The sequence below is a fragment of the Planctobacterium sp. AWH2_060 genome (genome assembly GCF_056158425.1).
This window is the reverse complement of record NZ_JBSWTG010000001.1, coordinates 2,074,908-2,132,578: the sequence shown is the minus strand read 5'-3', so window position 1 is coordinate 2,132,578 and position 57,671 is coordinate 2,074,908. Positions and strand designations below refer to the sequence as shown.

The window sequence follows — 57,671 nt, the reverse complement described above, 5'->3', positions numbered from 1 at the left end:
GTGTTACCGCCGTAGATAACAAATTCAGGTCCGGGAGAGGGGATTGAACCACGTACCCCATAAAATGTTAGTTTCATTGCTCTTCTTCTTTTTTAATATGGGCCTGCTGCATTCGGGAATCTCACCGTAAAGAACTGCCATTGTTGGTCCAGTTGTGTACTCCCTGTAACAAAAACATTACCCATTGAATCAATGGCAATATCACGCATTTTGTTGATGGGGGAATAGCGACGAATTCCGTCAAAATCATCTATTAAGGTACCGTCTGGATTATAGCGGAGCAAGGTAAATTCATTTTCACTGTTCACTAAAATGAATATAGCACCAAAGGCATCCACATTGGCGGCTGTGGCGGTATCAAGCGACGATGAGTCAATGTCATATGTCAGCACGCCAGTGGAGTTCCATGATTCGGCTAAGGTGGCATCGTTATCCAATGCAACAGTTAACATGTCTCCTCCGGATTCGCCTACAGCGTATATGATACCGTTGCCATCTATGGTTACATCGTAAAACCGCTCTTCGGTGCTGGCTACCTGGAATTCGTATATGCCATCGCTACTGAAGCTGCTATCCAATGTTCCATCGGGAGAGAATTTCACAACCAGGCCATCTATATCGCCGCTGTTTGAGTAATATCCAACAGCGACTAAGTCTCCATCTGAAGTAGACGTAATCGCCGTTAGATAGCTATTGGAATAGCTGCTCAGTTCAATGGTACCCGAGGACGAGTTAAAGCTGCTATCAAAACTGCCAAAGGGATCATAGCGGAAAGCCATTCCTAAATTGTTGGTGCTACCTACTACATACAGATAACCATCATCTGCCAGATACTGGCTACTTAACAGATCATTAGAACCACTTAGCAAATCAATTAGCCCTGTACCGTAGGATAAAATATCAATAACGGCATTGTCAGATGCGATTCGGGCGTTGTATATGTCGGTATTCAGGTTATTCAACTTCAGGCCGTGTGTTGAACTAAACTGCTTGTTTTTACTTAAGGTGTTTTTAACTACTATATTAACATCGGCTTGACTTTCACCTGTGGCAAAATATTGCCCTGCGTTACTCACACTGAAACCATGGAATTGGCTGGTTTTATTGTTTGGACTGTACATTTCAATGGCGTTTGCGGTTTGACCATAGGAACCAAAACTATTGTCGCCGTTACCTGCATTATCAAACTTAGCAATGGCCATATCGTCATCATAATCGGTGAGGCTTCTGCCATAACCGGCTAATATCGGACTTGAGTGGGGATCCAGGGCAATGACTGTAGCATGCTCGCCATAGCCATGGTCAAATAGTATCTCTTCTTCGCGATTGGTGATTTCTCCAATAGCAGACATTGTCGCCAGCGCAAAATCATTGTTTGATGTACCAAACAGCATGGCCTCGTCAGAGGCGTTTAGAGCAAAGCCGCCAATGCCCGACCAATTCAACACACCATGGGAGAACTGAGTGCTGCCGGCGTTAACGAAGGAAGCGTCAAAGCCCCCCGTAGAAGTGAGTTTTATCATGCTTTCATCGGTGCCACTCTTGGATACCTGAAGCCAAACCTCTCCGCTGCTATTTGCCTGGATACTGGAGGTAGAGGATGAAGAAATTTGATAGCCACTTAAATCTAAGATTCCGTCGCTATCAAAGCTGGTATCCAAGCTTCCTGCTGCACCTATCTTAACAACAGAGGCAGCTAACGTACTGGTATTCTTACTCAGAACATAGATAGCGGTGCCGTCAGTTGACGCAGCAAAGCCAGCGTGAGAGGAACCCTGGTCAATGGTTAACACTCCACTGCTGCCAAACCCAGTGTCAATTAAACCGGCTGAGTCCATTTTTAGTAACGCAACCTTATAGTAGGTAACTGAGTCATCGTAGCTACCAATCAGATATATATCACCGCTGGTTAATTGCACCATGTCATAGACGCTGAAATTAGTATTGTTGAATAGGGTATAATTTACCTCAGCGTCAGCGGTTGAAATATTATTGCCCGCACCAAAGCTGGTGTCATCTGTGCCATTGGCGTTAAAGCGATACACCTTGGGGATATTTGAGCTATCTTTACCTGCAATTAGGAAAGTGTTTGAAGAGGAATTATATAATCCTTGGACTGGAGTCAGGCCAACACTGCCACCAAAGTCCCGGATCCCATCAGAGTCAAAGCCACTGTCCAGCTCACCATTACTGGTTAGTTTGGCAAGATACAAATTATCTGTGCCGGTTTCAATGCCTGCAATTACCAATTCCTCACTTCCCAGCCCGATAACGTCATATGGAGTGATAGAAAAAGAGGCGCCCGCATCTATTCGGGCGTAGCCATGATTGCCAAAGGTGGTATCAAAGTTGCCTTGGTCATCAATTTTTATCACCACGAAATCTTTGTTGCTGTCATCCTGACCGAGACTCCACCCGGCAATAAAGTAGTTGTTGTCATTGGATTTGGCAATGTCGATTGCCTGATCCTGAGTCTTGTTGCTGGTAGAGCGATACTCTCCTGTGTAGTCACAATATCCAAAAGATGGAGCTGCCAGAATATAGTCAAACGTTATGGAAATATGCGCATCACTGCCGGCATTCTCCGTATCAAAAATCAGCAATTGTCCCATGGCATCGGTGCGTAAAATCGTCGGCGTATTACTGACCCCACTGGACAAGCTCAGGGCTTTAACACCACTGGTGCCATAACTGGTATCCAGTGTCCCATCAGCAGAGATACGAATGATGCTGGTATTCGTTCCTTGTTTGCCGGCAATGTAATAATTGCCGCGGTGGTCGGGTACCATGCTGAAAGCAAAATCAGTTGAAGAACTATTGAGGTCGATAATATTCTTGCCTGTGGATGAGTTAAAACTGCTATCCAGTTCGACATCCCACTCAGAATTATTGTTATCCCACGTGATGGCAAATTTAACCAAGGCAAAATCATTGTCTTTGGTGCCCGCTACTAGTACTGAACCATTGGCATCAAAGGCCAAATCATAGCCGTATTCATTGCCACCATCATTAAAGTATTTTATTGGGGCATTACTTTCAGCATTGGCAAAGCTATTGGCTCCTCCATCAACTACATTCAAGCGGGTCAGGAATATATCGCTATCGGTACCGTTGCTACCATGACCAACTACGTAAATATTACCTTCACCATCTTCAATAGCTGCTTCCGGATTGAGATCTCCAAGGCTACTAGAGATATTAAGCGTAGAGCCGTAATTGAAGTCTGTATCCGTTGCGCCGCTACTATTTAACTGTACGGCACTGAGGTAAAAATAAGGGCCGGAAAAAGATTGCCCAATTAGTGTCATATCTCCGTTATCGTGCAGTAATACCTCTGCCAGGTAGTCGTTATAGCCATAACTTGCATCTACGGTGTGCCATCCGTCGCTACTAAAATTGTTATCCTGCGAGCCATCACTGTGGAGTACCATCACTGCGAAATCGTAATTTGAAGCGCCTGCGGTATTGGTATGTCCGGCAACGACCAATCCGTTGTCGGGACGGACTTTGACACTGATGGCGACATCATCAGTTCCTCCGAAATCATAGGTTTTCACGGCACCTGAATTGAAAGTACTGTCTGTGGTGCCGTCTCTGAGTAGGCGGGTTACAGCAAAGTCGCCATCAGAGCTGCCCACTACCACAATGTTGCCGTAATTGTCTATTACGGCGTCATAAACCACTTCGGCCGTACCACCAAAATCAAAGTCCAGTTTATTGCTGGTGGCAAATTCGTCAATGACGGTCAGGTCAAATGTCACTGAATCAGAATCAAAGCCGTCGGTGCTGTTAAAGGTTATTGTAGAAGTGCCTAAATCACTGACTGTCGGAGTCCCGGTAAGTGTAGCTGTGGTGCCATCCACAGTATTTAGTGTCATCCACGCAGGTTCTCCGGAAACACTAAAGGTCTGATTCTCTTCATCCTCGTCAAACACTTTAAAGGTTTGACTAAAGCTTTCACCGGCTTGGGTGTAGGCACCCGGAATAGTACATATATCAGGAGTAAAGTTAGCGCGTTTCAGGGTTAGTGACGCGGTACCTTGTGCGGTATAGGTGCCATCAGATACCTGATAAACAAAGGAATCAGTTAAATTGTTGCTGCCATTATGCTCATAATTAAAAGAACCGTCAGAATTTAAGGTGAAGGTAGTGGCATAGCTGGGGTTGGTAACCACGGAAACTGTCAGGGTATCGGCATTAGGATCGGTATCATTGACTAAAACACCGACACTACTGTCTATCGTGGCGGCGATACTGCTTACGGATAATAAGGTGTAGCTGTCGTTAACCGCCACTGGTGTATTGTTGGTTACCGTAATCGCTATAGTGCCGGAGGCGCTCCCGCCATTTCCATCAGAAACTGTATAACTGATGGTATCAGTGGTTGCAGAGCCAGAAGGGGCTGTGTAATCAATGGTGCTGCCTGAACCCGTAATGGTCACGCTACCAGAGATGGCTGAGGCATTATCAATGATAAGGGGGTCACTGTCGCCATCAGAGTCATTGCTCAATGGTGATAAAGTAACGGTAGTACCTTGCTCCACAGTATCGGTATCATTTTGTACCACTGGTACTAAGTTGACATTAATAGTAATGGTGCCAGTGTCGGTGCCACCATCTTCGTCTTCAACCGTATAGGTAAGTGTATCCTGGCCACCTGTCAGTACAGATTGTAGGGGCGCAGTGTAACTGATTGTACGGTCTCCAGTGTCAATACTGGCGCTGCCTGTGGAGCCACTAATGCTTGATATAATTAATGCACTGTTAGCAGATTCAACGTCAGTATCATTATCTAATGGAGAAATTGAGGTCGAGGCTAATTCGTTAAGCGTAATACTGTCATCGACAGCTGTAGGTAAATTAGTCACTGTGAACGTGATGGTAGCGCTATCGGTTAAGCCCAATGCATCAGTGATCTGATAAGTAATGGAATCAGTCCCCGGGGTTGGATTAGAGTATGAGAGCTGACTGTCATTCAGGATAGACGCCGAGCCAGAGGAGGCGCTAACGCTGGTGATGGTAAAGCTGTCGCCATCAGCATCAGAGTCGTTGCTTAACGGGGACAGAGTATGAGATTGATCCTCTAAGCCGCTAAAGGCATCATTAACGGCATTTGGAGCGTTATTGATAGTGATATTTATCGTAGCGTTGTCACTGCCGCCATTGCCATCTGAAATGCTGTAACTGATAGTGTCGGATCCGGCAACAGAAGGAGCGGTGTAATCAATGTTAGTGCCGCCGTTGGAAATTACCGAAGCACCCACACTGGCACTGGAAGAGGTTATTTCTAAACTATCGCTGTTAGCGTCGGTGTCATTGCTAAGAGGCGTTAAATTCGTTACCGAGCTTGGTGTTACTACATAACTATCATCATTGGCGACAGGAGCAATATTGCCCGCTGTATTGGCATGGAGGGATATTACGCCGGTGTCACTACCGCCATAATCGTCAGAAACCGTGTAGTTAATAGAGTTAGCGCCTGCTATCGTCGAAGTAAACGACAAGCTTAAACCATCACCACTTATCACCGCACTCCCGGATAAGCTAAATGCTGCTGTTATAGTCAGAGTGTCGCCATCGGCATCGGTGTCGTTACTTAGCGGGAAAAGGCTGGTGGCCGTACCAACAGTAACGTCGGCAAGATTATCATCAACAGCTACAGGTGCAGAATTGGGCACCAGGTTCACAGTTAAAGTCGCAGTGTCAGTACCACCATTGCCGTCGCTGATGGCATAGGTAACAACCTCGGTCGCAGTGAGTGATGCAGGGGCATTGTATTCAATTTCCGTGTTGTCACTACTGATACTAAACCCTGAGGCCTTGGTTGAGATATTGGTAATGGTTAACAGGTCACTGTCAGCGTCCGTGTCATTCGATAGAACTTGATAACTGTATGTGTGACTGCCTATTGCACTTGCTGTGTCAGCATTGGCTACAGGTGGATTATTTGCAGCGTTAACAGAAACACTGATTGTACCTGAGGTGCTGCCTCCGAAATTGTCAGAAGCCGTATAATTGACGATGGCTGTGCCTGAACTAATAGAAGGGGTAAAAGTAATAGACAGGCCATCACTGGCAACAGTTGCGGTCCCGTCTCCGGAGCTGGCATTGGAAATGCTCAACGTATCCCCGTCATCGTCGACATCATTGTCGAGTGGTAGCAAAGTGATTGTATTGCCAGATACCACAGGGCCGGCACTGTCGTTGTTTACCGTTGGAGCAGTGTTTGGTACCAGGTTCACCGTTAAAGTCGCAGTGTCGGTACCACCGTTGCCGTCGCTGATGGTATAGGTAACAACCTCGGTGGCAGTGAGTGATGTAGGGGCATTGTATTCAATTTCCGTGTTGTCAGTACTGATGCTAAACCCTGAGGCCGTGGTTGAGATATTGGTAATGGTTAACAGGTCACTGTCAGCGTCCGTGTCATTCGATAGAACTTGATAACTGTAACTGTGACTGCCTACTGCATTATCTGAGTCGTCGTTAGCTACAGGGGCGTTGTTGGCGCCATGCACACTGATAAAACTATAAAACTCCGTTACATTGATGCCATCTGTGACTTCAATTTTTAGTGAAACTGTGCCGGTAAAAGAGCCATCAGGCGTATAGCTGACAGTCTCGTCATTATTGATCACTATGCTGCCATCATTTACCGCAACATCAATTAAAGTGACTGAATCAGACTCTGGGTCGCTGACACTGGCGAGTATGTCAAAACTAGCCGCTGTGTCTACGGTGGTGGAAAACCCTGGATCGTTAAATACCGGTTCCTGATTGAAGCTAATTGAATTTGGCTCACCGGGAATGTCTGTACGTGGTTCGTAAAACCTAATTCTTGGGAATTCTGAAAATTCCAGTGCTGGCGGAGCGTAAAAGAAACCCTGATATTGATCTCTTTCTTCAAAATCCAATACCCATAACCGGTCACCGTCTAAGCGAATAGGGATCCAGGTGCGAGTTTGCCAGATATAACAATTTTGATCGCTGCTATCGGCGCATTGCGAGTACTGGTAACGGAAAGTATCTGAAGAATTATAATTACTCAGGGCGTTGATGACGATATCGCCACTACCTGTGATTTGCCACTGTATGTCATGGTCCATAATTGTAATTTCATTGTCGAAATCAAAGAACGCAGACAGGGATTTTGCCAGACCGGAATTATCAAGATAAAAACCATTCCCAATGGAGTCATTTAACATATCATTCTGATCATAGTTAAATGGATTACTCAGGTTTTCGCCAATTTCCAGGTAGTTACCATTTATCAAAGAGTTAAGTTCTGAAGTACTTGGGGCATTTGGTGTTAACCAATAATCAAGCGTCGCATAAATTTTACTGTTGGTATCCGCAGCTTTAACAAACAAGGTGTTTTCTATCTCACCGTGATGCAACCAGCGGTAAACGGCAGTTAAGGAATTTCCATAATCTACAGATACTGAGCCATCAGATTCAATCGACCAACTGAAAGACTGAGAGGTAATGCTGCAGCTACCCGTACCGTCATTGCTGCCCGCAGAGTTTTCGGTAAGAGTGCACATGTCACTGGCGAAGTGCTCAAAGTCGCCTGTTCCATCTGCAATAGGCACTGGAACAAAATGAGTCCCTTCGATATCGTCAGTAGATAAGAACAAAAAGTCGAATTTACTGGTGTCCAGCATTTCTCGATAGTCGCCAGAGTAGCTGACGGATACGCCACTGTTTGCCGAGGTGATTTCTGGATAGGTACTGCTGTCTATCTGGAACGTTTGCTCCAGCGTAATGTTTACATCATAGTAGTAACCTTGGAAGTTAAATGTATCGAGTTCATGAGCAGTAGTACTGATATTTACCGGCACAAACATGTCGTTGTAAGCAGCAAAATAAGCGTCGGCTTCAGCTCTGGTTATTACCCCCAGTGCGGCATCGTTGTTTTCTTCATCATCAAGGTCGTAAACGTTGTAGTAAATGGTTTCTGTAACTGGCGTATCAAACTGTACTCTTAACAAGCCATCGGTGGTGATATTCCAACTGACAGAATCAAAATGTTGTGGCGAACTAAAACTACCTGAGCCGGACGACTGCAGGTCATAAAGAATGCCATTTTCAAAACCATTAGCCAAAACTGAGCTATGGGTGGGATGACGGGATATTAATAAAAACTCGGTTTTATCAGTAAAGTCATTCTCGAGTTCTTGTTCACCGTAGAAAACCAGATTCGGCGTGGTTAGGTTCAGGTCATCAGGAGAAAAGCTGTAGCTCTCGCCATTTATAACGTAGTAAAGCTGTGCAATATTAGTATCACCTGCGTGATAGGCAAACTCGAATGCGCCTTCAGAATTGCGTGACACAATATGGGTCAGGCCATTTTCCTCGTAATATACAGCTGAAACTTCTTCCCCGAAAAGCACGGAGAAATTGCTGCCGTCGACATTAATTGAGAAGTCATCAATATTGGAGCCATCAAAGTTATAACTTCCACTGAACGCTGGTTTGCTGACAGATACACTGATGTTGGCCGTGTCGCTACCACCCCGACCATCAGAAATACTGTAGCTAATAGTGGCTGTGCCTTCAAAAGTTGCGGGAGCGGTAAACTCCAGTTCTGTGTTGGTGTCCTCTATAAATACATCACCCACATCGCTGGAAGCACTAGTGATAATCAAAAAGTCGTTATTGTCATCGACATCATTGTCCAGAGGCGTTAATAGTTTTGAAATACCGCTTTGAGCTGTGGCACTATCGTCTACAGCGACTGGGGCAATGTTTTCTGTTAATACATGTATCACCCCAGCAGGGTAAACCAAATTAATGCCGTCAGAGACTTCAAGGTGGAAGTTAACATCACCAACAAAGTCAGTGTCCGGTACATAGTTTAAGCTGTTGTCATTATTGATAGTGAGTAAGCCAACATCGGCTTCTGCTGCCAAAATGGTAAGGGAATCACTTTCTGGGTCCGCGAAATTATTTAGCGTGTCAACATTGCTAACAGAAGTGTTTATCTCTGTTGCAAAGTCAATAGCTTGCCAGATTGGCTCCTGATTAAAACTAACAGAATTAGGTGCACCTGGAATTTGGCTATTTAATTCATAGTATTGGATTCGAGGGCTGATTACTTCGTCATAACTTACATCACCATCAAACTCCGGTCCCTCAGGGTTCATGATAACCGTTTCCCAAACCCATAAACGATTTCCGCTTATGGCTACTGGTCGCCACATTCTCACCTTCCAGATGAAGCAACTGGCATCAGCATTGTCGGTGCATTGATCGTAAGCATAGCTAAACGAATTTCCGCTGCTCAGAGAGGAAGCGCTGAAAATACTCATTTCGCCATTGCTTATTTCCCAACGACGGTCGGTGTCTCGAAGAGAAACACCATTGAATTCTTGTCTGCTGCTAATGTTTTTTGCCAGCCCGCTGTCGTCAAAATAAAAACCAAATACTTCTGACGTTTTGATGGATTTATCCGTTTCCCTGGCTTCCGGATTTGATTTACTGAAGGCACTATCAAAGTATTGGTTTGCTACCAGGGTAGTTGTTTGAGTATCAGAAACGTTTTGCAGCGGTAACCAGTACTCATGCGTACTGTAGTTTTGTTGTTCGCTGCCCGTCCCAACAGTAAGTTCGATTGCAAAGGTTTTTTCTGTGGCCAGATCATCAAGCCAACGATAAGCCGCGGTAATGCTATTACCAAAATCCAAATTTAAAACGCTATCAACTATGCTCCAGTTAATGGATTGTTTACTGGTAATACAAAATGCGCTTCCGGTGCCCGGAGTGGAGCTTGATTGATCGAAGTGACATATGTCACCAACAAAGCCTTCAAACTCAGTGCCATCAAAGCGAGGAATTGCGGTTGCGATACTTGCAGCAAGGTCGGCGTAGGTAAGCTTTTGAATTTTAAGTGAGTCAATATCCCATAGTTGACGAGGACCGATTTCTGAAGCTTCCTGAGGCGTGACACCTGAGTCGGCGCTGGTGATTTCCGGGTATTCTGTACTATCTATGCGATAGCTGAAATAAAGCTCAATGGCCGCATCAACAAAAATTCTGTTGTCACGCAAGAAGTGGATTACCTGACGTGCTTCAGTAAGGTATACGTTAACAAATACATCATTGTGCGCAGCGACAAAGGCATCAGCTTCCGCTTTAGTAATGATGTTTAATGCGATGCCGTCAGAATCATCATCATCCAAATCATAAACATTAAATTGCTCTGTAAACTCTTCAGTTTGCAGGAAGTGGATGTCCAGAGCACCATTGTTTTCCTGCCAACTAACATTGGAGTGATAGTCTGCACCTCGGACCATTCCCGAGCCATCCGAATTTAGAATATAGTGCTCGCCGTTTTCTACCCCAAAGCGCAATGGGCCAGTAAAGCTTTGTTGGCGAAGATAAAAATCGTGGCTGTCTGTACCAGAAAAATCTGTATTAAGTGGTTGCGGTGGGCCAAAGGCGACATTGGCATTGCCATTGTTCACACCAGATACAGTAAATGAATATTCTATACCATCAATAGTATAGAAGACGGTGTTCGTTGTTGAAGGCAGTACGAAATCTCTTGCAGTAGAGGATTTTATTCCACCATAATGTTTTCTTTGTTTGTCTGAGGTACTGGTTCCTTCAATGGTGAGTTCAAATACCCCTTCATCGTTTGCGGAAACTGACACATAACTATCATCTTCTTCGTAATATACTGCATCCACATCGTCACCAAACGTTACGGTGTAATCATTACCATCTGAAGAAGCGGATACATCAGAGTTACCATCGCCATCTGAATCAAACTCGCCATCAAGAGCTTGCACAGTGATAGATATGCTGGCTGTTGTCGAGGCTGTAGCACCAGAAGGGTCGCTGATGGTGTAGCTGACCGTATCGGTTGCGGTTGTATCTGAAGGCGCCGTATAACTTAAAATTGATGCATCAGAATTTATTGATACCGTCCCAATACTCGCTGAAGCTTGAGTAATTGTCAGAGTATCTCCATCGGCATCAGTGTCATTTTCCAAGACATCTAATTCAGAGATTTCACCGGCGAAGACGGCAAAGCTATCGGCATTGGCAACCGGTGAACTATTGACGTCATTGACGGTAACGGTAATCACGCCGCTGTCCGAAGCCGTACCATCAGTTATCGTATAGGTGATCCTGTCAGCTCCAGAAAAGTTTTGAGATGCTGTATAAGTCAGAGTTTTTGATTCTGCACCTATAACAACAGTGCCATCTTGCGCGGTTGCTGATGCGATTGTGAGATTATCACCATCCACATCAGTATCATTGGTAAGCGGTGTGATGGAAATGCTGGTGCCTTGATCTAGTGAAACCGAGTCATCTGTCGCCACAGGTGCATCATTTACTGGCGTTACATTAATGGTGATCTCAGCGGTGTTACTGGCATTGGACGAATCGAAAAGCGTATAAACTATCGTTGCCGTTCCATTAAAGTTAGTTTCAGGGGTGTAGACCAGATTGTTATTGGAAAGGATAACAGATATCCCTGTGCTCGTACTTGTTACACTGTAGCTAAGCGGGTCTCCCTCAACATCTGAGTCGTTGATTAAAGGGTTTAATGTTACTGAATTGTCCTCAAGAGTAGTGGCGCTATCATTGACAGCAATTGGAGCGTCATTTACTGCGAGCACTTCGATATTAATTGTGGCGCTATCACTATTACCCGCGGGGTCAGTAGCGGTATAAATTATATTTGCCGAACCAAAGAAATTGCTTTCAGGCGTAAAGAGTATTGTGTTGGTGTTGCTAACATTCGCTAAACCATTGGTAACTGAATTAATGGTGATAGTTAAACTGTCACCGTCTTCGTCGGAATCATTATTCAGCGGTGCTATTTCAACAGCCGTGTCCTCATTGGTTGAGGCTATGTCGTCAATGGCAACCGGGGCATCCTGAATATTATTGATTGTGATGTTAATAGTGGCACTGTCAGATTCCCCATCGGGATCAGCGATAGTGTATGAAATAGTATCGGTTCCTGGTGTACTTGGTGCAGTGTAGGTGATATCGGTTTCAGTAATATTGATTATCCCTCTCTCAGCTAGAGCACTGGTAATAATGAGCTGGTCACCGTCAACGTCTACATCATTGTCTAAAGGATTAAGTGTTATGGTTTCTTCTTCTGATACGGCAAAGCTATCGTCTTCAGCTACAGGTGGGTCGTTAACGGCTGTGACGGTAATCGCGATGGAAGCGTTCGCACTATTTTCACCGGGATCTGTTACACTGTATGTGACAACTGCAACACCATTAAAGTCAGGGGCAGGTGTAAAGTCTATTGATGACTCTGAAGTAAGCTGTGCGGTTCCATCAGTAACAGAGACAATAGCAAGAGTCAGAGTATCTCCATCAAGTTCAGTGTCATTTTCCAGGGGGTGTAACGTAACAGGTGTGTCTTCTAAAGTTTCGGCTAGGTCATCAACTGCAATTGGAACATCGTCTACATTGGTAATGGTCACGGCTATTGTAGCATTCGCTTGTGCCCCTTCAGAGTCTTCTATGCTATAGGTAATTGTATCAGTTCCCGGTTGTTGGGGAGCTATATAGGTAATACTGTCATTGTTGAAAGTCACCTCGCCGGAAACCGCACTCGCTGTAATGATACTCAAGGATGTACTATCAAGATCAGAATCATTTTCAAGTGGGTTAAAAACCAAAGTATCTCTTTCTGCAATGGTGAAACTGTCATCCAAGGCGACTGGAGCATCGTTTACCGCGGTTATGGTAATGGCGATATTGGCCGTTGCACTATTGCCACCCGGATCGGTCACGCTGTAAATAACATTGGCAGTACCATTGAAATTCTCATCGGGCGTAAACTCTATTGTGTTGTCTGAACTTATTTGCGCGCTTCCACCCGTTACAGAAACGATACCCAGTGTTAATGGGTCACCGTCTGGATCTGAATCATTTTCAAGTGGCTGGATAGTTACCGGAGTGTCCTCCTGGGTTTCAGCTATATCGTCAATGGCCACCGGTGCATCATCAACGTTTGTAATGGTTACACTAATTACCGCACTGGCTTGCTCACCTTCAGTGTCTGCAATGGTATAGGAAATCGTGTCAGAGCCAGGTTGTTGCGGTGCTACATAGGTGATGCTGTCGCTTGTAAAAGTAACTTCACCAGACACGGCCGTGACGGAGATAATACTGATTGAGGTGCTATCAATATCCGAGTCATTTTCAAGTGGTTGAAAGGTCAGTGTGTCTCTTTCAGCTATGCTAAAGCTGTCGTCTTGTGCCACCGGAGCATCGTTCACTGCTAATACTTCAATGCTGATCACCCCATCAGCAAAAGCTTCAGACGGGTCGCTAATTCGATAATTGAGAGTGACCGAGCCATTGAAATTGGCCTCCGGTGTATAAGCAATACTGCTGTCTGAGGCCAGTTCTGCGCTTCCGGAGCTTACTGAAACGATACTCAATGTCAGAGCATCACCGTTGGGATCGTTGTCATTGTCCAACGGGTTAATAACAATTGGCGTATCTTCGTTAGTTTGTACAAAGTCTTCGTTAGCAACAGGGGGATCGTTTAGTGAAATAACGGTGATAAAAATAGCGCCTTCAGTGATACCACCGAAAGAATCCGAAGCCGAATAGTTAATGGTGACTTCGCCATTAAAATCTGTTTCTGGCGTAAAGATGATATCTGTTTCAGCTGAAACCACAGCGCTACCGGAGGATACTGAGTTTATAATAACGCTTAAGGGATCACCGTCTGGGTCGCTGTCGTTTGCTAGTGGTGTAATAGTTACCGGGGTATTTTCATTGGTGCTGGCTTCGTCGTCATTAACCACCGGAGCATCGTTAACTGGTAAGATTGTGATATTCACAGAAGCCTGCGAAGAGCCTTCAGCAAAAGTAAGCTGATAACTGAAACTATCGCTACCATTAAAGTTTTCATTGGGAGAGTAGCTAAAACTACCATCATTATTCAGGCTCAGCGAACCTGATTGGGTGGAGGACAGCAGCTCAACACTTACCGTATTACCTGCAATGTTGTCATCATTGGCGAGCACACCCTGTGCCGCATTAACCACCAGGGGTTCATCTTCATTAGTCGTGTAACTATCATCTTCCGCGATAGGGGACTCGGGTAAATTTAACACTTCGATGAAAACTGTGGCAGTGTCTGTGGCCCCTTCATCATCTGTGATCTGGTAATTAAAGCTGGCAATGCCAAAAAAGTCGGCATCAGGCGTAAAGGTAAAGGTGCCATTGGACTGCAAATCTACCGAGCCGTTGCTGACAGAGCCCGATAACGTGGCGGTTAAACCGGAAAAACGCTCTTCGCCGGGTAAGTCTTCATCAGAGTCATTGGCTAAAAGACCTTGTGTCGGATCTGTTATGGCTAGAATATTGTCTTCGTTTACCTCATAGCTATCGTCATTGGCCACTGGCAGATCATTGACCGGAGATACAAGGATTGAGACTGTGGCGCTGTCTGAGCCACCATTTTCATCTTCAATACGGTAACTAAAGCTGTCGGAACCAAAGAAGTTGTTATTGGGTTGGTAGCTGAAAGCGCCATTTTCGCTTAACGAAATACTGCCGTTTTCTGGCGAGCGACTGATTTCGGCAATTAATTCATCACCATCAATGTCGGTATCGTTAGCTAAAACCCCGTTGCTGGCAGAGACAGATAAAATGCTGTCTTCAGCCAGTTGATAGTCGTCTGAATTTGCTTCGGGGGCGTCATTTACTGGACGAACAGTAATATTGACTGTGCCTAGCTCTGAGCCACCCTGAGGATCACTGACGACATAAGTAAAACTATCTGAACCGTTAAAATCCGGAGCAGGTTGATAGCTAAAATCGCCATTTTCACTGAGTGTAACCTCACCGTTATTGGGGGAAAAGTTTAGTTCAGCGCTGAGAGGTTGACCTTCTGGATCTGAGTCGTTATCTAGCACATTACCAGTGACAATGCTATCTTCGTTTACATTGATATTCTCAGAGACTACCGTAGGGTCCTCGTTGTCTAATGCTTCTATACGGAAAATTTGGCTATAGGCGCTCTCACCACTGGTATCGGTTCCCGTGATCAGCCCAAACAGGCCCAGCTCATCATCTACATCTGCAACTGTTTGAGATGTGCTGCGTAGCGCCCTGAATGTAATGCTGTCAGGCAAGCCATCAATAGTGTTAGGGCTGATATCAGCTTCTGATGCTATATACAGGTTATACAGATTGTAGCCGCTAAGTCCTGACCAGCTGATTTCGATCGAACCAAAAGTTCTTGTAACGTCGATACCAGTAATTTCCGGTGGTCTCCAGCTAAAGCTGACACTATCAATTACCCGCTCGTTACCATTCTTAATCACTACCAACTGGGCCTGGTGACTGCCAATATTAAGATCATAATCTCTGGGATTGATACCCGCGTCGGTAAATGATTCCGAATTACCACAGTTGTTACAGATATTTATTTGTCGGCTAGCGTCACCGTTAAAACGCAAGCGCAATGAGCCGATACCGTCTGGATCTTCTGCGGTTCCTGAAAATAACAGGTTACCGTTAAAAGTATGATTGTTTGCCGGGTAGCGGAATTCTCCATCAGGAGCGGCAAATACTGCTGTAGTTGTCATGCATAGCAGACTAAATATGAAGAAGCCGGTTATTTTAATTGGCATTTTGTTTAGCATTATTACCACCCTTCATTATTCCCTTATCAAGAAATTGCCGCTGACTCTGTTGCTACCCTGAGACAAGCTAAAGTTTCCATTTAATACATCACCTTCATTCGCAAAAAAGGCGGAAATATCACCTGAGCCTACTCTTACCGAATTTGGCACACCTGGTTGGCCATAGGTAACATGTGTCATATCTAATTCCAGATCTGACTCGACAATAACGCCCTGAAAAGCAGCATCCCAATTACCACCATTATCTTCCACTGATAAACTACCTTCGCTAAAAGACGTATCAAAGTTAACACCAATACTTACGTTGAGATTTCGCGGACTCTGATTGCCTGATAAAGAGCTACTGATGAGGGTAGAGTAGGTGGCCGAGCCAGTTCTGGCGGCGATAATTTCTGGCGCCACTCTCGTATTGTTATCTATTACCTGTTCTATCTCTTCATCTCTGAGTTGTTCAGTTTCATCATTCAGGGGAGAGGTTTCATCGCCCAATCCGGTAGTTTCCGTTTCTGTATTAGTATCCAGAGTCGGCGTTGTGTCTGTTCCAACATCTAAGGAGCCGGTGTCTGTTCCTGTATCGGCTGGTGAACTACCGGTACCTTGCTGATTGGTATCACCTGCCGTTCCGCTGCCCTGGCCGGTTGTTTGTTGCGAGCCAGTTGAACTACTCTCTTCGGAGCCACCGGTATTTTCACTTGTACTGTCACCAGTGTCGCTACTGGTATCTGTGTCAGACGAGTCAGAGCCAGTAGTACTGTCTGCGCTATCAGATTCTTCATTAGTGCTATCACTACCACTTTGAGAATCGTCACTTTCGTCAGACTCATTGGAACTATCAGATTGGTCAGAGTCATCCGAGTCGTTAGAGTCATCCGAGTCATCCGAGTCATCCGAGTCATCCGAGTCATCAGAGTTATCCGAGTCATCCGAGTCATCAGAGTCATCCGAGTCATCAGAGTCATCTGAGTCATCTGAATCATCTGAGTCATCTGAATCATCTGAGTCGTCTGAGTCATCTGAATCATCTGAGTCGTCTGAGTCGTCTGAGTCGTCTGAGTCGTCTGAGTCGTCTGAGTCGTCTGAGTCGTCTGAGTCGTCTGAGTCATCCGAATCTTCTTCCTCTTCGTCGTTGGGATCAGATGAATGACCTTCCGAAAAGTTTTCTGGTGGCTCCAGTAATTCTGTGACTTCACCGTTTTCGTCAATTTGCGCAAAAGCGAAGTCTTCGCCTTCTCCCAAAGAAACCTCGGTACTGCCACCACCCGTGTCTACATTGACGTCGATAGCACCATCCCAGACAGCCAGAAAAACATCGCCTTCGATGATTTCAATCTCGTAATGGGTGCCGCGTATACCAATGGAGCCAACTGGTGTTTTCAGCTCGTATTGACCATTGTTGGATTTAATGGCTCCGGTTACCGAACGTAATCCACCTTCTACTAACTCTAAAACGGCAGAGTTACCTTCCTGGTTTTCCTGGTATTGATATTCTGAGATGAGTAACGTGGTATTTTCTTTAAGCGCCAGTAAGGTACCGTCGGTCATGCGAAACTGGGCTTTACTTTTTTCTGCCGTAGTGACGGTATCGACGTTATAAATGGGGGCACGGCGTTTTAGTTTACGTTGTGCCTCGGCTTCTTCATAAGCCTTTACATCGCCCCGGGCAATCATGGTTTTTCCTGCCGGGCTGAGTGCCAGTGCAGGATTAGTAGTGAAACACAATGAAAGGGCTACTAACGATAATTTAAAACGCATGCGTTGAATCTCATATTTATATCCAAAACCTTATCTGTTCTATTTACAAACAGGCCGGTGGTTTTGGTCTGGCTATAAGTATAGTTTCGGATAATCTGTCATTAACTCAAATAACATTACCTGTAATCATGAATCAGTTCACAGAATTAGCTATCCGTCACTCCTTAATTTAAAAACTTCGGGTAACCGATATCCCGGCCGTGGTTCTGTCGTAACCATAGAATTCGACACTGCTATCTTTATCCGTAAAGCTAAGCGAGCCTGAAACTTTCCATTTGCTGTTAATTAAATAATCAACATTGAGCAAAGCGGTGAAGCTTTCTTCTTCGCGCAATACGCCAATAGCCGGGTTGATACCGTCATGTTCTATGTCCTGATAGCTGCTGCTGGCAATAATTAGCCATTTATTACTCAACGGATAAACAAAAGTATAGCTTAGGATCCAGAAGTCTTTACCGTTGCTGATACTTACGGGGGTATCTTGTTTGCCGTCATCATCGCCATAACCCAGCTCGAACATATGAATCTTCTCGCCTTGCCAGGTAAATCGGGTGCGATAGGCATATTGGTGAATATCCTGATCGTCATTACTGTTAACGTTAACTGAGGTATAACTTACGCCCCATAACCACTGCCATTTATCGCTTAACTGCCAGGTGGCGTCTAGTGCCACACCGTAGGCACCGCGATAAAACTCGCCATCTAAAATCATAGGTTGTGCATAGCCGGAAAGATTAACCAGTGCCCCCCAGTATTCATCATTGTAACTACCTGTAAGACTGAGAATTTCCCGATCTAATTGTGTCAGCGCTTGATATCGGGTATTGGCGTAACTGGCATTAAAGCTTATTCCACTTTTCTGGCTGAGTTTGCGGTTATAAACATAATTTAGCGCCACGTCTGCGGTATGATCGCTTTGCTCCAGACTGGATTCGTCCAGTCCTCCAATAATTGGGAAAAAGGGACTCTCTACAGGGATACTATTCAGGTTGTCCAATGTTGTTCCGCTGTTAGCATTGGAGTCATAGCCATAGCCCAGCTTCAGATTAACCGCGTGATTAACAACGGATTTTTCTTTGAGTTCGGTAATGCGCTCCAGATACTCTCTGACTTTGGCTGCATCTGCCGGTTTTAATTCTTCCTGTAATAACTTGGTGAGTTCTTTTTGTGCGGCTCCCAGGTTTTTAACCTGAAAATAGCTGAAGGCCAGGTACAAACGGGCTAACAGTACATCAGGTTTAACGATTAGCACTCGTTCAAAAGCAAAAACAGCTTCCTGAAAGTGGCCTGCGCCATAAGCCGCTTGCCCGGCGAGTAAATCATAGCCGGGCTCGCCACCCCAATCGGCCATTAAATCGTTTGCCAGCTCGAATGCTGGTTGAAATTGCTTTTGCTTAATGAGGCTTTGCAATTGCGCGATTTTGGCGTCTAAGGGTTTATTTGCGTTGGCTGAGGGGGAGAGAGAGGCGGTTTGCCCGCTGCTTTGAGCGTTGACGGAATTGCTGGTTACCCCCAATACCGTCAATAGGAAGTAGATTTTTAGAGCTGTGGGAGAAGTAAGTGACATTTCTTACGTCCTTTTATCATTATTCTCTTTAAAATAACTCACCGGGAACAGCCCAAATCAACCGGTGAGTTTCCTTTAATTTTAGTTCAGCAGTTCCTTCAGAAAATCTTCCAGACCTGCCAGGTCCACCAGTTGTTTTTCACCTGTGCGGCGATTCTTATATTCGCACTTGCCTTCATCCAGGTTTCTTTCACCGATAATGATGGCATGGGGAATACCCAGCAATTCCATATCGGCAAACATCACACCAGGTCGCTCTTTTCTGTCATCAAACAAAACCTGCTCACTGAGAGTATCAAGTTTTGCATATAACCCCTCAGCGGCTTCCTGAATGCGATGGGATTTGTGCATGTTCATAGGAATTATAGCCAATTTAAACGGAGCGATGGCTTCTGGCCAAATAATTCCATATTTATCATGATTTTGTTCGATGGCTGCAGCCACAATTCGGGACACCCCAATACCATAACAACCCATTGTTAAGGTTTCGTGTTTGCCGCTTTCGGTTAGCACTCCACAATGCATCGCTTCACTGTATTTTTTGCCTAACTGGAATATGTGACCTACCTCAATACCGCGTTTTATCTCAATGGTTCCTTTTCCATCCGGAGATACATCACCGGCCACAACGTTGCGAATATCGGCTATTTGGCTATTCTCCACCTGATCCCAAGTTGCACCGTTAAAATGAAAGCCAGTTTCATTGGCACCACAAACAAAATGCTGCAACGCTGCGGCGCTGCGATCCACGATAACCGGAATGCTCAAACCAACCGGACCTACAGATCCTGTCTCGGCACCGCACAATTCTTGTACTTCGGCATCACTGGCAAACAGCATTTCACCAGACCAAGGCAGGGCCTTGCTGGCTTTGATATCATTTAACTGGTGATCACCACGCAGGCACAAAGCTGCAAAGTGAGCGGTATCTTCATTCACCACTTTGACAATCAGGGTTTTAACGCAACTCTCCGCCGATACCTGTAAGGCTTCGCTGACGGCCTCGATGGTTTTGATATCTGGAGTAGCCACTTTAGTTTGTTGTTGTGCGGCATCTGATTGGGTTTCAACCACTCCAGCTTCGGCCATTTCCACATTGGCCGCAAAATCTGATTCGCTGCTGAAAGCGATGGCATCTTCACCGGATTCGGCTAACACATGAAACTCATGAGAGACACTGCCTCCGATAGAGCCTGTGTCAGCAATAACGGCACGATAATCTAAACCCATGCGCTCAAAGATACGGCAATAGGCATCGTACATTTTCTGATAAGTTTCAGATAAACAGTCTTGCGTCAGGTGAAAGGAGTAGGCATCTTTCATGGTGAATTCGCGGCCGCGCATGATTCCGAAACGGGGTCTGACTTCATCGCGAAACTTAGTTTGGATCTGATACAGATTTAGGGGTAACTGCTTGTAACTGGAAACTTCCGTTTTAACCAGGTCGGTGATCACTTCTTCATGAGTGGGGCCCAGCACAAAATCCCGTTGATGGCGGTCTTTAATGCGCAGTAGTTCAGGGCCGTAGTCTTCCCAACGACCAGATTCCTGCCATAAATCTGCAGGCTGCACTACTGGCATCAGTACTTCTACCGCACCGGCTCTGTTCATTTCTTCTCGAACAATTTGAGCAACGTTATTTAGTACCCGCAACCCAGTGGGTAGCCAGGTGTAAAGTCCAGAGGCCAGTTTTCGAACCAGGCCCGCTCTGAGCATTAGCTGATGGCTGATAACTTCTGCATCGGCCGGTGTTTCTTTTTGCGTGGAAAGTAGATATTGGCTGGTACGCATTGATGTAGTTTTTTCCTGTACTCAGTCTTTTGTGCCATTCGCTGTCGTTAAACAGGTGGTCACAAAAACAATTAAAACAAAAATGGACAAAATTCCGCTTAGTTTACCAGAGCAACCCAAGGTTCCTAGTAAAAATATGCGCTTATACCCAAATCACCTCAAGATACTGTTTCAGAGCTATCACAGCGCTTTCAGTACAAGGCGCATGTGAGAAGGAATGTCGGCTACCTTTCAAACACATGCAACACAGTAATGGAAGTGCTGTGTAGCTCCCGAAGGGCGTGGCTAAAAAACGTTTATACTGCATTAAAATGACTTGACGTGAGAGCAACCATGCCTACGTCATTTTTACTTGTCTAAACGTTTTTTATCTCACGCTGAAAGCTAGCATCTTGAGGTGATTTGGGTATAAAGTGGCTTAACCTCAAATATCTCGATATTGCCGTGCTGAACATGCCAGCGAAAATTTAAACCGTTGAAATGCGTGCCATACTGATTGTGATCTTCTGGAGCTTGTTTTCGATAGGCGGGGCGTGGATCCTGAGCTAACACTTCGCTAATTTGAGACCTCAATTGTTCCGGTTGGGGACTGAATTGTTGAAGTTGCTGTTGCGCCGTCTCAGAAAAACCAACACTGATCATTTCAGGCTTTTCGCTGGCAAATCCTCCCTGGGCATCGGATATTGAGTCCACATAGGGAACATAGGGTTTGATATCGTAAATCGGAGTCCCATCCACTAAATCTAAACCACTGACATTCAGTGTTACCTGATCCGAATTTACCTCCACCGAAATCAGGGATACTACCGACATACCAAAGCCATTCGGTCGGAAACTGCTGCGGGTGGCAAAGACCCCGAGCTTTTTATTGCCGCCTAATCTTGGGGGACGAACCTGGGCGCGCCAGCCTTGCTGCAGATTTTGATGAAACCGAAACAACAACCAGATATGGCTAAATTCCTCAATGCCCGCAAAAGCCTCAGGTACTCCATAGGGTTGCTCAATAACAACCTGACTTATTACCGAAGGTGTCAGATTGGGTTGCCTGGGGACGGCAAATTTTTCATGGAATGGCGATACCACTTTGCCTATAGGTTCAATCGGAAAATTTTGATGTTCTAAGGTCATGAAAAAAATCTAATAAATTTGTCAGGCAAATGTTAACACGCTCGACTTTTTTGCTTGAATTTTTTTCCGCTAACGCCATATCTTCCTCTGATTTTTTATCAAGGTACAAAATCCGTTAGGGAATATCATGATTTCAGTAAAAAATATAACTAAGAGGTTTGCTGATTTTACCGCGGTTAATCAGCTTTCATTTGATGTCAGTCCCGGAGAAGTGGTGGGATTTTTAGGTCCAAACGGCGCGGGAAAATCCACCAGTATGAAGATGATCACCGGATTCTTGTCTCCCGATGAGGGCGATATCCTTGTCAATGGTCACTCAGTGTTAACTGAACCGGGCAAGGTACAGGCGCAAATCGGCTATCTGCCAGAAGGCGCTCCAGCCTATGGAGATATGTCGGTACTGGCATTCTTGCGTTTTATCGCTGAGGTGCGCCAGATCCCGGCTACACAGTTAAGTTCTCGCATAGCCGACGTGGTAGCAAAAGTGGAGTTGCAATCGGTATTAGACAAGTCCATTGAAACCTTGTCCAAAGGCTTTAAACGCAGAGTGGGGCTGGCTCAGGCCTTGATACATGATCCCGCTATTTTAATTTTGGATGAACCTACTGATGGTTTAGATCCCAATCAAAAACACCAAGTCAGAAATCTTATCAAAAATCTTGCTAAAGATAAGATTGTCATTATCTCTACCCACATTTTAGAAGAGGTAACCGCGGTATGTAATCGCGTGGTGATTATTGCTAATGGCAGTAAGTGCTTTGATGATACGCCACAAGACTTGTTGCAAAACTCTCGCTACTATCGCGCCATAAATCTTTCATTAGACAAAGCCATTGGCAACAACATCGAGCAAGCGATTCCACAGGGAATTCGTTGGGAAAAAGGTGGTGATGACAAAAAACTGGTGTTGTTCCCGCAAGAACAGGAAATTCATCTGCACACATTGGAATCCCATTTTTCTGAACAGGGCTATCAAATTGAACAAATGTTCGTAGAAGCAGGGCGCCTGGATGAAGTATTCAGAACTATCACCCTCAAGGAGGCCAGATAATGAATATGGTTAATGTCTTATTTAAGCGCGAGTTTGCCAGCTTTTTCGCTACCCCTGTGGCCTATGTGTTTATATTAATTTTCCTGATGTTGTCTGGCGTATTTACTTTTTACATCGGAAATTTTTATGAACGCGGACAGGCGGATTTATTACCTTTCTTTAACTTTCATCCCTGGTTGTATCTGTTTTTAGTTCCGGCAATGGCCATGCGCACCTGGTCGGAAGAACGGAAATCAGGCAGCATTGAATTGCTAATGACACTTCCGGTGACCACTTTGCAAGTGACTTTGGCAAAGTTTCTGGCGGCCTGGGCGGTTCTGGGGTTGTCTCTTTTGCTAACTTTTCCACTGTGGCTGACAGTAAATTATCTAGGACAACCTGATAATGGCATTATTCTGGCGGCCTATATTGGCAGTTGGTTGATGTCAGGTGCTTACCTGGCAATAGGCATTTGCATGTCGGCTTTAACCAAAAGCCAGGTAATTGCTTTTATTTTATCCGTCGTTATCTGTTTCCTGTTTGTATTGAGTGGCTCTGGTGTGGTGCTTGACGCATTTCAGGGCTGGTTACCCGCATTTATGGTGGACACTATCGCTTCATTCAGCTTTTTGGCTCATTTTGAAAGCATGTCTAAAGGCGTATTGGCGTTAGATAACATTATGTATTTTTGTATCAGTATCGGGATCTGGTTATTTGCCAGCCTGGTAATTATTGAACAAAAGAAGGCGGACTAATGAAAATTTCAAATACACTAACTTATGTACTGCTGGCCGTATTGTTCTTTGCTTTGGTGTTATTGAGCAATCAATTATTTAAAAGCGCCAGAATTGATTTAACCGAAAACCAGGTTTATTCGTTATCTGAGGGCAGCAAAGCCATTCTGACCCAGATTGATGAACCGATTAATCTGTATTTTTTCTTCTCTGATAAGGCCTCAGAAGGCTTAACCACTATCCGTAACTATGCTGATCGGGTGGAAAGTCTGCTAAAAGAATATGAATCAGCCGCAAATGGCAAGATTAAGTTGCATCTGATTGACCCTGAGCCTTTCTCTGAAGCTGAGGATCAGGCCAACGATTATGGCTTGACCGCTGCATCAGCGGGAATGGGGATGGACCCAATCTATCTGGGGTTAGCTGGTACTAATGCTTTGGATGACGAGAAGGTTATTGGCTTTTTTGATCCTCAAAAAGAACAGTTTCTGGAATATGAACTGAGTCAGTTGATCTACGAATTGAGTGAACCGGAGCCGGTGAAAGTGGGACTCATCAGTGGCCTGTCCATGACTGGTGGGCAAAACCCTATGACCGGCCAATTTGATCCGCCCTGGACCATTTATGAGCAAATTCAACAGCTCTATGATGTTGAAACCATTGACGCCAGTTCAGATAATTTACCGGAAAACTTAGATGTGTTGATGCTCATTCATCCCAAAGAGCTGTCGGATAATCTGCTTTACGCCATAGATCAGTTTGCCCTGAAAGGTGGCAAAGTACTGGCTTTTGTGGATAGTCATCACGAATCGGATCCTATGGCAGCGATGTCCGGTATGGCTGGAGCGAATGGTTCTGATATCAACAAGTTGTTGCAGCCATGGGGTGTAGAGGTAAGCAACAACGATGTGGTGCTGGATGCGGCATTAGGTCTGGATATTCGCACTCAGACTGGTGGCGTGGCAAAGCATCTTGGTTTTGTAGGTCTGCAAAAAGGTCAGTTTGATGCTGAGGATGTTACCACGGCCAACCTGGACTCTATAAATGGTGCCTCATTTGCTGCAATCCAGTTGCTGCCGGATGCCACTACGGATATTCAGCCTTTGTTGTCATCCAGCGAATACGCAGCCCCCGGCAATGCCATGTCGTATGCCATGACTCGCGATCCGGAACAGTTTTTTGAGCAATACGACCAGGCACAGAGCGGCGTGAAAGTATTGGCTGTGCGTATCAGTGGTGCAGCGGGTTCTGCCTATGACGAAAAGCCTGAAGGGCTGGAAACCGATAAAGAATTTGTAGAACAAGGTGAGCAGCTCAATGTCATCCTGGTGGCCGATACGGATTTATTATCGGACCGTTTCTGGGTAAATAAGGCTAATTTCTTCGGGCAAACCATCGCGACTCCCTTTGCTGATAATGGCGCCTTTGTCACCAACGCCATTGAAAACTTAGGCGGGAACAATGCTTTGATCAGTATTCGTAGCCGAGGCACTTTTGCCAGACCTTTTGACAAGGTTGAGGCTTTGACTGTGCAAGCCGAAGCAAAATTCCGCGAGCAAGAGCAGGCGTTAGAAGCGCAACTGGCAGAAACTGAACAACAATTAGCGGAACTGCAAACCGGCAGTGGTGAAGAAGGATTGCTGGTGTTAAATGCAGAGCAACAGGCGGCAATTGATAGCTTTATGGATAAGAAAATTGAGATCCGCAAAGCTCTCAGAGATGTGCGCCATCAACTGGATAAAGATATTGAACAACTGGGTACTCAATTGAAGTTAATTAATATCATTGTTGCGCCTATTTTGTTGGTTTTTGTGGTTTTTGGTTTACGTCGCACATTTCGTGTAAAAGGAGTGGCCTGATATGACAAAGTCTAATCTGATCATCGCATTATTGGCCGGGATCGCGATTGTCGTTGGCTGGTTATTAAGCTCGGGTGACAGACAAAGTGAATTTGAAAGCCAATTACTGTTTCCTGATTTGCAAGCCAGTATTGATATGGTGGATGCGATATCGGTAGAAACTGCATCAGGAGTATTGTTGCAAGCCAGCAAACAGGATGGGCAATGGGTAGCCGAAAACAAAGCCGGCTTTCCGTTGGAAAAGGACAAAGTCGTCCGGCTGTTAAACAGTCTGGTGACTGCACAGTTGGATAGCGCCAAAACCGCTAAAGCGGAAAACTTTGCGAGGCTGGGGTTAACCGATATTGCTGAGCAGGACAGCTCCGCACGCTTGGTGTCAATTAGCTCGGCAGACTCTAAGTGGCAGGTGCTATTGGGGGATTCGGCTTCATCAGGTAGTGGCATATATTTGCGTCATCCAGAGCAAATGCAAACCTGGTTGAGTCGAACCGATGTAGAATTGCCGGCTGATGAATTCGCCTGGTTTAACAAGCAATTGTTAGCGTTGGACAAAGAACAGGTGCAAGGGATTAGTCGCAAAGACCATTGGCAAATCGCGTTGCAACAAGCAGAGCAAGAAGAAGCCGGTGATAGCTGGGTTTTACAACAGCAACCACAGGACAGGGCGCTACAGTATGATTCGATCCTGGCAAATTCCATCGATGATATTCTGAACCTCAGGTTTCAGTCATTACATCAACAACGCCCATTGCAGACGGATGATTTGGCTTTGGTCTCCGAGGTTCTCATTAATACCCGTTCTGATGATGAAATTTCATTACACCTTTACGAAGATGAAGAGCAGCATCTGGTAATAGTAAATACACCAGATGCTGAGTCAGTGCAGAATCAATGGGTATTTGAAGTTTCGTCTTTTTATGCTGACCGGTTAAAGCGGGAATTAGATTATTTTCTGGAGCCGGTAGAAGAGCCGGAAACCAGCGAAGCGGAATCGACTCCCTGAGCGAAATAGTGTTTGAGTAATCTGTAAGCCGATGCATTAGCATCGGCTTTGTTGTATATGGGATTCAGGGCAAGATAGCGAATGATTTTCGAGCGGCACATGGGCATTGCCTAACCGTAGCCAAAACTTAATTATTTTGGCTACGTCCTGTTTTATGGCGTCTGGCTCAAAATCGAAAAAAATCTCCTCCATAACGGGAGGAATTTATACATCGAACTTAAACATGACACCCATTCAAACTCTGTTGATTTACCAGTCTTTGTATTGTTCGAAGTCCGGTCAAATCAGGCCCATTCACGAGATAAGGCTAAAGTGCAGATAAAACCGGAAGATTGGCTGTAGGTTCGAATTCATTCGAACAGCGATGGTTGAATTTGGTAGCGGTGTCTGAATAAATTCAGACCTACAGGCTTATGTTTTCTAGCGCCATGGGCAAAAGGGGGGATTGGGGGAGCGCCCCTAAGAAAAATCATATCAGAGCGCCGTACTGTCCATGTGATACAGCTGCAAAATTCTGACACTGTCGTTTGGAATGACGATTATTGCTTCTGAAAAATCGGCATTTGCTATATCCCTGATACCTTTCATCGTTGTTTAAGCTGATATCGCAGTTTATTGCGCGCAAAGGGAGATTAGGTTCAGCACTCCAAACAACTACTGGTGTAATCGAACCTGTAAACGAGTCTGTTTTGCTTTTTCTTTAAATAAATATTTTTGATTTTGGACATTGTGGTCACTAAATGAGCATTAATGCTTTCGCCCTGATATCGGCTTAGCTCCTACTCAGCGAGAAGGATGTTCTTGTCCAGCGCTTGGTTTTGCTGGATGTGTTGATCGGTAAAGCCGTACCGACGCATTACCTCATCGGTAATATCCACAATGTCACCAGCACCACAAATATTCCACAGTTCTTCTTCTACTTCTTTAGCTTTGTGGGCCGCGTAAACCGAGACGTAACCCAACTCGGTGCGCAGTATGTCCTGGTCAGGGCGGCCGGTGCGGGATACGAATACCTTCATAGCGTAAAATACGCCAACGGACATGGCTTCGACAATAAAGGCCCGTCTGGCGTGATCGTCTTTGAACTGGTCGGTAAACTGGGTGCGTATAGTGTCTTCTTCTTTTATGGCGTCTGGTTCAAAAGCCACAAAAATCTCTTCCATCACCGGCGGTGCTTTGGGATTCAGCTCTTTTAATAAATCGTATATGCGCCGTGAATAATCCCCGCTGGCGGCAAATAATGCCCGGCTGTTGAGAGTGTTTTCTTGTTCAACACCAAAAGACAACAGGTTTTTTAATCTGGAGTGGCTACTGGGAGCCGTCATAGCATGGGGCAACATGGCGGCACCACTTTTAATGATGTAATAGCCAATGTTCAACACGTTTGAACAATAGATATTTCTCAAGGCTTCTCCCATACCCGGGATCCCTTCGTGCTCGGTATCGCTTTTGAGTTTATTTTTATTGTTCTTCAGTAGCTCGGTAAAAAAGATTTGACCCGGATGCGGGATTTGCTCCGATTCCTGATGAATTTTCAGATTAATAATGGACTTATCTTTGGAAATATTGCGCACTTCATAAGGCAATTCTTTCAGTGGGATCTGCTTGGTCATGCGTTGCAGCTCCGGAAACGCCACATCTACAATCGAAAACGGTACACCTTCAAAAGTGTTTTTTAGTTCCAGGCTTAACCCGCTGGGTGAGACATCTTCGGTAACCCCTTCCAATTCCCGTTCGTTGAAGGTAACCACAACTTTGGAACGCAACTGGTAGCGGGACTCTGCCCGCAGGTTTTGGTATTTAAAGCGGTACAGGGCCACCGGCTCAATGGTTTCGTTTTTATCGTGTGCGAAGTTTTTCAGTGCCGGAAGGTGCTTGTCCACTAACTGCCTGCGCTGATATGCCTGATTACTCATCGAATCTGTGATATTGGTGATCAGTACCACATGGCTAAGCTTGTTCAGGGCCGACATCAATCTGGGGGCCGGGGGCGAGTTTTGTTCTTTTACACTTTCCCCTACCGAATCAGGCAACGAAAGCGGTCGGTAACATTGCTCCGGCTGAATGTTGGTCATCTGTATTTTAAAAACCCGCCAACTGGCTTTTTTGGAGCCGAAGGCAAAAAATACATCCTGCAAGGCTTTTTTCTGGCGCAACTCACTGTGGGTTGCAGAATAGAAAAACACCTGACCGGATTCGTAGTGATTAAAGCTATACAGATAGGCTTCTTTTAGCGGACTTTCATAAATGGCTTTCAGCCTTTTAGGGGTCAACGCCTGACTGATAAGCAACTGATTGGTGTCGTCTACCCAATAAAACACATTGTCTTTATTATTGTCATTGGTAAGTACGAAACGGCACTGTAAGTTGTTACCTATACTTTCGACAAATACCGGAATAGAGCAAAAGTAAGGCACATAATATTGTTCAAAACTCTTACTGCGGATGGCGTGCAAAGTATTGTCGATATTGACTTTGTAGCGACGTTTATTGCCCTGAATAAAGCGTCGTAAAAATTCATCAAATTGCACGTCTGGCGACCGGATGTCACGCTTTAGAGCAATATGGTATTCGTGGTCGATTTTCTCCGCTTTTACTACCTGATAACGGATACCATTTTTGCGATCAAGAGAAAACTCCACTTCAAGGCCACGGAAAAACACCGCCATTTGCTCACCTACCACAAACGCGTGATCGGTGACCGCTTTGACTTTAACACCACTGACCGACATATCAATGGTGTTGGCTTTAATGATTTTAGGACCGGCCTGTAATTCCACTCTGACCGCAAAATTCATGCGTTCTTCGCTACGGTGGGCGGTCTTGGAAAACTCAAAAGAGGGCACCAGATATTTATCTGGCGAATCATCGTCTTCTTCTACGTAGTAGTCTGTTTCACCAAAGGGGTTGTCTTCTGTGGGTGTTGTGGCGGCGGCAAGGCTGTTTTTCTGAAACCGATCCACTTCCTCCATAACGGCTTCATACACGCCAACAGTGTATTGGCCAAAGGCGCGTATCTGGCGTTCAAATACGTCCTGCGCAGAGGCACTTAGGTAATGGATTATCTTTTCGTTTTCGAAAGGTTGGCATTCAGACCCGTCAATCTTGCGCATATCAATGGCGATTTTACAGGGACGGGCCTGACGCTTTAATTCCAGTTTTAAAATATGTTTGTGAGGACGGGGCAGGGCCTTTGCCGTTTCTTCTACAATCTGATTAAAATCAGGCTCATAAACTACTGGTTTAAGTTGCTCAATGATGTCTTTAAATGGTTCAAGTTCATGACTCATTGTGCATCACCTTTAGCAATGCTTCCCGGTTAATCCAGGCCCAGGCGGATTTTCACTTCTTCTGTGATATCCAACATGTCCGTGAAACTCATAATTTGCCAAACGTGATTTTGTAATGATTGTGCTTTGTGAGGGGCGTATACCTTTATGTAATTTAGCTCAGCACTGATGTTTTCAGGGTCTGGTTTGCCCACTTTGATCATAAACAGTTTAATGGCGTAAAACTGTTGCTCCCGGTCTTCCAATATGGAGCGCACAAAAGCGATTTTTTGTTCGCTATTGGCTAAATCTACATCCGATTTAACGTTGAAGGCATCAGCGCCTTCCAGTTTGGGGTTAAATCCGATGTAAACCTCGTGTTGCTTAGGTTTATCTTTGGTTTTCAGATCCCGTATTTCCCGGGTCAGCCAGTTAGCATGGACATTTTCGTGACCAAACAGAGGTAAGATGTTGAACTCACCTCGTTCCAGCTCACCGTGAGTAAACAAAGGCCACAACTGGTTTGGAACATCACCACACACCATAACGTCGTGCTTCAGGTTCAGACCATCTTTGGCATAAAACAACGCCATGTTAAAGATATTGGCTGCAAATATATTACGCAGTGCTTTACTGTGGTTACTGGTATCTTCGGTAATTTTCGCTTCCAGCACATCGCGGTTTTGCCGTATTAAATCATTAAAAAACTGCTTACCCTGATGAGGTTTAGTTTCTTTATCCCGGTTTTCCAGTATCCTTAAATGCAAGTGGTTGCCGTGCTCACTAACATTCACCAACTGATAGTTCATCCTTTCCAGAGTGTACTTGTTGGTCATAGATTGCAGGCCGGGTAGCGTTACCTTGATGAGTGCACCTTTGCGAGCCGGAAACTCTTCATCCATTTCTATCATCATGCCGCTGTATGAGATATCTACGGTGCGGCCGTCATAATAACCATCATTCCATTCCAGTCGCGCTTTTTCTGACAGGAAATAGCGTTGTTCAAGACGGTTATCGACATATTTATAAGGGTGAATTGTCAGCGCGCTGGGCGTCGCTAATTTGGGATGAATTGTCTTACTGACGCGCGGCAGATCTGCCTTGTTCGGTGCAGTATTTTTAAACTGGTGCACCAACTCACTGGTGGTGATATCTGTTACCAGGGCAACAAATTTTAGCGTCTTAATATCTGCCATCACCCTGGGCGCTGGTGGCGCGTTGAGCTTTTTGACCTTCTCGCTTACTGACTCTGGTATGGTCAGAGGGGCGTGGGCCTGTTGCGGGTGCACGTCTGAAAGTTGTACTTTAAAGACTTTCCAGCTGTCTCGTTTAGTGCCGAGTGCAAAGTAAGATTGCTGCAGTGTCGGTGTAGCCTTGAGCTCCTCAATGGTGGCAGAACAAAAGAACACCTTATTTTGTTTCACTTGCTTAAAGCAATACACCAGAAACTCACTGGTTTCTTTTTGCATGGCGGTTTTGATGCGCGAAGCTGACAATAAATGTTCAATGCGCACCTGTTCGGCTTCATCAGTCCAATACTGTGCAAAGTCTTTGTTGGCATTATTGGTCAACAAAAACTTGGGGAACAATTTACCTTGCCTTACTCCTAAAAAGACCGGCACCGATTCCATGTAAGGCGTGTAATACTGTTCATAGATCTTGGATATAACCGCTTCTTCGGTATTCTCCAGATTGATCTTATAGCGGCGTTTGTAGCCGTGAATAAATTTCTGTAAGAAGCTGTTAACTGAAGAGCTGGAGTTCTCAATATCGCGTTTGAAATTAACCCGTTGCTCGTGACCTTCTTTTTCAATTCGCATCGCCTGGAAGGGGATTGGGTTCTTTCTGTCCAGTGCGTATTCCGTCTCCAGACCTCTTAAAAACACTCCATACTTTTTGTCTTTGAAAAAGGTAACGTCTTCGTCACACTTAACTCGCATACCACCTACAGAGATATCCATGGTGGTGGCTTTGATCTTTTTGCCATCTTCAGAGATAATCTCCACCGCAATGGCGAAGTTCATGCGCTCTTCTTTACGGCTGATCACATGGGAAAACAAAATGGATTTAACAATGTGGTCGGCTTTTTCGGCGGGGCTATCCTCGTCGATTTTATCTTCTACCACATCCTTGGTTTGCAGTATCGCTTCTTTTTCTTTTTTGTAGATTTGTTTGTAGGTATTTTCTGAGTTGTTTACCGCTTCCCAAACACCCACGGTATAACCGCCATAGGACATGGTCTCTTCTGCAAAGACGCGCTTGGCGGTTTCGTCCAGGAAGTGGGTAACTCCTTCATATTCAAAGGCTTTACATTCACCATCCACTTTGCCTCGTAAATCGACGGGCTTTTTGGTAGGCTGCGCAAGACGCTTGAGCTCCATCTTGATCAGGAACACTTTTTGTTTTGGGACACCAACAGCGTGCTTGGTGACCATTTGCGCAAAGTTTGGTTTATTGACGAACGGCTTTAACTTATCAACAACTTCGCTGTATTCTTCGAGTACTTTATCCATTACGAAGAGTCGAAACCTCAGAGTTTTTTATTATATTAGTCAATGTTTCGGCAAGAAGCGCTAAAACATTGAGGGGAATCGATATTTTTATAATCCCATACTTTATTAAAAGTACTGACATAAAACAATCTCCTCATTAAGGATTGTACGACATAAATCATGAAAAAAAACAAAACTGCTTACGTTTGCAACGATTGTGGCTCAGAATATTCAAAATGGCAGGGCCAATGCCATGATTGCGGCGCCTGGAACACCATTGTAGAAATGCGTATTCCTGGCGGAAGTAACGCCTCAAAAGGCGGCTATTCTGGTCTGACCAAAGCCAAAGTCGAGGTGCTGTCAGAAATTGATTTACAAACCGTGCCTCGTTTCAGTTCCGGCTTTAATGAATTAGACCGGGTATTAGGTGGCGGCATTGTGCCAGGCTCCGCTATTCTGATTGGCGGTTCTCCGGGAGCGGGTAAAAGTACCTTGTTGCTTCAGACCATCTGTCACCTGTCTCAAAACCAAAATGTGCTCTATGTTACCGGGGAAGAATCTCTGCAACAGGTGGCCATGCGGGCACAGCGTTTGGGATTACCTACTGACAAGGTTAAGGTACTGGCGGAAACGGAAGTAGAGACCATTTGCCAGTTAGCGCTCACCGAAAAGCCGGGCGTGATGGTGATTGATTCTATTCAGGTCATGCACATGGGGGATGTTCAGTCTGCGCCAGGCAGTGTTTCTCAGGTGCGAGAGTGTGCCGCTTATCTGACTCGATTTGCTAAGCAACACAATGTGGCCATGTTTATCGTGGGCCATGTCACCAAAGAGGGCTCCATTGCCGGACCCAAAGTGCTGGAGCATTGTATTGATTGTTCATTAATGCTGGACGGTGATGCCGATGGTCGCTACCGCACTCTGCGAGGTCATAAAAACCGCTTCGGTGCTGTGAATGAATTAGGGGTTTTTGGTATGACCGAATCCGGTTTGAAAGAAGTTAAGAACCCTTCCGCCATATTTCTCAATCGCAGTGAAGAGGCCGCACCTGGCAGCGCGGTTATGGTGGTATGGGAAGGGACTCGTCCTCTCCTTGTGGAAATACAGGGGCTGGTGGATTACAGTCAGACTGGTAATCCGAGACGCGTAGCGGTAGGTCTGGAACAGAATCGCCTGACTATGTTATTGGCAGTACTGCATCGCCACGGCAGTGTGCAGATGAATGATCAGGACGTGTTTGTTAATGTAGTCGGTGGTATTCGGGTAACTGAAACCAGCGCCGACCTGGCGTTATTGGTGGCACTGCTTTCCAGTTTCAGAAACAAAACCTTACCCAGAGACCTCATTGTTTTTGGCGAAGTGGGCTTATCCGGTGAAATTCGCCCGGTCAATAACGGCAGCGAGCGCATTTCAGAAGCCAAAAAACACGGCTTTACCCGTGCCATCGTGCCCAAAGCCAACGTACCTAAAAATCCACAAGGGATAACGGTTGTGGGAGTGAAAAACCTGCAAGAGGCATTAGAGGCGATTTAAGGGACTCTTTTTAAACCCAGATTACTTCTCCTTACAATTGGTCAATACTCGATTTGTTTGTCAAGGCGCTGACAGCTCGCAGAAGGGGAAGTGCTTCCCCCTCTGGACTCTCCACAACCCTTGGCGCGCAAAATCTCCCCCTTACTGGTTGCGTCGAATAATTTTTTTATACATACGCCATTGCTAAATCCAACCACCTGTAGGTCTGAATTTATTCAGACGCGGATACTAAATCCAACTACCTGTAGGTCTGAATTTATTCAGACACGGTTGCTAAATCTAACCTCCGCTGTCCGACTAAAGTCGAACCTACCCAGAACTTCGAAATTATTCAGACACCGTTACACAGCTTGCCTTATAAATACCTAAGCTTTTTATAAGCTTACTTAGCAATCTTCTTGTATTTCAGGCGATGCGGCTCTACCACATCTTTACCAAAGTTGTCTTTCAACCAGGCTTCGTAATCGGTGTAGTTACCCTCGTAGAAGTTGATCTTGCCTTCGTCACGGTAATCCAGAATATGAGTGGCTACACGGTCCAGGAACCAACGGTCGTGCGAGATAACCATGGCGCAACCAGGGAATTCTAAAATTGCATTTTCCAGGGCACGTAAGGTTTCTACATCCAAATCGTTGGTGGGCTCATCCAGCAGCAATACGTTGCCACCTGCTTTTAACAGCTTCGCCAGGTGCACCCGGTTGCGTTCACCACCTGATAAGTCTTTAACAAATTTTTGCTGATCATTGCCTTTGAAGTTAAAACGGCTGCAGTAAGCACGACTGTTAATTTCAAAATTATTGATGCGGATAAGGTCCTGACCGTCGGAGAGTTCCTGCCAGACGGTATTGTTGCCGTCCATATGGTCGCGGAACTGATCGACACTGGCGATTTGTACTGATTCGCCCAGTTTGATTTCACCGCTGTCAGGCTGTTCCTGCCCGGTGAGCATTCTGAATAAGGTTGACTTACCGGCACCATTAGGACCGATAATACCCACAATAGCGCCTTTCGGAATTGAGAAACTCAGGTCGTCAATCAGAACACGGCCGTCATAACTCTTTTTCAGATTAATTACGTCGATAACCTGGTCACCCAGTCTTTCCCCAGGGGGAATGAACAACTCATTGGTTTCGTTACGTTTTTGGTAATCGGAGGTATTCATTTCTTCAAAGCGGGTCATACGGGCTTTGCTCTTCGCCTGACGACCTTTGGGGTTGCTGCGCACCCATTCCAATTCTTGCTTCATGGATCTTACTCGGGCATTTTCGGTGCGCTCTTCCTGCTCAAGTCGTTTTTCTTTCTGCTCCAGCCAGGTTGAGTAGTTACCTTCCCAGGGAATACCATGGCCACGGTCAAGCTCCAGGATCCAGCCAGCAACATTATCCAGGAAATAACGGTCGTGGGTAATGGCCACAACGGTGCCTTCATAATCGTGCAGGAAGCGTTCTAACCAGGCAACAGATTCTGCATCCAGGTGGTTGGTGGGTTCGTCCAGCAATAGCATGTCGGGCTTTTCCAGTAACAGGCGACATAGGGCAACACGACGTCGCTCACCACCTGATAACTTGCTGACATCGGCATCCCACGGCGGAAGACGCAATGCATCTGCGGCTCGCTCCAGAGCGTTTTCCAGATTGTGGCCATCTTTACTTTGAATGATGGCTTCTAACTCGCCTTGCTCTTTGGCCAAAGCGTCGAAATCGGCATCCGGCATTGCGTATTCAGCATACACTTCGTCCAGGCGTTTTAAAGCGTGAACGACATCAGCAACGGCTTCTTCGATATTGCCGCGCACGTCTTTGCTTTCATCCAGTTTTGGCTCCTGCGGCAGGTAGCCAACATTTAAGCCTGGCTGTGGACGTGCTTCACCTTCGATATCGGTATCAATGCCCGCCATAATGCGTAACAGCGTAGATTTACCCGCACCGTTCAGACCCAAAACACCAATTTTGGCACCAGGGAAAAAGCTCAATGAGATATCTTTCAGGATTTGTCGTTTAGGGGGCACGATTTTGCCTACCCGAGACATGGTATAAACGTATTGTGACATGTGAATTCTTTTATTCAGTTAGATTAGCAATATTGTAATCCAAACCGGGCAAATAAGTCAGGCCCAAATTTTAACTCTGTGAAATCCGACCTGTCAGCTTATCTATGCGATTGCTGCATAACTCAGTGTATATTGATTCAGCGCGACGTATGTACAAAAGCGGGAAAATCGCTATCATACCGAAACCCTTGAGGCGGGCGCTGGATATGTCATCCCCCCGGCTTTTCTTTTTCCTATTAAACCTGAAGGAAGTGCGATGCTGTCCAAAGACATGAATATTGCTGATTTTGACCCAGAATTGTGGGATGCCATCCAGGCCGAAACGGTGCGCCAGGAGCACCATATTGAACTGATTGCCTCAGAAAACTATACCAGTCCACGTGTATTGCAGGCTCAGGGTTCACAATTAACCAATAAATATGCTGAAGGTTATCCGGGCAAGCGTTATTACGGTGGTTGTGAGCACGTTGATGTGGCAGAAGAGCTGGCCATTGAGCGCGCCAAGCAATTGTTCGGTGCTGACTATGCTAATGTTCAACCGCACTCTGGTTCCCAGGCTAACTCAGCGGTCTTTATGGCATTATTAGAAGCCAACGATACTGTGTTGGGTATGAGCCTGGCTCACGGTGGTCACTTGACTCACGGTTCACACGTTAACTTCTCAGGTAAGTTATACAAGGCAGTGCAATACGGATTAAACGAAGAAACCGGCGAAATTGATTACGAGCAGGTTAAAGCGTTGGCTGAAGAGCACAAGCCGAAAATGATTATCGGTGGCTTCTCAGCTTACTCAGGTATTGTTGATTGGGCTAAATTCCGTGAAATTGCTGACAGCGTTGGCGCTTATTTATTAGTGGATATGGCTCACGTTGCTGGTTTGGTTGCCGCTGGCGTTTACCCGAATCCGCTACCACACGCTCACGTTGTTACTACAACTACGCACAAGACTTTAGCGGGTCCTCGCGGTGGTCTGATTTTATCTGCTTGTGGTGATGAGGCTATTTACAAGAAGCTGAACAGCGCGGTATTTCCTGGTGGCCAGGGCGGTCCTTTGTGTCACGTTATTGCGGCTAAAGCGGTTGCCTTTAAAGAAGCTTTACAGCCTGAATTTAAAGTATACCAACAGCAGGTTGTTAAAAACGCTAAAGCCATGTGCAAAGCGTTCCAGGATCGCGGTTACAAGATTGTTTCCGATGGCACCGACAACCATTTGTTTTTGTTAGATCTGATTGATAAAGACATCACAGGTAAAGATGCTGACGCTGCATTAGGCAAAGCTTATATTACTGTGAACAAAAATGCGGTTCCAAATGACCCGCGTTCACCGTTTGTTACCAGTGGTTTGCGTATCGGTACGCCGGCGATTACCCGTCGCGGTTTCGGCGAAGAGGAAGCGGCTCAGGTGGCAAACTGGATTTGTGATGTGTTGGACAACATTGCAGACGAAGCCAACATTGCCAGCGTGAAAGAGCAGGTAATGGCACTTTGTAAGCGTTTCCCGGTATACGCTTAATTCTTCATCGTTATTCTATTTTAAAAGCCAGCGTTTGCTGGCTTTTTTAATTCCCTTTCTTTATTCCCTGGTATTTATTAGAATCCACGCCTTTTTAATTCCAGATAATTATCCAGGGAAGGTCGTGAAAAAGTTAATCCTGTTATTGATATGTGCTTTGCTGAGTCTCAAAGCCATAGCCTCTGAATCATTGGTGCCGTTAGAAATCTATGGAGCACTGCCACAAATCAGCATGATGGAAGTGTCTCCCAGCGGCAATCTGATTGGATATCGCGTGGCGGGTGATAACCGCGAGATGTACATCATCCATGACATGAAAAACAATAAGATGGTAACCGGGGTCGATATCTCTCAAATTCGCCCCAGTAATGCCTGGTTTGTGGATGACGATACGTTGATACTGGTAGCCGTGGACAATACTCGTATCTTTGGTTTTCGCGGTCGACACGATATCAGCGCTGCCTATTCCTTTAAAATTTCTGAAAATAAAGTTCGTCAGCTGCTGGTGCTGGGTGATGGCATTTATGAAGGTCAGTCTCAGTTAGGGACAATTGTTGGCCTGAGTACCGATGGCAAATACGCTTACATGCCTGCCTGGCAATCAGAAGGTGCTTACGCGCTGATGAAAGTTAAATTAGAAGGAAGACGCACCCCCAGACCCGTTAAACGGGGGATTCACGATGCCATCGATTATTTTATTTATGACGACAAAATGATTGCCAGAGAGCGTTTCAATAACAAAGCGAACCAGCATAGGGTGGATGTATTAATTGATGGTGAATGGCGGAATATATTTCAGGAAGAAACGGAGATTCGCACCAGATCTTTTGTGGGTCTCACTGATGATATTAAAAGTCTGGTGATGCTTACCCGTGGCGAAAATGGCCGCCGTGCCTATTACACCATGTCTCTAAAAGATGGCACTGTGTCAGAACCAATTTTTAATCCGGAAGACAAAGATGTGGGTTATGTGCTGACTGATCACAATCGGATTGTTCATGGTGTTAGCTATGCCGGATTTAAACCCAGCTATGATTTTTTTGATCCCAAGATTCAGAAAGTCGTGGATAAGGTCATTGCTGACTTACCAGATCACTCTGTAACATTGGTGAGCTATTCCCCTGACTGGCAACACATGATTTTCATGTTGGAAGGGATGGACAGTCCTGGAGACTATTACCTCTACAGCAAAGGTGAGTTTAAGTATATTGCTTCTGGCAGACCGGATTTGCCAGTAAATCAAATTAATCAGGTTTTTCAGACTGAAATTAAAGCCAGAGATGGCCTGCGTTTACCTACCTTATTGACTTTGCCAGCCGTAGATGAACTGAAGAATCTTCCGGCAATTATGTTGCCACATGGTGGTCCGGAGTCTTACGATCGCATCGAATTTGACTGGTTAGCGCAATACTTTGCCAGCAGGGGCTACCTGGTTATGCAGCCGCAGTTTCGTGGCTCTCGCGGTTTTGGCGCTGAGTTTACTTTAAAAGGACGTGGAGAATGGGGCCGCAAAATGCAGGACGATTTAACGGATACCGTTAAAACCCTGGTTAAGTCAGGTTATGTCGACCCTGAGCGCGTGTGTATTGTGGGCGGAAGTTACGGTGGTTATGCCGCATTAGCGGGTGCCACTTTTACCCCTGATCTATATCAGTGTGCTATTTCCTTTAACGGTGTTGCCGATATTGAGCGTATGTTGCGGGACGAGCGCTACGACTATGGCCGCAATCATTGGGTTGTGGCTTATTGGCAAAAACTCATCTCTGATGGCACCGTTGATGAAAACCATATCAAGGCTATCTCCCCAATAAACCATGCAGATAAAGTCAATATTCCGGTATTGCTTATTCACGGCACTCATGACGAGGTAGTGCCTGACCACCAGTCGGAAAATATGTTTGACGAGCTGGAAGAGGCTGGCGTCGATGTGCGATATGTGGAGCTGGATGAAGGTGATCATTACCTGAGTAAAGCGCAGCACAGAATGGCAGCGCTAAAGGCAATTGATCAGTTTATTGGCGAGCATCTGCCAGTAAAACCTCAGTAATGGTGTGCCGTCCGCGACAGAAAGGGCGGCATTAACAGAGTAAGACCGAAGTTAAGCAATTTTGCTTTTTACTCAGATTCGGTTATGTTGTTGTAATAAGCATTAATTAAATTAACAGACATAATGACAGAGATAACCAACCTGCCAGAAGAGAAAAAGCTGAATGTGTTGTTTCGCGTTGAACCCGGTTGCATGGGGCCGGCAGGCATAGATCATATCCAGGATTATTGTAAGTATGCGCAGCAACGGGTGCAAAACTTGCACCCTGAATTTGTTAAGTGGGAAATTGTCGCCCGGATGAATAAAAAGCTACCGGAGATGCAGTTTCGGGCCATGAACAAGAACCTGACACATGCGCAGGCCGAAAAGTATCTGGCGGTGTTTGGACAAAACCTGGAAGAGTTCGAAGAACATTTGCATGACATGTTAGCCCTACTGGTAGATGAGTTTTGGGAAAAGGATGTTAATCGAGGTCTATAATTTGAGACGCGAAGATTAACTGAAACCCCTTTCCTTCATTATTTTTGACATCCACAACCAGACGATTTTCCTCAAGCTGATAATGCAAAATATTGGGAAAATCGTGCTCCTGGTTGCTGAATTCCACCGAATTTTCGCTACAGGCGGTAGCAGCAAAAGCTACTGGTAGAGCGTTATGGTCTACCTTTGCCAAAAAATACAATTGCCCGGACATGTAAACAATACGCATGGTTTCATATTGACGGGTATCACTGCCGGTTTTCTGAGTATAACCCAGGCCTTCCATCGTCAGGTCACTGACAGTTTGCCATTTTTCGGAGATACGGCTCTTTTCTGACTGCTGCAACCACTCACCGTTTAACCAGTTTATATTGGCGATAGTACACTTGGGTTTCGCCTCAATATTCTGTGTAATAAAGAGCAAACAAAACAGTGCTAAATATTTCGAAATATTCATCAATGGTCTATTCTCCATAACCTTGAAAAACGGTTTTTTACACCTATATCAGAAACGCTCAAGTTAGTTCTATCTCAAAAATCAGGATCCCGCCAGCATGATTTGTCCTTTTTGTATGACTACGGAAACCAAAGTCATTGATTCCCGACTGGTGTCAGAAGGCCACCAGGTGCGTCGTCGCCGTGAATGCACTCAATGCCATGAACGTTTTACCACCTTTGAAATTGCCGAATTGGTAATGCCACGTATTGTTAAGCGCGATGGCAAAAGAGAGCCCTTTAATGAAGACAAACTCAGAGCCGGTATGCAGCGAGCCCTGGAAAAACGCCCAGTTAACACCGAAAAAATTGAGCAAAGTGTGCATCGCATTAAGTCTCATCTGCGCGGAACCGGTGAAAGAGAAATCAGTAGTGAACTGGTGGGCAATTTGATAATGGCCGAGTTAATTGAATTAGATAAAGTGGCTTACGTGCGTTTCGCTTCCGTTTACCGTTCGTTTGAAGATATTAAAGAGTTCGGTGAAGAAATCGCTCGCCTTGGAGACTAACATGTTTTCGCAGATAGACGCAGAACACATGGCCAGAGCGTTGAAACTGGCAGAAAAGGGCCGTTATACCACGTCTCCTAACCCCAATGTTGGCTGTGTGTTGGTAGCTGAAGATGGCAGCGTTATTTCCGAAGCCTTTCACCTGAAAGCTGGGGGACCTCATGCTGAAGCTGAGGCCTTGAATCGCGCCGGTGCCAATGCTGCTAACGCTACTGCCTATGTCACGTTGGAACCCTGTTCCCATTTTGGACGCACCCCACCTTGCTGCGATGCTTTAATTCGGGCCGGCGTAAAACGGGTGGTGGTCGCTATGCAGGACCCAAATCCTAAAGTGGCGGGGCAAGGCATAAACAGAATGCGCGATGCGGGTATTCAGGTGGATATTGGTTTAATGGAGAGTCAGGCAGAGGCGCTTAACCAAGGTTTCTTAAAAAGGCAATTACAGGGCACCCCCAAAGTTAGTTTAAAAATGGCGGCTTCTGTGGATGCTAAAACGGCATTGGCCAATGGCGTCAGTCAATGGATCACCGGCAATGCAGCACGCCGCGATGTTCAGGTGCATAGAGCGCGAAGTTGTGCCATTGTCAGTGGTTCCGGTACGGTTCTGGCTGATAACCCTTCGTTAAACGTCAGAGCTGAGGAACTGCACGAGTCAGTCAAACAGGCATATCTGGGCGATATTCGTCAACCATTACGGGTGATATTGGATGGCCGTAACCAGTTGCATCCTGAGCTTAAAGTATTTGCTGATGATAACGTGCTGGTGGTGAATATTGAGCCAAATGACAAGTTAACTGAAGCTGGCATTGCGCAGTGGCAGGCCCCAGTTGACGAGGGCAAGATAGATTTAAAGGCATTGTTAGCTTATCTCGGCGACAGGCAGTTAAATGAAATCTGGCTGGAAGCCGGCAGCCGCCTGGCGGGCGCGTTCGTGGAGCGAAATTTAGTGGATGAGTTAATCCTTTACATAGCGCCAAAATTGATGGGCCACAATGGCTTTGGTTTGTTGCAGTTACCAGAGTTTCAAACTATGTCACAGGTGCCTGAGTTACGCTTTTCAGATACCCGACTGGTGGGCGAAGATTTAAAAATCACCGCTCATTTTGTCTAAAAATACAGGGGAATTATCGTGTTTACCGGAATTATCGAATCAGTAGGCAGTATTGGCGCAATGCAGGCCAGAGGCAGTGATATGCGCGTCAGCATCCAGGTTGGCAAGCTAGATATGTCTGATGTGCAATTGGGCGACAGTATAGCCACCAATGGGGTGTGTCTGACTGTGGTGGAGTTTTCTGCGCAGCATTATGTGGCTGACGTGTCCATGGAGACTATCAAGCGCACTGGTTTTGCTAACTATCAACAGGGTATGACGGTGAACCTGGAAAAAGCGCTGATGGCAACTTCCCGGTTAGGGGGGCATATCGTCAGTGGCCATGTCGACGGCGTTGGCGAAATTGCCAGTATGGAAAATACCGGACAAACCTGGGAGATTTGGGTGAAAGCGCCAGATAACCTGGCCCGGTACATTGCCGAAAAAGGCTCCATCACTGTAGATGGCGTGAGTCTGACGGTCAATGATGTGGATGGGGCTAAGTTTAAGTTAACACTGGTACCCCACACGTTACAGGAAACCATTATTCAACATTATCAGGTGGGCACCAGGGTAAACCTGGAAGTGGACGTGATTGCCCGCTATCTGGAGCGCCTGATGTTGGGAGACAAAGCGGCGCAGAGCACAGGAAAAGAGATTAATCTGTCGTTTTTAGCTGAAAATGGTTATCTACGATAGTACAATTCGCCACCGCAATTGTAAGCAATATAACCCGACGTCGGGGCTAGCTCGTCTGGATACCCACGTCACCAACCCTACAGTAAATTAGATTATGTCATTACACAGTACAGAAGAAATCCTCGAAGATATTCGCAACGGTAAAATGGTCATCCTGATGGATGACGAAGATCGTGAAAATGAAGGCGATATCATCATAGCCGCAGAACATGTTACGCCGGAAGCGATTAACTTTATGGTGACTCATGCCAGAGGACTGGTGTGCTTACCTATGACCCAGGAGCGCTGTAAAAAGTTAAAATTGCCATTAATGGTGGAAAACAATGGCGCACAGTTTTCCACTAATTTTACCGTATCGATTGAAGCCGCTGAAGGGGTTGTTACCGGGATTTCAGCCGCTGATCGGGCCCGAACCATTTTGGCTGCCGTTGCGCCCGACGCGGTGGCGACAGATATTGTCCAGCCAGGTCACATATTCCCGCTGATTGCCAAAGAAGGCGGGGTGCTCAACCGGGCTGGTCATACTGAAGCCGCGGTAGATTTGGCGCGTTTGGCGGGCTGTGAACCGGCTGGCGTGATCGTGGAAGTGCTAAACGATGATGGCACCATGGCGAGACGCCCAGAGTTGGAAGCCTTTGCCAAAAAACACGATCTGAAACTGGGTACAATTGCCGATCTCATCGAATACCGCAATATCAACGAAGCTACAGTCGAGCAGGTGGCCACCTGCAAATTGCCCACCGAACACGGGGAATTTGAACTGGCTACCTTTAAAGACACTATCGACAATCAGGTACACTTCGCGTTGTGTAAAGGCAATATCACACCGGAAGAGCCCACCCTGGTAAGGGTTCACTTGCGCAACACCTTTAGTGATGTGCTGGGCTCAGGGCGTTCAATTGACCGTTCTATGGATTTACCGCAAGCCATGAAACGCATTGCCGCTGACGGTGGCGTATTGTTGATTTTAGGCCGTGAAGAAAGCAGTGACGAGCTGGTACACGTGGTACAGCAATTTGAAGCTGAAGACAAAGGCGAGAAGGCGGTCACTAATTTGTGGAAGGGCACTTCCAGAACCGTTGGTGTCGGTTGTCAGATTTTAAAAACCCTGGGTGTGCAGAAAATGCGATTGCTCAGTAAACCGGTTAAATATCATGCCTTGTCCGGCTATGGTTTAGAAGTGGTAGAAACGATTTCTGACTAAAGATTGTATACCCGGCAGGGTCTGATGAAATAATACAAAAAATCCGGTGAATAGCGGGCAGGTGTGGTAGAATCCGCGCCAGCCAAATTCCGGACCAATTATTGAGGCAAGATTATATGAACATTGTGGAAGGTAATATCAGAGCCACAGGCAAAAAATTCGCCATTGTGGTGTCGCGTTTTAACAGCTTTGTTGTTGACCATCTGGTGGAAGGCGCCATCGATGCACTGGAAAGAGCGGGTGAAGTAAATGAACAAGATATTACTGTCATCAAGGTACCTGGCGCATACGAATTGCCGCTGGTAGCTAAAAAAGCGGCTGAAAGTGGTAAATTTGATGCCATCATTGCGATTGGTGCAGTGATCCGCGGCGGTACACCGCATTTCGATTTTGTTGCCGGAGAATGTAATAAAGGCCTGGCACAGGTGTCTTTAGAATACGATATTCCGGTTGCCTTTGGTGTGATCACCACCGACAGCATTGAGCAGGCCATTGAGCGCTCAGGCACAAAAGCGGGTAACAAAGGCGCAGAAGCTGCTCATTCCGCACTGGAAATGGTTAACGTTATTGACCAATTAGCCGGAGTATAAAAGGTGAAAGTAGCTGGACGTAAAAAGGCCAGAGAGCTGGCGATGCAGGCGATTTACTCGTGGCAGATGACGGGTAATCCTGTGGCGGAAATTGAGTTGAATGTTGCCACACAACAAGACATGAACAAAGTTGACATGAGCTTCTTTCAGGCAGCGTTACGCTATGTGGCTGAAAATGTAGATGAGCTGGACGACAGCTACAAAATTTACGTAACTGATCGCCCGCTAAGCGAGATCGACCCGATTGAAAAGGCCATTCTACGCCTTGCTGCTTTCGAACTGACTCAGCGCATTGATGTACCTTACAAAGTGGTCATTAACGAAGCCATTGAGTTAGGTAAGCAATTCGGTGCTGCCGACAGTCATAAGTTTATTAACGGGGTACTGGATAAAGCAGTTCGCCTGTTACGCAAGGATGAAGTTAAGCGCTAATCCGGTGATATTGTGAAAGAATTTGAGATAATCAAAAGTTACTTCCTGTCCAGGAGTTATCAGCGTCGTGATGTACAGTTGGGGATAGGCGATGATTGCGCCTTAACCACAGTTCCCGAAGGTCAGCAACTAGTAACCACCACGGATACTCTGGCAGAGGATGTTCACTTCCCCAAAAATACCTCAGGCAGAGCGGTAGCGCACAAGGCGCTGTCTGTGAACCTGAGTGACCTTGCGGCGATGGGAGCTGAACCGGCCTGGATCAGTCTGTCCTTATCAATCCCGCAATATGACGAAACCTGGTTAAGAGATTTCTCTTTGTGTTTGCAAGAGCTTACCGATTATTACTCTATTCAGTTAATCGGTGGTGATACCGTGCAGGGACCGCTGTCTATAACTATTACTGCACAGGGGTTTGTACCTGAAGGGCAGGCGCTAATGCGCTCTAAAGCCAAACCCGGAGATTGGATTTACGTCACTGGTACCTTAGGTGATGCCGGATTGGGCCTGGATCTATTGCAAAGTGCAAAGCCAGCGGAGCAAATTCACCGCAATTATTTGATAGACAGACTTAATTTCCCCACACCCAGGCTATTGGTGGGCACGACGTTAAGACGCATCGCGACTTCCTGTATCGATTTATCTGATGGCTTAAAATCCGATCTGCAACACATTCTATTTGCGTCTCAAACCGGTGCACAGGTGGATGTTGAGCGCTTACCTCTGTCCGAAGCCATGTTAGCTACAGTGGGACGGGAAGAAGGTATTCGCTATGCGCTGACATCAGGCGACGATTACGAATTGCTGTTTACCGTGCCTGATGAACAAAAAGGCAGTCTCGAAACGGCGCTGGCAAACTGTAATGTCTCGGCTACCTGTATTGGTCGGGTTAATGGTGTAGCCGAAAAGTTGGAGTTAACAAAGGGTGACAAGCCTTTTAGTATGCCAGAGTCTGGCTTTCAGCATTTTATCAGTTAACGCCAGGCCCTTTTCAAACATGGATCGTCAAACTAAAAAAGCCGCGCTAAAAAAACTCACTTTGCGTAACCCCTGGCACTTTTTGGCGCTGGGCTTTGGCAGTGGGTTGGCGCCTGTTATGCCGGGTACTTTTGGCACTTTAGCTGCCATTCCCTTGGTGTTTCTGCTTCCTATGATGCCTCTGGTGGCGCAAATTGCATTTGTGCTGACTTTAACCTTGATCGGAATACATATCTGTGAGGTCGCTTCCAGGGACATGGGCGTGCACGATCATTCTGCCATTGTCTGGGACGAAGTCGCTGGCATGTTGCTCACTATGATTGCTGTGCCTTTGACCTTGAGCAATTTGCTGGTGGGCTTTGTGGTATTTCGGTTGTTCGATATTGTCAAACCATGGCCTATCAGTTACCTGGACAGGCAAGTGCATGGTGGATTGGGGATCATGTTAGATGATGTGATTGCCGGGATCTTTTCGCTGGCTACCATGCAGGCCCTGCTGTTTTACGGCCTGCTTTAATAGTTCTGGGCTGGCGCTAAATCGCCAGCTTATCTAAAATCGCCTGGGTTTTTGCAACAATTCCTTGCGCATCCAGTCCCAGTTCCTGATACATCTCTTGCTGAGTTCCCTGCATTATAAATTCATCCGGTAAACCAATATGCAGCACTTTAACCATTTCCGGTTGAGTATTGATAAATTCTGCCACAGCACTGCCTGCGCCGCCTGCAATCGCATTATCTTCCAGGGTTACTATCAACTTGTGCTCTTTCAGTACAGATTGAATGGCGGCTTCGTCAAGGGGTTTAACAAAGCGCATGTCTATCAGTGTTGCGTTTAGCGATTCTGCCGCGTTTTCAGCGTAAGGGAGCAGAGTGCCAAAATTTAATATGGCCACCTTTTCACCCTGGCGAAGTTGGCGAGATTTGCCTATTTCCAGCTGCGTCATGGACTGATTCACTGCCAGGCCTTTACCTGAACCTCTGGGATAGCGAACGGCGGCGGGTTGCTTAAGCAGGTGCCCGGTATAAAGCATGTCTCGACAATCCTGTTCATCGCCTGGCGTCATTATCACCATATTGGGGATGCAGCGCAGATAAGAAATATCAAATGCCCCCTGGTGTGTTGGGCCGTCCGCACCCACAATACCAGCGCGATCGATTGCGAAAAGCACAGGCAGATTTTGCAATGCAACATCGTGTATCAATTGATCATAAGCCCGTTGTAAAAAGGTGGAGTAAATCGCCACCACCGGGTTTAAGCCGTCAATTGCCAGACCGGCTGCCAAAGTTACCGCATGTTGTTCTGCAATGGCCACATCGAAATATTGTTGTGGATATTGCTGCGAAAACTGCACCAGCCCTGAGCCTTCCCGCATTGCCGGTGTAATCCCCATCAATTTGGGATCCTGAGCGGCCATATCGCATATCCAGTCACCAAAGATTTTGCTGAAAGTAGGCGCGCTACTACCTGATTTTGGCAAGGCATTTTCAGCTGGATTAAATTTAGGCACGGCGTGGAATTTAATAGGATCTTTCTCTGCTACCTCGTAGCCTTTACCTTTTTTGGTGACCACATGCAGTATTTGCGGGCCTTTCAGGTTGCGCATGTTGGCTAGCGTGTCAACCACGCCATTGACATCGTGACCATCAATCGGACCGATATAATTAAACCCCAGCTCTTCAAAGATAGTGCCTGGCACTACCATGCCTTTAATGTGCTCTTCAGCTCGGCTGGCAAACTCTTTGATTGGTGGAACGTTCGATAGTAGTTTTTTACCGCCATCGCGAATGGAGTTAAAGAAGCTCCCGGTCAATAATCGGGCAAGATGACTGTTAAGAGCACCCACATTTTCAGAGATAGACATTTCGTTATCATTGAGGATAACTAACATATCTTTGCTGATGTCCCCACCGTGATTCAGGGCTTCAAAAGCCATTCCCGCTGTCATAGCACCGTCGCCAATAACCGCGACAACTTTACGGCCTTTTTGTTCTTTTTCCGCGGCAATGGCCATGCCCAGAGCGGCGGAAATTGAGGTAGATGAGTGACCCACTGCAAAGGTGTCGAATTCACTCTCTGGTGGCCATGGAAACGGGTGCAAGCCACCTTTCTGGCGAATGCTGGTAATTCTGTCACGACGACCCGTTAAAATTTTATGTGGGTAAGCCTGATGGCCCACGTCCCAGAGCAACCGGTCAAAAGGAGTGTTGTAGGCGTAATGCAGCGCCACGGTAAGTTCAACCGTACCCAAGCCGGAAGCGAAATGGCCACTACTTTGACTGACACTGGCTAACAAATAGGCTCTTAATTCATCCGCCACCTGTTTAAGATCTTCTTTGGGTAAGAGTCTTAAATCTTCAGGGCTATGTATTTTGGCCAATAACGGGTAATGAGAAATGTCCAGGGTCATGTTAGGTAAAGAGTGCCTTAGTGGTTACGACTAAACAGATAATCGGTGAATGATAGCAAAGTTTCTGTGTTGTAAGGTAGTGTTAACAGGGCTTGATTCGCTTCATTGTGCAGTTGCTGCAAATATTGTTTTGCTCCCTGCATTCCCATGAGAGCGGGGTAGGTGCTTTTGTCGGCGTGTATATCCGAACCCTGGGGTTTACCCAGTTCTTCGGTGTTACCCTCAATATCTAAAATGTCATCCAGTACCTGGAATCCTAAACCTATGGCTCGACCAAATCGATTTAGCTGTTCAGCTTTATTCGCTGTTAAGCCGGCCAATATAGTAGGAAATTCAATGCTGGCGTTGATCAGCGCGCCGGTTTTCATGCGATGCATCAATTCCAGCTCATTTTGTTGAATTGATTTGCCTTCCTGAAACAAATCCACCGACTGACCACCACACATGCCGGCAAAACCCGAGGCGCTGCTTAATACTTTAACGGCGCTGATGGCTTCTTGTGCTGTCAGGCTCGGATCTTGACTGAGTAGCTCAAATGCCAGGGTTTGCAGTGCATCTCCCGCCAGGATAGCGATATCTTCACCGTAAACAATGTGGCAAGTGGGTTTACCGCGGCGCAAATCGTCGTCATCCATTGCGGGTAAATCATCGTGAATAAGCGAATAAGTATGTATACACTCCAGGGCGGCTGCGAAATGCACCACTTTATCCTGTGGGAGCTGCAACATATCAGCAGTGGCTAACGCTAAAAACGGCCGTACTCTTTTACCACCGGCAAATAAACTGTAGGCCATTGCCAATTTTAATTCGCCTGGTAAATTAGGGTAGTTGTCCAGTGCCTGATTTAGCAACCGGATAACATCTTCTGCATAGCGCGAGGCCGCCGCTTTCCATACCATAGTAATTTAGTTTTGTTCTGGCAGGTCATCGAATGGCTGCAGAGTCATATCGTCACCCGATTGAGAGAGTATTCTGACCCTCTGCTCCGCGGACTTTAACTTTTCTTCACAGTCTCTGACCAGTTTTATGCCCTTCTCGAAAGAACTCAAGGCTTCTTCAAGGGACAATTCGCCTTGCTCCATCGCATCGACAATCTTTTCCAGCGACTGCAAAGATTGTTCAAAATTGGTGTCAGTTTTACTGTTGTCGGTAGCCATTTCATTCACTCTGCCTGAATACGAAGGCGCAAGATACATAAGCAAAAACCGGGGGTCAATTAAAAATCTGACCCCCTTTCAAATGCGATAACTCTGGTGAAGTTAAAATAAATTGATTTTATTCCTCTGGAAAAATATCACTTTGCCGATAGAATGGTTGTTAAGTCAGCAACTTAAAGTATGAAGTAAAGTAATAAAATGCACCAAAGATTGGTGTTGTTGACTATCAGACAATAATTATTCGGGGAGGACAGTGTGGATCTGGCAACGCTAATAGGCATGATAGGCGCCATTGGTTTTGTGGTGATGTCCATGGTGATGAGTGGTGAAATGGGCATGTTTATTAATGTCCCTTCATTACTTATCGTTTTTGGCGGCACTATTTTTGTCGTACTGTCACAGGTAACACTGGGGCAATTTTTTGGTGCGGGAAAAATTGCGGCTAAGGCATTCATGTTTAAAATCGAAGCCCCGGATGAACTGATTCAGAAAATTGTGGAAATGGCCGACGCTGCCAGAAAGGGGGGATTTCTGGCGTTAGAAGAGGCCGAAATTGAAAACCCCTTTATGCAGAAAGGCGTAGATATGCTGGTGGACGGGCACGATATTGACGTGGTTCGCACTACATTGCACAAAGATATTACTCTGACCACAGAGCGACACGAATTTGGTGCCACTATTTTCAAAGGCATGGGCGATGTTGCGCCTGCCATGGGCATGATTGGAACCCTGATTGGTCTGGTAGCCATGTTGTCTAACATGGATGACCCTAAAGCGATTGGTCCGGCGATGGCCGTAGCCCTTTTAACCACACTCTACGGTGCGTTTTTCGCGAATGTTATTTGTTTGCCGGTTTCGGTTAAGCTGTCAAACAGAAAGGACGAAGAAAAGGTAAATCAAAGTCTGGTGTTAGATGGCATAATTGGTATCGCGGATGGTCAAAACCCCAGAGTAATAGAAGGTATATTAAAAAGTTATCTGGCTTCGACTAAACGCGGCGCGGCAACACCAGAAGATTAACTGAGTTTACCTGATGAGCGAAGAACTGGAAGAATGTCCCAAATGTCCCCCCGAAGGCTTACCGGCCTGGATGGGGACGTTTGCCGATCTGATGTCTCTGTTAATGTGCTTCTTCGTGCTGCTGTTAGCATTCTCCGAAATGGATGTATTGAAGTTTAAGCAGATTGCTGGCTCTATGAAATTTGCCTTTGGTGTGCAAAACAAAATCGAAGTTAAGGATATTCCCAAAGGCACCAGTGTTATTGCCATGGAATTCCGCCCCGGCAGACCTGACCCGACACCTATTGAAAATATTCAGCAGCAAACCATCGAAATGACCCAGCAAATGCTGGAGTTTCAGGCGGGCGATGAAGACTCCGCCGGTGGTCGTCAGAAACAGCGGGGACAGGAGCGAGGTGGTCAGGCGCAGCAAACAGCCACGGATTCATCCTCTTCTTCGCCTACACAACCTCAAAGTCAGGAACAGATTAACGAAAACATGAAAAAAGTTGCTGAAAAGCTTCAGCAGGAAATCGTTGATGGCTCTATTGAGATGGAATCTTTGGGACAGCAGATTGTGATCCGAATTCGAGAGCAAGGCTCTTTTTCAGCTGGCTCTGCGTTCTTACAACCACAATTTACCCCGGTTATTCAAAAAATTGGTGGTTTGCTGGTGGACATGCCCGGTGAAATTACGGTTTCAGGTCATAGTGACAGCCAACAAATTTCCAATGAGTTATACCGCTCCAACTGGGATTTATCCGCACAGCGTGCCGTCGCCGTAGCGGAAGTACTGCGGCTGGTTAATGGCTTTGACGAAGGACGCATGGAAGTTGTCGGCCGGGCCGACACCCAACCATTGGAAATGCCAGGCCAGGAAACCGACGATAATCGCAATCGCCGGGTTGAAATTGCAATTAACCAGGGTAAACCCAAATTCTCTGAGCCCATATCTGTTTCAGAAGAAGATTCTTAGGGCAATCAAAGGGTTTTGAGCGTTCATCCAATATAAGGTTTACTGGTGCCAGGATGAAGGTATAATCTGCGCTTTTTTCGAGCGGAGAGAGACGTGAGATTCCTGGTAAAGCTTCATCCTGAGATCACCATTAAAAGTAAAGATGTGCGCAAGCGCTTTATACGTTTACTGGAATCCAATATTCGTCTTATTCTCGGGCAAAATCACATCCCCTGCGCCATTCAAAATCAATGGGATAAAATCCTGGTTAATATTAAGTCTGACGCTGCTCGTTTCAATGAGCGAGCAGAATATCTGTTAGCCCGCATTCCCGGCATAGACCAGTGTTTAGTGGTTCAGGAATCCGAGTACACGGATATGGACGATATTTATCAGCAGGTAAAAGCCGTCTGGCAGCATCAACTAAAAGGCAAAAGCTTTGCGGTACGGGTTAAACGCAAAGGTGATCAATCATTCTCCTCAACAGAATTAGCAGCTTATGTGGGCGGTGGTATCAATCAGTTTTGTGAAACCGGTGGCGTTAAATTAAAACACCCGGATGTTACCATCAACCTTGAGGTTGACCGCAACAAGCTCATTCTGGTTGAGCGCAAGTTTAAAGGGCTAGGCGGTATGCCTCTGCCCAGTCAGGAAGATGTCTTGTCATTGATGTCTGGCGGCTTTGACTCAGGCGTAGCCAGTTATCAGATGATTCGACGCGGTGCCAAAACCCATTTTTGCTTTTTTAATCTGGGTGGCAGAGAACATGAAATTGGGGTACGGGAAGTCAGCCATTATTTATGGAAAAACTACAGCCCTTCTCACCGAGTTAAGTTTATCGCAGTCGACTTTGAACCCATAGTGGCGGATATTCTGCAAAATGTTGAAAATGGCTATATGGGCGTTGTGTTAAAGCGCATGATGCTCAGAGCTGCCAGTATCGTTGCAGACAATTTGCAAATTAACGGACTGGTAACGGGTGAATGTCTGGGGCAGGTATCCAGTCAAACCCTAAGCAATTTATACGTGATTGACCAGGCCACCAGTAAGTTAGTGGTCCGCCCGCTAATTTGCTCAGATAAAAGCGACATTATTGACGTGGCTCGTAAAATCGGCACCGAAGATTTTGCCAAGTCCATGCCAGAATACTGTGGTGTTATTTCAATAAAACCCAATGTCAGAGCGCCACTGGACAAGGTCCTGGAAGAAGAAGCTAAGTGTGATTTAAGTCTGATTGAACAGGTCGTCGGTGCGGCCAATGTTGAAGACATTAAAAACCTCGGGGAAAAAAGTGAACAGCAAATTGTCGCTGTAGAATCCAGCAATCAATTGTTACCCGGTGAAGTGCTGCTTGATATCCGGGCTCCTGCAGAGCGGGATCACAACCCACTGCAAATAGAGCACTGTAGCATCGAACATATTCCTTTTTATAAGTTGTCCTCAGACTACAGTGAACTGGATCAAAGCAAGACTTATTACCTCTACTGTGATCGCGGTGTCATGAGTAAGATGCAGGCTCTGGTGCTAAAAGAGCGCGGCTTCGAAAACGTTAAGGTCTATCGGCCTTAAGTTTTGACGCTTTCCAGCTGTCTAATCTGAGCAAACAGGGCCTGATGTTCCGGTAACATTAGGCCGTGATTCGCCGCAGTTTGTAACAGAAAACCATTGATAAAATCGATTTCAGTATGGCGCTTAAAATGAATATCCTGATGCATAGAGGAATAATTTGCGGCAGTTAATTCGATAACCTGAGCTATATTTTTCCGCAACGCGTTTTTGTTAAGTCTGATTTTTTCTGCCTGCGCAACACTAAAGAATTCATCCAATAGTGTGTCGATTTGAGCCTGATATTTTGCTTCCTTCAATGCCCCATTAGGGATCTGATAGATGGCGGTCAGCGGATTAATAATACAGTTTATTGCCAGCTTACCCCACAAAGGGATGCGGATATCTTTGTGCCATTCACATGGGGCGAGCAAAGTGTCGAATAATGCTTCTATCTGCAGTTTTAGCGCTATCTCTGGCGGGCGCAACCAACCAGCCTGACTACTGCCATAACCGGTTTCTGTGATCTGCTCTTGCTGTTTTTTCGCTGCCCGATTGGTGGTTAACCTGAGGATTGGATTTTCAGGAAAACCATTGAGAGCCAGTGTCTCTGTACCTATGCCATTGTGTAGCAACGCGATACAACAGCTTGCAGGGATGTGCTCGGCAAACTCATCCAGCGCAGAGGCAATTTGCCATGCTTTCAACGGCAAAATCAGCAAATCCGGCGTTTGGCCTTGTCCCTGCTGTAGTTGATGGTTGTTACCGTTTTTCAGGCTAACGGATAGTGGGGATGTGTTACCTGAACGCCACCACATCTGAAATGCTTGCTCTTGCTCAAGACATCTGGCGGCCAGCAGACTACCAATGGCACCACGACCTACAATGGTGATATTAAGCATTTTTGCCCCCGCTAATGTCAGCGCTTTTGCCCCCGCTAATGTCAGAGTTTTTACCTCCGCTGATGGCTCTTAACTTACTGTCCGGCCAGCTAAAATGCTCTGCTATGTTTACTATTTCTGCGAGTTTGGCACTAAATTCAGGGCTTTGAAAATGTTCCCCTGACTCTGGCAAACATCGATATTGGTGGGCTTCGCCATTAACTGAAAAGCCGATTTGCCAGGCATGTAAATAGGTTCGGTCCGATGTCGTGCCGCCATAATGGCTGTCACCCAAGATGGTGCTACCCAGACTATTGAGCACCACCCGAAGTTGATGAGTCTGACCTGTGTAGGGCTTTAAAAACTGTAATCTGAGTCCGTTGCCCAGACCTGTATCGTAAAAGTGTGTCACCGATGGGTTTTCACGGCTGCGCTGTAGTGCCCATTTACCACTGCGCACTTTTTTTAAATCGCCAATAACTGAACCTTGACGCTTTTTAGGGCGTTTGTCACAAAGAGCCAGGTAATATTTATTTACCTCACGATTTTCGAAGTTTCGGCCCAGTTCACTGGCAGTCTGCTTATTTCGGGCAATAATCAGACAGCCGGAGGTAACCTGATCCAGTCGGTGTACGAGCCATAACTCGTCAGTATTTAGTTGCTGTTTTAAACGTGTAACCAAGCCATCCACTTCACCTTGTTGGTGAACAGAGATTCCGGCGGGTTTGTTGACGATAAAAAAATCCCGGTGTTCAGCTAACAACGGGATTTGTGGGTTATCTGCTTCTGGCACTAAGGTGAATTAACTGTTTAACAATTCAATAGCCGCAGGGTAATCAAGATCACTGATAGCCTGAGCGATGTCGGCGTGTTTGCTGGATTCGATACCAGAATCATCCAAAAGCTGTTGTAACTTGTCGGCATCAATAAACTCGAAGTTTTCCAGTAAGGTCAGCAGTTCGGCTTTGGCATCCTGTGAAGGAGCCTCCGCTGTCGCGGTATCCTCTTCAGTTGCTTCTACTGGTTCAACCGCTTCACCGCGTTTAAATCTCTCAAGGGCAGCAAAGGTATCCGATAACACTGTAGCGAATTCCGTCAGGCAGGTGTTGAAGTCACCATCGCCAGATTTGAATACTTCTTCCAGGTCTTTACTACAGTGATGTAGCTTCCATAAGCCGAGATTACCGGCCACACCTTTTATGGTATGTGCCTTTGCTTTTCCTGTGGCCATATCCTGTTGTGCCACCGCGTCATTTAACTCCTGACTCACTGACGCATAGTCTGAACTAAATCGGTCTAACATTTTGATCAGCAACTCACGGTTACCACTTAATTGGTTTAAACCAAACTCGGTATCAAATAATGTGTTCTTGTCCTGATTCATTAAACGCCTCTGAGGAAATCCTTGCTATCCAATCTTGTCATTTTTGAGCTTTGCGAAAAAAATTGCAACTGCTTTAGTTTATGTGACAGAAAGGAGGTGACTCAATTTGTTATAGTATTTAGTCTCTTAACCAGTTTAGCATAGTCGGAAAGCTTAGGTTTTTCACTCATTCTCTTGTTGGATAATAGAGACCAACTCGCTTTGGCTAATCTGTCTCCCACCTTTAGGGAATGTTACATTTTTACAATTCTAATAATTGTGATGAAATGTCATGATTAACGCGTCACAAATAAGGATAAATTTAATGTCGTTGAAATACCTTTCGTTATTTGGCCTGAGTTTATTACTGTTGGGAGCTTGCCAATATTCCGGGTCTTATTCTTCCTCGCAATCCTCTCAGAATGAAGTTCCCGCGGGTATTACGTTGCTTAAAGACACCAGCCAGGAAAGTGGTGACTATCGCATTCCCTACAAAAAATTTCGTTTGCAGAATGGCCTGACTGTTTTACTGCATCAGGATGACTCAGATCCGCTGGTGCATGTCGATGTCACCTATCACGTGGGCTCTTCCAGAGAAGAACCCGGTAAATCTGGGTTTGCGCATTTCTTTGAACACATGATGTTCCAGGGTTCTGAGCATGTAGCCGACGAGCAGCATTTTGAAATGATCACCGAAGCCGGTGGTAATATGAACGGCACCACCAATTCTGATCGCACCAACTATTATCAGACGGTGCCTGCTAATCAACTGGAAAAAGTGCTTTGGCTGGAAGCTGACCGCATGGGCTTCTTGCTCAACGCTGTCACTCAGGAAAAATTCGAAGTGCAGCGAGAAACCGTCAAGAATGAGCGTGCTCAACGGGTGGACAATCAACCATATGGATTGCGCGCAGAAAAAATCGCTGAAGCCCTTTATCCCACAGAGCATCCTTATAGCTGGCCGGTGATTGGCTATATCGAAGATTTAAATCGCGTCGATGTGGATGATTTGAAAGCCTTTTTTCAGCGCTGGTATGGACCCAACAATGCGGTATTGAGCATCGGTGGTAATATCGACGAGGCGCAAACCTTGCAGTGGATTCAAAAGTATTTTGGCAGTATTGCCAAGGGACAGGAAGTAGAAAAGCTACCAAAAATGCCGGTGACTTTAAGCCAGGAACGCTACATTACCATTGAAGATGATGTGCATTTGCCTTTGTTACAGATGACGTTCCCCACAGTGCATGTGCGTCATGAAGACGAAGCGCCACTTGATGTGTTATCCGATATTCTGGGCGGCGGGAAGACCTCCTTGTTTTACAAAAATATGGTTAAACAAGGATGGGCGGTACATGCCGGAGTAGGGCACCCATGTCGTGAGTTAGCCTGCGAATTTGAGCTAATCGCATTACCCAATCCGCAAAAAGTGGCCTCATTAAGTGAGTTACAAAAGATAATGCAGGATACCTTACTGGAGTTTGAGCAGCGCGGCGTCAGCGATGATGATTTACAACGTACTAAAGCGGCTATTAAGTCTGGCACTATTTATGGATTGCAAAGTGTCGCCGGTAAGGTAAGCACACTGGCATCGAACCAGATTTTTGCCGGTGAGCCAGATATGGTGGAATACGACATTGCTCGCTACAGCGCAGTTACCAAAGACGATGTAATGCGAGTGTACCGTCAATATCTGAAAGACCAAGCCAGCGTGATATTGAGTATCGTGCCACGCGGGCAATTGGCTATGCAGGCTAAAGCGCCAACTTTCACGCCAGCTGAGAGAACTATCAGCGAAAACGGGGAAACTGACTTTACCGCAGCACCGACACCTGAAGATAACTTTGATCGTTCAGTCGTTCCACAAGCTGGCCCAAATCCTGTTGTTAAAGTACCTGAATTCTGGCAAACCACCCTGGCTAATGGCATGATCCTGATGGCTCATCAATCAAGCGAAACACCGACGGTGACCCTGGTGATTAATCTGGAAGGCGGCCCTTTATTAGATCCCATTGATAAGGCGGGGCTGGCCAGCTTTACCGCCATGATGATGTCAGAGACCACCCAAAATTTCAGCAACGAAGAAATGGCCAATGAGTTGGCAAAGCTGGGCAGCAGTATCAATTTTTCTGCGGGTGGCCGGTTCACTACTGTTGTGGTCAGCAGTTTACAAGAGAATATTCAACCGACTTTAGCGCTTCTGGAAGAAAAGCTGTTTAGACCTGCGTTTAATGAGGAAGATTTCACACGCCTGCAGGCACGTTTAATTCAATCCTTACAGCAAGCTGATAAGAATCCTGAGACATTGGCAGCTAAAGCCGTTTCTAAAGTGTTGTATGGCGAGCAAAACCGCATTAGTTTGCCGGATTCCGGCACTGTGGCGACTCTCAGTAATATTACCCTCGCGGATGTTAAACAGTATTACCAGGATTATTACAACGCTCATATGGCCAGTGCCATTGCTGTTGGCAGTATGACTA

Annotated in this window: 36 protein-coding genes (2 of these 36 cut by a window edge); 20 read left to right on the top strand and 16 right to left on the bottom strand. The window is 45.9% G+C overall.

Annotated features, from left to right (window positions below):
* From ACXAD8_RS09070 to tsaA, 6 genes are all read right to left on the bottom strand, one after another.
* A protein-coding gene (locus tag ACXAD8_RS09070; protein ID WP_475227511.1) for an MBL fold metallo-hydrolase crosses the window boundary here: on the bottom strand, positions 1–77 show its 5' portion. It extends 772 nt beyond the left edge of the window; the window shows 77 of its 849 coding nt (coding positions 1–77); its start codon is at positions 75–77; its stop codon lies off the left edge, out of view.
* 15 nt (positions 78–92) lie between these two features.
* Positions 93–15,641 carry an Ig-like domain-containing protein gene (locus ACXAD8_RS09065; protein WP_475227509.1) on the bottom strand — a complete coding sequence of 5,183 codons (15,549 nt, stop codon included), beginning with the start codon at positions 15,639–15,641 and terminating at the stop codon, positions 93–95.
* Between the two features lie 15 nt (positions 15,642–15,656).
* Positions 15,657–17,393: a FecR family protein gene (locus ACXAD8_RS09060; RefSeq protein ID WP_475227507.1), complete on the bottom strand. Its 1,737-nt coding sequence runs from the start codon at positions 17,391–17,393 to the stop codon at positions 15,657–15,659.
* Between the two features lie 169 nt (positions 17,394–17,562).
* Complete coding sequence (locus tag ACXAD8_RS09055) at positions 17,563–18,960, bottom strand: hypothetical protein (protein WP_475227505.1); 1,398 nt, start codon at positions 18,958–18,960, stop codon at positions 17,563–17,565.
* A gap of 81 nt (positions 18,961–19,041) precedes the next feature.
* Positions 19,042–20,751: a proline--tRNA ligase gene (locus ACXAD8_RS09050; protein ID WP_475227503.1), complete on the bottom strand. Its 1,710-nt coding sequence runs from the start codon at positions 20,749–20,751 to the stop codon at positions 19,042–19,044.
* A 384-nt stretch (positions 20,752–21,135) separates the two neighbouring features.
* Positions 21,136–21,879, bottom strand: coding sequence for a tRNA (N6-threonylcarbamoyladenosine(37)-N6)-methyltransferase TrmO (gene tsaA, locus ACXAD8_RS09045; RefSeq protein ID WP_475227500.1), 744 nt, complete (start codon positions 21,877–21,879; stop codon positions 21,136–21,138).
* Between the two features lie 127 nt (positions 21,880–22,006).
* Here tsaA and ACXAD8_RS09040 point away from each other — a divergent pair, with 127 nt between their 5' ends.
* The 4 genes from ACXAD8_RS09040 to ACXAD8_RS09025 are packed head-to-tail and all read left to right on the top strand — an operon-like array spanning position 22,007 to position 26,505.
* Positions 22,007–22,930, top strand: coding sequence for an ABC transporter ATP-binding protein (locus tag ACXAD8_RS09040; protein WP_475227498.1), 924 nt, complete (start codon positions 22,007–22,009; stop codon positions 22,928–22,930).
* The gene (locus tag ACXAD8_RS09035; RefSeq protein ID WP_475227497.1) at positions 22,930–23,664 is read left to right on the top strand and encodes an ABC transporter permease subunit; all 735 of its coding nucleotides are present in this window, start codon (positions 22,930–22,932) and stop codon (positions 23,662–23,664) included. Before ACXAD8_RS09040 ends, ACXAD8_RS09035 begins: the two co-directional genes overlap by 1 nt.
* Complete coding sequence (locus tag ACXAD8_RS09030; protein ID WP_475227494.1) at positions 23,664–25,502, top strand: GldG family protein; 1,839 nt, start codon at positions 23,664–23,666, stop codon at positions 25,500–25,502. Before ACXAD8_RS09035 ends, ACXAD8_RS09030 begins: the two co-directional genes overlap by 1 nt.
* A 1-nt stretch (position 25,503) precedes the next feature.
* On the top strand, positions 25,504–26,505 hold the full coding sequence (locus ACXAD8_RS09025) for a DUF4340 domain-containing protein (RefSeq protein ID WP_475227493.1): 1,002 nt from the start codon (positions 25,504–25,506) through the stop codon (positions 26,503–26,505).
* 779 nt (positions 26,506–27,284) lie between these two features.
* Here ACXAD8_RS09025 and ACXAD8_RS09020 read toward each other — a convergent pair.
* Complete coding sequence (locus ACXAD8_RS09020) at positions 27,285–29,795, bottom strand: PilZ domain-containing protein (RefSeq protein ID WP_475227491.1); 2,511 nt, start codon at positions 29,793–29,795, stop codon at positions 27,285–27,287.
* A 29-nt stretch (positions 29,796–29,824) separates the two neighbouring features.
* Positions 29,825–32,287 (bottom strand): PilZ domain-containing protein, encoded by a 2,463-nt coding sequence (locus ACXAD8_RS09015; protein WP_475227488.1) that lies wholly within the window; start codon positions 32,285–32,287, stop codon positions 29,825–29,827.
* 159 nt (positions 32,288–32,446) lie between these two features.
* Here ACXAD8_RS09015 and radA point away from each other — a divergent pair, with 159 nt between their 5' ends.
* Positions 32,447–33,799, top strand: a complete 1,353-nt coding sequence (gene radA / locus ACXAD8_RS09010) for a DNA repair protein RadA (RefSeq protein ID WP_475227486.1) — start codon at positions 32,447–32,449, stop codon at positions 33,797–33,799.
* Between the two features lie 382 nt (positions 33,800–34,181).
* Here radA and ettA read toward each other — a convergent pair whose 3' ends face one another.
* Positions 34,182–35,849, bottom strand: a complete 1,668-nt coding sequence (gene ettA, locus ACXAD8_RS09005; RefSeq protein WP_475227483.1) for an energy-dependent translational throttle protein EttA — start codon at positions 35,847–35,849, stop codon at positions 34,182–34,184.
* A gap of 256 nt (positions 35,850–36,105) precedes the next feature.
* On the opposite strand from ettA, the gene glyA reads away from it, so the two are divergent.
* From glyA to ACXAD8_RS08990, 3 genes are all read left to right on the top strand, one after another.
* On the top strand, positions 36,106–37,362 hold the full coding sequence (glyA, locus tag ACXAD8_RS09000) for a serine hydroxymethyltransferase (protein WP_475227480.1): 1,257 nt from the start codon (positions 36,106–36,108) through the stop codon (positions 37,360–37,362).
* 124 nt (positions 37,363–37,486) lie between these two features.
* On the top strand, positions 37,487–39,409 hold the full coding sequence (locus ACXAD8_RS08995; protein WP_475227477.1) for an alpha/beta hydrolase family protein: 1,923 nt from the start codon (positions 37,487–37,489) through the stop codon (positions 39,407–39,409).
* Positions 39,410–39,532: 123 nt separating this feature from the next.
* On the top strand, positions 39,533–39,889 hold the full coding sequence (locus ACXAD8_RS08990; protein ID WP_475227474.1) for a hypothetical protein: 357 nt from the start codon (positions 39,533–39,535) through the stop codon (positions 39,887–39,889).
* Here ACXAD8_RS08990 and ACXAD8_RS08985 read toward each other — a convergent pair.
* Positions 39,873–40,346 carry a DUF6265 family protein gene (locus tag ACXAD8_RS08985; RefSeq protein WP_475227471.1) on the bottom strand — a complete coding sequence of 158 codons (474 nt, stop codon included), beginning with the start codon at positions 40,344–40,346 and terminating at the stop codon, positions 39,873–39,875. The genes ACXAD8_RS08990 and ACXAD8_RS08985 overlap by 17 nt on opposite strands.
* Before the next feature lie 97 nt (positions 40,347–40,443).
* Between ACXAD8_RS08985 and nrdR the strand changes: the two genes are divergently transcribed.
* The 8 genes from nrdR to ACXAD8_RS08945 all read left to right on the top strand — a co-directional run bounded on the left by nrdR (position 40,444) and on the right by ACXAD8_RS08945 (position 46,403).
* On the top strand, positions 40,444–40,893 hold the full coding sequence (gene nrdR / locus ACXAD8_RS08980) for a transcriptional regulator NrdR (RefSeq protein WP_475227469.1): 450 nt from the start codon (positions 40,444–40,446) through the stop codon (positions 40,891–40,893).
* A gap of 1 nt (position 40,894) precedes the next feature.
* A complete protein-coding gene (gene ribD / locus ACXAD8_RS08975) occupies positions 40,895–42,004 on the top strand; it encodes a bifunctional diaminohydroxyphosphoribosylaminopyrimidine deaminase/5-amino-6-(5-phosphoribosylamino)uracil reductase RibD (protein WP_475227467.1) in 1,110 nt (369 codons plus the stop codon).
* 18 nt (positions 42,005–42,022) lie between these two features.
* Positions 42,023–42,682 (top strand): riboflavin synthase, encoded by a 660-nt coding sequence (locus tag ACXAD8_RS08970; protein ID WP_475227464.1) that lies wholly within the window; start codon positions 42,023–42,025, stop codon positions 42,680–42,682.
* 94 nt (positions 42,683–42,776) lie between these two features.
* Positions 42,777–43,886: a bifunctional 3,4-dihydroxy-2-butanone-4-phosphate synthase/GTP cyclohydrolase II gene (gene ribBA, locus ACXAD8_RS08965; RefSeq protein ID WP_475227461.1), complete on the top strand. Its 1,110-nt coding sequence runs from the start codon at positions 42,777–42,779 to the stop codon at positions 43,884–43,886.
* A gap of 116 nt (positions 43,887–44,002) precedes the next feature.
* Positions 44,003–44,476, top strand: coding sequence for a 6,7-dimethyl-8-ribityllumazine synthase (gene ribH / locus ACXAD8_RS08960; RefSeq protein WP_475227458.1), 474 nt, complete (start codon positions 44,003–44,005; stop codon positions 44,474–44,476).
* Positions 44,477–44,479: 3 nt separating this feature from the next.
* Positions 44,480–44,908, top strand: a complete 429-nt coding sequence (gene nusB / locus ACXAD8_RS08955; protein WP_475227455.1) for a transcription antitermination factor NusB — start codon at positions 44,480–44,482, stop codon at positions 44,906–44,908.
* Positions 44,909–44,920: 12 nt separating this feature from the next.
* Complete coding sequence (gene thiL / locus ACXAD8_RS08950; protein WP_475227452.1) at positions 44,921–45,886, top strand: thiamine-phosphate kinase; 966 nt, start codon at positions 44,921–44,923, stop codon at positions 45,884–45,886.
* Between the two features lie 19 nt (positions 45,887–45,905).
* Positions 45,906–46,403 (top strand): phosphatidylglycerophosphatase A family protein, encoded by a 498-nt coding sequence (locus ACXAD8_RS08945; RefSeq protein ID WP_475227449.1) that lies wholly within the window; start codon positions 45,906–45,908, stop codon positions 46,401–46,403.
* 16 nt (positions 46,404–46,419) lie between these two features.
* Here the strand turns inward: ACXAD8_RS08945 and dxs are convergent, their stop codons facing one another.
* From dxs to ACXAD8_RS08930, 3 genes are read right to left on the bottom strand one after another with little or no spacing between them, the layout of a single operon-like run.
* Positions 46,420–48,294 (bottom strand): 1-deoxy-D-xylulose-5-phosphate synthase, encoded by a 1,875-nt coding sequence (dxs, locus tag ACXAD8_RS08940; protein WP_475227446.1) that lies wholly within the window; start codon positions 48,292–48,294, stop codon positions 46,420–46,422.
* Positions 48,295–48,311: 17 nt separating this feature from the next.
* A complete protein-coding gene (locus ACXAD8_RS08935) occupies positions 48,312–49,193 on the bottom strand; it encodes a polyprenyl synthetase family protein (RefSeq protein WP_475227444.1) in 882 nt (293 codons plus the stop codon).
* Between the two features lie 6 nt (positions 49,194–49,199).
* Positions 49,200–49,451: an exodeoxyribonuclease VII small subunit gene (locus ACXAD8_RS08930; protein ID WP_475227442.1), complete on the bottom strand. Its 252-nt coding sequence runs from the start codon at positions 49,449–49,451 to the stop codon at positions 49,200–49,202.
* Between the two features lie 255 nt (positions 49,452–49,706).
* Between ACXAD8_RS08930 and pomA the strand changes: the two genes are divergently transcribed.
* The 3 genes from pomA (at position 49,707) to thiI (ending at position 52,974) form a co-directional block, all read left to right on the top strand.
* A complete protein-coding gene (pomA, locus tag ACXAD8_RS08925; RefSeq protein WP_475227439.1) occupies positions 49,707–50,471 on the top strand; it encodes a flagellar motor protein PomA in 765 nt (254 codons plus the stop codon).
* Positions 50,472–50,484: 13 nt separating this feature from the next.
* Positions 50,485–51,426, top strand: coding sequence for a flagellar motor protein MotB (locus ACXAD8_RS08920; RefSeq protein WP_475227436.1), 942 nt, complete (start codon positions 50,485–50,487; stop codon positions 51,424–51,426).
* A gap of 93 nt (positions 51,427–51,519) precedes the next feature.
* Positions 51,520–52,974 (top strand): tRNA uracil 4-sulfurtransferase ThiI, encoded by a 1,455-nt coding sequence (thiI, locus tag ACXAD8_RS08915; protein WP_475227433.1) that lies wholly within the window; start codon positions 51,520–51,522, stop codon positions 52,972–52,974.
* Here the strand turns inward: thiI and ACXAD8_RS08910 are convergent.
* Genes ACXAD8_RS08910 through ACXAD8_RS08900 form a run of 3 tightly spaced genes read right to left on the bottom strand, consistent with a single transcriptional unit; the run spans position 52,971 to position 55,215 of the window.
* Complete coding sequence (locus tag ACXAD8_RS08910; protein ID WP_475227431.1) at positions 52,971–53,852, bottom strand: ketopantoate reductase family protein; 882 nt, start codon at positions 53,850–53,852, stop codon at positions 52,971–52,973. The genes thiI and ACXAD8_RS08910 overlap by 4 nt on opposite strands.
* Entirely contained in the window at positions 53,845–54,624 is a 780-nt protein-coding gene (locus ACXAD8_RS08905) for a TIGR01621 family pseudouridine synthase (protein ID WP_475227428.1), read from the bottom strand. Before ACXAD8_RS08905 ends, ACXAD8_RS08910 begins: the two co-directional genes overlap by 8 nt.
* 9 nt (positions 54,625–54,633) lie before the next feature.
* Positions 54,634–55,215: an Hpt domain-containing protein gene (locus tag ACXAD8_RS08900; protein WP_475227425.1), complete on the bottom strand. Its 582-nt coding sequence runs from the start codon at positions 55,213–55,215 to the stop codon at positions 54,634–54,636.
* 304 nt (positions 55,216–55,519) lie between these two features.
* Between ACXAD8_RS08900 and ACXAD8_RS08895 the strand changes: the two genes are divergently transcribed.
* A protein-coding gene (locus tag ACXAD8_RS08895) for a M16 family metallopeptidase (RefSeq protein WP_475227422.1) crosses the window boundary here: on the top strand, positions 55,520–57,671 show its 5' portion. 722 nt of this gene lie beyond the right edge of the window; only the first 2,152 of its 2,874 coding nucleotides appear in the window; the start codon lies at positions 55,520–55,522; its stop codon lies beyond the right edge, outside the window.

Excerpts from the sequence above, each read along its gene's own strand:
- ACXAD8_RS09040 (WP_475227498.1), top strand. The coding sequence starts at position 22,007 with ATGATTTCAGTAAAAAATATAACTAAGAGGTTTGCTGATTTTACCGCG.
- ribD (WP_475227467.1), top strand. The coding sequence starts at position 40,895 with ATGTTTTCGCAGATAGACGCAGAACACATGGCCAGAGCGTTGAAACTG.
- ribH (WP_475227458.1), top strand. The coding sequence starts at position 44,003 with ATGAACATTGTGGAAGGTAATATCAGAGCCACAGGCAAAAAATTCGCC.
- ACXAD8_RS09065 (WP_475227509.1), bottom strand. The coding sequence starts at position 15,641 with ATGCTAAACAAAATGCCAATTAAAATAACCGGCTTCTTCATATTTAGT.
- ACXAD8_RS08930 (WP_475227442.1), bottom strand. The coding sequence starts at position 49,451 with ATGGCTACCGACAACAGTAAAACTGACACCAATTTTGAACAATCTTTG.
- ribBA (WP_475227461.1), top strand. The coding sequence starts at position 42,777 with ATGTCATTACACAGTACAGAAGAAATCCTCGAAGATATTCGCAACGGT.
- ACXAD8_RS09025 (WP_475227493.1), top strand. The coding sequence starts at position 25,504 with ATGACAAAGTCTAATCTGATCATCGCATTATTGGCCGGGATCGCGATT.
- ACXAD8_RS09050 (WP_475227503.1), bottom strand. The coding sequence starts at position 20,751 with ATGCGTACCAGCCAATATCTACTTTCCACGCAAAAAGAAACACCGGCC.
- ACXAD8_RS08910 (WP_475227431.1), bottom strand. The coding sequence starts at position 53,852 with ATGCTTAATATCACCATTGTAGGTCGTGGTGCCATTGGTAGTCTGCTG.
- ACXAD8_RS09060 (WP_475227507.1), bottom strand. The coding sequence starts at position 17,393 with ATGCGTTTTAAATTATCGTTAGTAGCCCTTTCATTGTGTTTCACTACT.
- ACXAD8_RS09030 (WP_475227494.1), top strand. The coding sequence starts at position 23,664 with ATGAAAATTTCAAATACACTAACTTATGTACTGCTGGCCGTATTGTTC.
- ACXAD8_RS08985 (WP_475227471.1), bottom strand. The coding sequence starts at position 40,346 with ATGAATATTTCGAAATATTTAGCACTGTTTTGTTTGCTCTTTATTACA.
- ACXAD8_RS09015 (WP_475227488.1), bottom strand. The coding sequence starts at position 32,287 with ATGGATAAAGTACTCGAAGAATACAGCGAAGTTGTTGATAAGTTAAAG.
- ACXAD8_RS09055 (WP_475227505.1), bottom strand. The coding sequence starts at position 18,960 with ATGTCACTTACTTCTCCCACAGCTCTAAAAATCTACTTCCTATTGACG.
- ACXAD8_RS08900 (WP_475227425.1), bottom strand. The coding sequence starts at position 55,215 with ATGAATCAGGACAAGAACACATTATTTGATACCGAGTTTGGTTTAAAC.
- dxs (WP_475227446.1), bottom strand. The coding sequence starts at position 48,294 with ATGACCCTGGACATTTCTCATTACCCGTTATTGGCCAAAATACATAGC.
- ACXAD8_RS08935 (WP_475227444.1), bottom strand. The coding sequence starts at position 49,193 with ATGGTATGGAAAGCGGCGGCCTCGCGCTATGCAGAAGATGTTATCCGG.
- nrdR (WP_475227469.1), top strand. The coding sequence starts at position 40,444 with ATGATTTGTCCTTTTTGTATGACTACGGAAACCAAAGTCATTGATTCC.
- glyA (WP_475227480.1), top strand. The coding sequence starts at position 36,106 with ATGCTGTCCAAAGACATGAATATTGCTGATTTTGACCCAGAATTGTGG.
- radA (WP_475227486.1), top strand. The coding sequence starts at position 32,447 with ATGAAAAAAAACAAAACTGCTTACGTTTGCAACGATTGTGGCTCAGAA.
- ACXAD8_RS08945 (WP_475227449.1), top strand. The coding sequence starts at position 45,906 with ATGGATCGTCAAACTAAAAAAGCCGCGCTAAAAAAACTCACTTTGCGT.
- ACXAD8_RS08920 (WP_475227436.1), top strand. The coding sequence starts at position 50,485 with ATGAGCGAAGAACTGGAAGAATGTCCCAAATGTCCCCCCGAAGGCTTA.
- tsaA (WP_475227500.1), bottom strand. The coding sequence starts at position 21,879 with ATGACCTTAGAACATCAAAATTTTCCGATTGAACCTATAGGCAAAGTG.
- ACXAD8_RS09035 (WP_475227497.1), top strand. The coding sequence starts at position 22,930 with ATGAATATGGTTAATGTCTTATTTAAGCGCGAGTTTGCCAGCTTTTTC.
- ettA (WP_475227483.1), bottom strand. The coding sequence starts at position 35,849 with ATGTCACAATACGTTTATACCATGTCTCGGGTAGGCAAAATCGTGCCC.
- ACXAD8_RS08990 (WP_475227474.1), top strand. The coding sequence starts at position 39,533 with ATGACAGAGATAACCAACCTGCCAGAAGAGAAAAAGCTGAATGTGTTG.
- ACXAD8_RS09020 (WP_475227491.1), bottom strand. The coding sequence starts at position 29,795 with ATGAGTCATGAACTTGAACCATTTAAAGACATCATTGAGCAACTTAAA.